The organism is Streptomyces sudanensis (genome assembly GCF_023614315.1).
Lineage (GTDB): Bacteria > Actinomycetota > Actinomycetes > Streptomycetales > Streptomycetaceae > Streptomyces > Streptomyces sudanensis.
Genome location: NZ_CP095474.1, coordinates 28454 through 86124, shown reverse-complemented (window position 1 = coordinate 86124; position 57671 = coordinate 28454). Strand labels below are relative to the sequence as shown.

Genomic DNA, 57671 nt, shown 5'->3' with positions numbered 1-57671 from the left:
CCTCGGCCGTCCGTCGCCTGAGCCGCTCCGCGCGCATGCGTCCGATCGGTGCCATCAGCGCCCCCCGGGTGTCTTCGCCGCCGGACCCATCATGGCGCAGGCGCGTCGCCCCGCACAGGGATTCGACGGACGCCGGGCGCGCTTCCTCCCTCGCGGCGCGCACCTCCGGGCGGCGGGCCCCGTCGGCTTCGAGCGGGCCGCCCCCGGTGCCGGGGGCGGCCCGCTCACGGCCCGCCGTCCGGCCCGCCCGGTTCACGGCCCGCGCCGGGTGCCGCGCAGGACACGTGCGTGGACGTGCCGGGCGACGCTGTTCCGCGAACGGCCCCGGATCTCCGTCACCACGTGTGGCGCGGCCCCGGTCGCCGGTCGGAGCATGGTCGTACCGTGGGGCGGCCGGCCCCTCCGGCGGCCGGCTGCCGCTTCACCGGGAGGCGCCGGCGGGCACCGAGGGCAGGTACCGGGGCGCCCGCCAGGCGTCCAGCCGCCGCTCCACCGCGGCTCCCAGCGACAGCAGTTCCGCGTCCTGGCGGTCGCCGGCCATCAGGAGCAGGCCGACCGGCAACTCGTCCACGAACCCGGCGGGCACGGACAGGGACGGGTACCCGGCGACGGCGGCCGGGGTGGAGGACGGGACGATGTCGTTGTCACCGCGGGCGCAGTCGGTCGTCCACGCGGGCGGATTCGCCGGGGAGGCGATGGCGTCCAGGTCGTGGGCGGCCATGGTCTCGTCGATGGAGCGCCGCGAGAGGTCCCGCAACTCGGCCCGCGCGGCCCGGTAGCGCGGGTCGGTGGTCGGAGGTGCGAGCAGTGCCTGCTCGAACAGTTCCTGCCCGGCGAAGCAGGTCCGCTCGGCCGGGTGCGCGCGGTTGAACTCGATCAGGTCGGCCAGGGTGCGGGGCCCGCCGGCGCGGGTGGAGAGGTAGGCGTCGATGTCCCGGTGGAACTCGCTCAGGAGCGCCGGGAACTCCAGTTCGGCGAGTCTCGCCTGGTACGGCGGGGTCACCTCGACGACCCGGGCCCCCGCGGCGCGCAGTTCGGCGGCCGTACGGGTCATCAGGGCGTCCACCCGCGGGCCGAGCGAAGGGAGCCGCCACAGGCCGATGCGCTTGCCGCGCAGGCCGCCGGGGCGCAGGGCCCCGTCCGCGAGACCGGGAGCGCGGCCGGTGCGCGCGGTGTCGCGATCGCTGATCACCGAAAGGGTGAGCGCGGCGTCGACGACGTTGCGTGCCATGGGGCCGGCGGTGTCCTGTTCGGCGGAGATCGGGACGACACCCGACTGGCTGACCAGCCCGAGGCTGGGCTTGTGGCCGACCACGCCGTTCATCCCCGCCGGGCACACGATGGAGCCGTCCGTCTCCGTGCCGATCGTCACCTGCGCCAGCGACGCGGCGAGCGCGGCGGCCGAACCGGAGGACGATCCGCAGGGGTTCCGGTCCAGGACGTAGGGGTTGTTCGTCTGGCCGCCCACCGCCGACCAGCCCGATGTCGGCTTCGCCGCCCGGAAGTTGGCCCACTCGGACATGTTGGCCTTGCCGAGGATCACCGCGCCCGCCGCCCGTAACCTCGTGACCAGGGCCGCGTCCGTGTCCGGGGGGCTGCCCGCCAGTGCCAGCGACCCGGCCGTCGTCGCCATGCCGCGGGTGTTCACGTTGTCCTTGAGCAGGACGGGGATACCGTCGAGCGGACCGCGGACGGTGCCGCGACGGTGCCTGACGTCGCTGGCGGCCGCCTGGCGCAAGGCCGTTGGGTCGGTACGCAGTACCGCGTTGATCTTCGGGTCGATGGCTTCGATCCGCCGCAGGTACGCCGTCGTCAGCGCCGCCGATGTCAGCGAGCCGCGACGCATGCGGGCCTGCAGTTCGGGAATCGTCACCGTGTTGAGGTCCACGCCCCGGACGAGGGCCGAATCGGCGAGTGGTGCCGAGCCGGCGACAGCGGCGGGTTCGGCCGCCGTCGCGTGCCGGTCGGGCGCGCCCGCCAGGGGAACGGACGCCACGACCAGGATCGTGGCCAGCGCGGCCATGCTTCTCGTAGTCATGGGGGGCAGCCCACTACATGGGCCGGACCGGCGCAAGGGCCGGCCGGCTGCCGGCGTGCGCGTGAACGCGGGTCGCCCCTGAGTCGCATGGAGTTCGGCCCTGGTGGTTCGGATACGCCGGTGGACCTGTTCCCGGTTTCACCAAGAGCCCGGATCCTTCGAGAAGCAACCTCGCGCCCGACCGCCACCGCCGCCGCGCCGCACTCGGCGGCCGCCCGCCGGCCGCGCCGGCAGCGCGCGGGCCGATGCGGTCGGCCCCGTCACCTCGGCACGCTCCCCGCCTGCCGGCGAGGCCCCTTCCCGGCGTCCCGTGCTCCCGCCCACCGGGCCCGGATGCGTACGGTGCGCATCCACGACAGCAGGACCGCGCACGCGGCCGCGCAGGTGGCGGCCGCGGCCGGCAGCGCTGTACGGGCGGCGGCTTCGGCGGCCGGGACGTCGTGACCGGTGACGGAGCCGGCGAGGGCGACGCCGAGACCGGCGGCGACGGTGATGACGGTCTTGGTGACGCCGGACGCCTCACCGGCGCGTTCGGGGCGGACGATGCCCTGAGTGGCGATGAGGGTGAGGGCGTTGGCGAGCCCGAGGGCGGCGCCGCAGAACGCGGCGGCAACCAGATACGCCAGGAGACCGGGGGCGAGGGCCAAAGTGGCGGGCGGCGCGACCCCGCCGAAGCCTGGGGCCGGCCCTCCGGCGCGGCGGCCCCCGGCGGGGGCCTGCCGCACGACATCCCGGTTCACCGGTTCACCGGTATGCCCGGGCCGCACCGGCGAGTTCGCGGCGCCCGGCGCGCACGAGCCCGTCAGGCGTACCGGTGAAGGGTCCGTGCCGCGAGTTCGCGGATCCGGTCACGGGCTTCGGGGGGACCGGTCACGATCAGGTCGTCGGCGAAGGGCAGCAGTTGGCGTACGTCCTCCGTCTCCCGGCACGCCACCGTGATCGCGACCTCCTCGTCCGTGTGGGAGTGCACGGTCATGCGGGAGCCGAGGATGCGTCGGGCGCGGTCGAGTTGGCGGGCGGCGAGCCGTGCGTGCACCTGGACGGCGCCGGCGGTCTGCCAGCGCGAGGTCAGTTCCGCCACCACGTCGGCGAGGGTCGTTTCGGGGCGCAGTCGGCGCGGGGCACGCATCGGCCGCCAGTCGACGAGCCGTTCGAGGGCGTACAGCCGGGGGACCGCGCGGCGGTCGGCGACGAGGTACCAGCGGCCCGCTTTGGCCAGCAGACCGTAGGGATCGACGACCTGCCAGGTCGGCTCGGTGTCTTCGGAGCGCCGGTAGCGGATGCGCAGCCGCACACCGCGGCGTACGTCGCCGACGACGGCGCTCGGGTCGGCGCCTTCGGCGTCCCGGCCGAACCAGGGACTGTTGTCGGTGACGACGACGGCGCTGATCGGCAGCCGGGAAGCCGTGGGCTGGCGCCGTGCCGCGAGCTTCGCACGGGCCCGGCGGCTCTCGGTGCCGGCGCCCAGCTGGTGCCGCTGCTCGTCGTCCAGGCCGTGCAGTACGAGGTGGTCCCGCTCGGCGGGGGTGAGCCGCGAGGTGTCGAGGGCGCCGCCGGGCAGCAGCCTCACACCGCCCCAGCGGCCGCGCTCGACCAGTACCGGGAAACCCGCCTCCTGCAGCCACCGCAGGTCCCTCAGCGCGGTGCGCACCGAGACCCCGGTCTGCTCGGCGAGGTCGGCCGCGGTGACGGCCTCGCGGGTCTGGAGGGCCAGCAGCAGGGAGAAGAAACGATCCGGGGTCATGATGCCGAGGTTCTCACGGGAACACGACAGGATCTGTCAGGTATGACCGACAGGATCTTGTCCGTCCGGAACGACCGGCAGAACCGAAGGAGCCGCTCATGGCAGTCCCGAACATGGTCATCGTCTACGTCTCCGACGCACCGGCGTCCGCCCGCTTCTACTCGCAGCTGTTCGACATCGCCCCGAGCTTCGAAACGCCCCGGTTCATCTCGTTCCCCCTCACCGGCGGCTTCGAGCTGGCTCTGTGGAGCGGGGTGTCGGACCACCTGTCGGCGCCGCGCACCAGCGAACTGTGCGTGACCGTGGACGGCGGTCCCGAACAGATCGACCGGCAGTTCCGGGAGTGGGCGGCCAAGGGCGTCAAGACGGTGGAGGAACCCCACGACGAGGTGTTCGGCCGCACCTTCGTCGTCGCCGACCCCGACGGCAACCTGATCCGGGTGGCACCCGTCGACTGACTGTGAGGATGAAGATGGCACCGCTCGGGGGTCTGACCCTCCGACTGACTGACGCTCCGGCTGTCCTGCGGTTGAATCGTCGGCCGTCCGGGCGGTGCCGCCATGCACGCGGCCGGTCGGGCGTCTGTGACTTCATAGGAGCCCGGCCAAAGGTCCCATCACAGTCTTGTCCTGTCGCCCGACCGGCGCGTGTCATCCCTCGCGCGTCGCACGGAAGGACAGCAGCAGTCAGCATGGCAGACGAGATAGCGGTGGTCGGCGGCGTGGACACCCACACCGACTTCCACCAGGCCGCCGTGATCGACTCCATCGGTCGCCACCTCGCCACCGAGGCGTTCCCCACCAGCCCCGCCGGCTACCGCCGCCTGCTGGACTGGCTGCGTTCGCACGGTGACCTCATGGCCGTCGGCGTCGAGGGCACAGGTGCCTACGGCGCCGAACTGGCGCGGTACCTGCGGGCGAACCAGGTCACCGTCATCGACGTGGACCGGCCCGACCGGCGGGCCAGGCGTGCCAACGGAAAGTCCGACCCCGTCGATGCCTACGCCGCAGCCACCGCCGTGCTCTCCGGCCGGGCCGGTGGTACGCCGAAGACGCGCGACGGCGTCGTAGAGGCGATCCGCTCCCTGCGCGTGGTCCGCCGTTCGGCCATCAAGTCCCGTACCCAGACGATCAATCAGATCCGCACGCTCATCGTCACCGCACCCGGCGAGGTCCGTGAGAAGTTGCGCGCTCTGCCGACCGGCGAGCTGATCCGGCAGCTGGCCCGCTCGCGCCCGGGCAGCGACCACGCGGATCCGGCCTGCGCGATTCGCACCGCACTGCGACGCCTCGCCCGCCGCTACCAGTACCTCACCGAGGAGATCACCGATGCCGATGCCGAGCTGAAACCGCTGGTCGCGCAGACCGTCCCCGACCTGGTTGCGTTGCCTGGCGTCGGCACCGAAACCGCCGCCCAGCTCTTGATCACGGCGGGCGACAACCCGAACCGGCTCAGGTCGGAGGCGTCCTTCGCGCACCTGTGCGCGGCGGCGCCGATCCCGGCCAGTTCAGGTCGCACCCACCGGCACCGCCTCAACCGCGGCGGTGACCGCCAGGCCAACAACGCACTCCACACGATCGCGCTCGTCCGCATGCGCTACGACACCCGTACCAAGGACTACGTGATCCGACGAACCGCCGAAGGCATGTCCAAGAAGGACATCCTCCGGTGCCTCAAACGCTTCATAGCGCGCGAGGTCTACAAGCACCTCATCAGCTCACAGACCACACCGAAACCGCTCCTTCAGACCGCTTGACGATCTATAGGAGCTTCAGCGGTTTCCAGGCGGTCGGCTGCTTTGGCCGCTTCGGCCACCACTCCAGGGCGTCGCCGTCCACGAGCATTCCGGAGCGATTCCGGGAGCGGTCCCGGGAGCGATCCCGGGCAGGACACCAGGGGGTTCGTGGGCGGCGGGACCGGCGTGGCTTTGTGCGTGCTTGCCGACGCCGTTCGCCGAGGAGCCGGGGAGTCGGGGAGGCAGCCGGGGTCAGCGGAGCCGGGAGGCGTTCGTCGGCCTTGAGGGCGGCAGCCGGTTGCCGTGCCTGCGGTGTCCGGCCGTTGTCAGTGCCTGCTGGCAGGATCGCCGGCATGACACCGCTGCTTCTCACCGACATCGAACGAGCCGTCCGCAGCAGTTGGAGTGCCGAGACGTGCACGCCCGAGTTCCGATCGCGCTGGACCGAGGGCAATCCGGCCCGGGACCAGTGTGGAGTGACCGCCATGGTGCTCAACGACCTGCTGGGAGGCGAGTTGGTCCGGGGGGAGGTCCACGTCGGCGGAGAGCGTGTGGACTACCACTGGTGGAACCGCCTGGGCGGGGGGATCGAGATCGACCTCACCCGTGAGCAGTTCGGGCCGGAGGAGACCGTCACCGGGGGCATTGTGATTCCTCGCCCTCCCGTGACCGAATGGCGCAGGCTGCGTGAGGAGTACGAGCTTCTCCGCGACCGCGTCATGGAAAAGCTCGATCAGCGGCGGGGAACGGCCCCCGCGGCCGTGTCCCGCCGGCCGGCTTGACCGTGTTCGGCTCGTGCCCGTGTGCCCGTGTGCCCGTGTGCCCGTGTGCCCGTGTGCCCGTGTGCCGGCGGGAGCCGGTGCCGGTCCCGACGATCGTGCCGTTTCGGGGCACCGGCCCCCGGGGGCCTCCGCGTCCGCAGTGGAGGCGCGGTTCCGGAGGCATCCGGGGATCGGGTCGTGCGCACCTGGCCGGAGTGAGGCGGGTGCGAGGGCCGGGTGGTTCCCCGGCCGGGGTCAGGGGCCGGTGGGGACGGCGAAGGCGTCCAGGGACTCGGGGAGGGTCTGGCCGCCGTCGACGGTGAGGGACTGGCCGGTGACGAAGGACGCCTCGTCGGAGGCGAGGAAGAGCACGGCGTGTGCGACGTCGACGGTCTCACCGAGCCGTCCCAGCGGGATGGAGTCGCTCATCCGGCGCAGGTAGTCCGACCCGAGGCCGGTCAGCCCCTCGGTGCGCACGTTTCCGGGCAGGACGGCGTTGACCGTGATGCCGTACGGCGCCAGCTCCAGAGCCGCGCTGCGCAGGAAACCCAACTGCCCTGCCTTGCTGGCCCCGTAGTGGGACCATCCCGCGTAGCCGGTCGCCGGGCCGGTGATCGAGGAGGTCAGGACGATCCGGCCCCGGCCGGCCCGTTCCATCGCGGGCAGACAGGCCCGCACCGACAGGATGGAGCCCCGGAGGTTGACGCCCAGGACCTCGTCCACGTCCTCGGCGGTCAGCTCGCGCAGCGGACGTTCGGGGAAGATCCCGGCGTTGACGCACAGCACGTCGATCCCGCCGTACTGCCGTTCGGCTTCGGCTGCCATCTTCTCGATCTCCTCGGGCCGCCGCACATCCACGCCCATGCCCGCGACCCGCCCGCCGGTGGCCTGGGCGAGACCGTCCGCCGCCTTCCGGGCCCTCTCCTCGTCCCGGCCCGTGAGCAGCACGGCGGCGCCCTGCCGGGCGAAGAGTTCGGCGATACCGAATCCGATCCCCCGCGTACCTCCGGTCACGACGACGGACCGGTCCTTCCAGCGTGTGAACGTCATGCCGTTCGCGCCCTTCACTGCCGTTCCTCCACCGCCGGGGGAGCCCGGCCGCTGTCCCGGCCACGCTAGTGACGGACCCGGACGGGGCGGCGAGGACCGGCCAACACGTGAACACCCGGCGCAGGCCCGACGACGAGGAGGCGGTCCGGTCGCCGCGCAGGTGACCGGCGCGTCGCCGTGCGGCCCGCCCCGAAATTCGGCCGGAACCGGCTGCCGAACGCATGACTGTGTTGACGGCTGGTCACCACCCGTTCCAGCCTCTGGGCCGCGGTACGTGAAGCCGCGCTTCCCGGAGAGGAATTCATGGCCATGGAGCCGACGAAAGAGCAGCAGGCTGCCCGTGAGGTGTTCGCCTCCGGCCGGGACCTGGCCCTGGTCGCAGGTGCCGGGACGGGCAAGACGTCCACGCTGATCCTGATGGGAGCCGCGACCCGCGGACGCGGGCTGTACGTGGCGTTCAACCGGGCGATCGCCGACGACGCCCGAGGGCGGTTCGGGCCGAACGTGCAGTGCCGTACCGCGCACTCCCTGGCCTTCCGCGCCGTCGGCCACCACTATCGTGAGCGTCTGGACGCCTCGGCGCGGATCCCCGCCAAGCACACCGCCCGCCTGCTCGGCATTACCCGCGACCTCGACGGGGGCTCCCGCCAGATCAAGGTCACTCACGCCGCGCGCCTGGTGATGGGCATGGTCCGCAAGTTCTGCTACACCACCGACCGGCAGGTCATGGCCCGCCACATGGAGCCGGTCAACGGCCTCGACGGCCCCGGCCAGGACTATCTCGCCCGCACCCTGCTGCCCTACGCGCACCGTGCGTGGGAGGACATCTGCTCGCCCGCGGGCCGGCTGCGGTTCGAGCACGACCACTACATGAAGCTGTGGGCGATGACCTCCCCGCGGCTCGGGGCGGACTTCGTCCTGCTGGACGAGGCCCAGGACACCAACCCGGTGCTGGAGGAGGTCTTCCTCGCCCAGGACGCGCAGCGGGTGTGCGTCGGGGACCCGGCCCAGCAGATCTACGGCTGGCGCAACGCGCGCGATGTGATGACCGGTTTCCCCGCCGAGCAACTGCGCCTGACCCAGTCCTTCCGCTTCGGCCCGACCATCGCCGAGGTGGCCAACCGGTGGCTGGGGCACGCCGAGTCGGAGATGCAGCTGACCGGCCACGGCCCCGGCTCCCGCGTGGGTGAGGTGGCGCGGCCCGAGGCGGTGCTGTGCCGGGGCAACGTGGACGCGATGAGCGAAGTCCTGTCCTACCTGGAACTCGGCGTCCCAGTGGCGCTGACCGGCGGGGGCAGCGCGCTGCAGCGCATCGCCAAGGCCGCACTCGAGCTGAAAGCCGGGCAGCGCACCAGCCACCCGGAGCTGTTCTTGTTCTCCTCCTGGGGCGAGGTGCAGGAGTACGCCGAGCAGGACAAGGCCGGCCAGGACCTCAAAGCGATCGTGCAGCTGGTCGACACCTACGGCCCCGACCAGATCATCACCGCGGTGGACCGCCTCTCCCCGGAGGAGAAGGCACAGGTCACCGTCTCCACCGCGCACAAGGCCAAGGGACGGGAGTGGCCGTCGGTACGCATCGGCAAGGGCTTCACGGCCCCGCCGGTGGACGACCTGGGGCTGCAGCGCGCGCTGAACGCGAGCGAGGCCCGCCTGATCTACGTCGCGGTCACCCGTGCCCGCCACCGGTTGGACACCGAGGGCATCGCCTGGATCGACGCGTACGAGAAGACCATGGCCGACACCGGCCGGGACGGCACGGTGGCCGGCCGGCCGATGATCGAGCTGTCCTTGACCGGGCAGCTGAAGTACGACTCCTCACCGGTCTCGCAGTTCATGGCCGCCCACCTCCCGTACAGCCAGAACCTGGTGGGCGACTACCAGGCGCGCATCGCCGGCCTCCCGCACCCGGTGCAGCCGATCGACGTGCGGTACCCGAACTGGTCGGCCCTCGGCCACGCCGTCGACTACCGCCTCCGCCTCAGCCTCGGCGGGCGGCTCGGACCGGCCGTCGCCGCCGGTGTCATGCTCCTCGACGAGACCGGACCGCTGCCCGGAGCACCGGCTCGTGGGACCCGAGGGGCCCTGCACGCGGCGGGCCGGGAGCTGCTGGCCGCCGTCGACGCCTACCTCGCCGACCCCGGCAGCATGGACGAGAACGCGCTCACCCGGCTGTGCTTCGTCGCCGGCTTCTTCGAGGACATCGCCCGCACCGGTGAGATCCGCCGCTTCAGCATGCTCGGCTCCGCCACTCCCGCCACGACCCTGGACGACCTCACCGCGGCGGTCCCCGAGTACGTGGTGACCGACATCGACCAGCAGATGCGGCTCGCCGAGGGGCCGTTCGCCGCCTTCCGGGCCCTGCCGCAAAGGGCCCGCGTGTGCGGTCCGGTCTTCGCCGGCAGCGGCGACATCGGCGGCGCCGACGCCGACTACATCCTCGGCGGCCTGCTGCTGGACTGCAAAGCCACCAAGGACCCCCGCCGCCTGGGCCGCGAGGAGATCCACCAGCTCGCCGGATACCTCCTGCTCGACTACGACGACCGGTTCGGCATCGACCGGGTCGGCCTGTACCTCTCCCGCCAGGGCGGCCTGATCACCTGGGACGCCGCCGGCTTCCTGCGCCGGCTCGGCGCGGGCGCTCCTCTGCCGCGACTGCGCGCACAGCTGCGCCGGCACCTGCACGAGGCGGCCCGCCGCTGAAGGCCACGGCGGGCCGCCCCGGCACCCGGTCGGATGGGCGAGCCCGGTACCGGTGGAAAGGCCGGCCGGGGACCGCTGACGGCGTGGGCCGTCCGCTGGAGGCCGGCGGCCCTGTCGCGGGACCGCGGAAAACACGACGGTGCTGCCGCCGGGACGGGGCGTGGGGGAGGGGGNCGGNCGGNNNNGGCGGGGGCCCGAACCGGACGAGGGTGTCGTCCGGTTCGGGCCCCGTTCGGGTCGGGCTGTCAGCTTCCCTGGAGCGTCACGTCGTCGATGACGAAGCTCGTCTGCAGGCTCGAGTCCTCGGAGGCCGTGAAGGCCAGCGTGACCTGCTGTCCGGCGTAGGAGGTCAGGTCGACCGACTGCTGGAGGTACCCGCTGGCGGCGTTGGCGTTGGACCTGGTCGCGACCGTGGTGCCGTTCACCTGCACGCGGAAGACGTCGTAGGCGGTGGATCCGCTTTCGGCGGTGTCGATGTGCAGGTAGTACGTGAGGGTGGCCTTGGCGCAGCCCTTGGGGACGGTCACCGACTGGCTGATCGTCTCGGTGCGGGTGCTGCCGTAGCCCACGAGCCAGGCGGACCGGGTGCCGGTGCGCGCCGGCTGGCCGCTGTGGGCGCCGATGGCGGCGGTGTCACCCGTCCACGGCGAGGTGCCGCTCTCGAACCCGCCGTTGGCGACCTTCTGCACGGTGTCGCAGGAGCCGGAGCCGTTGACGGTCAGGGTGTACGTCGTCGTGCGCGTGGCCGAGGCCCCCGTGCCGGTGACGGTGAGCGTGTACACGCCGGGTGCCGTCGAGCTCGCCGCGGTGACGGTCATGGTCGAGCTGCCGCCCGAGGTGAGGGACGACGGCGCGAAGCTGACGGAGACGCCCGCGGGGGCGTTCGCCGCGGACAGCTGGACCGTCTGGGCCGAACCGCTGGTGGTGCTGGTGGCGACGGTGGCCGTGGTGGAGGCGCCCGGGTTCACGGTGCCCGAGGAGGGGGTGGCCGACAGGGAGAAGTCGTTCGCGGGCACCCCGGTGCCGACCGCCTGCTTCCACAGGGTGTGGGCGATGCCGTCCGCCGCGCGGTTCAGGCCGGTGTCGTTGACGTTGGTGAGGTTGTCGCAGGACGAGTGGTAGCACGGGTCGTACGCGCGTCCCGCCGTGCCGCCCCACTTGGCGGCCTGCGCCGACGTCTTGGTGGCGCTGGCGCCCATCGCGTATCCGGAGGTCGCGATCCCGTACTGCTCGAACGGGTAGTCGTCGCTGCGGCCCGCGCCCTCGGTGTTCTCCTCGGGCGCCAGGCCCAGCGAGTCCCAGTACTCCTTCATCGGCGCGGCCGCGGCCGAGGTGAGGTGGTTGATGAAGTAGCCGCCGTTGGTGGAGGCGACCATGTCGAAGTTGTAGTACGCCCTGATCTGCGACCGCTGCGTGGCGGTGAGGGACCTGACGTAGAACTCGGAGCCGTTCAGCCCCTGCTCCTCGTCCGTCCACCAGGCGAACCGGACCCGGTTCAGCATGGTCGGGTTCTTCTGCGCCAGCGTCAGCGCGGTCTCCAGCAGCGCCGCGGAACCGGAGCCGTTGTCGTTGATGCCGGGGCCGGTGGAGATGCTGTCCAGGTGGGCGCCGAACATGTAGACCCTGGTCGCGTCGCCCTTGGGCCATTCGGCGATCAGGTTGGCGCCGGCGCCGGCGGTGCAGCCGGAGGTGCAGGCCTGCTCGGTGACCGTGTAGCCGGCCGCCTGGAGCTTGCCCTTGACGTAGGCGAGCGACTGGGTGTAGCCGGTGCCGGTCGCCCTGCGGTTGCCGCCGTTGTTGTTCGCGATCGTCTGGAACTGGCTCAGGTGCGCCTTGACCTGGGCGATGTCGATGTCGGGCGCGCCGGTGCCGGGGGTGGTGCCGCCGACGGTCAGGGTGTACTGCGCGGTGTGGTCGGCCTGGGCGCCGTCACCCCGGACGGTGAGGGTGTACGTCCCGGGGGCCGTGGAGGCGGTGGTGCTTACCGTCATCGTGGCGTTGCCGCCGGAGGTCACCGAGGCGGGGCTGAAGGAGACGGAGACCCCGGTCGGCGCGCCGGTGGCCGACAGGGCGACGGACTGGCCGCTGCCGCTGGTCACGGTGGTGGAGATGGTCGCCGTGGTGGAGCCGCCCGGCTGGACGGTGCCCGAGGAGGGGCTCACGGCCATGGAGTAGTCGGACGCCGGGGTGCCGGTGCACGTGGGGTCGCCGGCCTGCGCGGGCACGCTGATCGCGTCCCAGGCGGCCTTGGTCTTGTTGAACAGACCGCAGGAGGCGTCGAGGTTCTTGGCCGCCGTGAGGGTCGCGGTGCGGTACCGCTTGTGGGTCATCCCGCTCGTCTTCAGCAGCATGCCGCCGTAGAAGATCTTCCCGGCGTTCTGGATGCCGACCCCGGTGAGCGCGGTGTTGTTGCAGGTGGTGCTGGCCGGCTTGCCGCCGCCGGGGTTGGTGCCCTCGGCCAGCAGGTAGAACCAGTGGTTCAGCGGGCCCGCGGCCGCGTGCACCTCGGTCGTCGGGATCGACGACGAGTAGCAGCTGGGGTGGTTCAGCTTGGACGGGTCGTACATGTAGCGGATCGGGCCGTTGCCGACGAGGTTGATCACCTCGCCGACCTCGTAGTCGTCCGGGGTGTCGTAGGGCGCGGGCTGGTTGGCGTACGCCTCGGTCAGCGCACCGAAGATGTCGCCGGTGGCCTCGCCGAGACCGCTCTCGTTGTTGGCGCCGCCCGGCGTGTACTGGTCGATGCCGTGCCCGTACTCGTGGGCGACGACGTCCAGCGAGGCGATCCACTTGTTCGCCTGGTTGTGGCCGATGGTGACCCGCGTGCCGTTCCACGTGGCGTTGACGTCGTTCAGACCGACCCTGACCGGCCAGCTGCGGCCGTTGCCGTCGTGGCCGTTGCGGCCGAGCCAGGCGCCGAGCATGTCCCACTGCTTCTGCGCGCCGTACATGGCGTCGACGCAGCCGGTCTCCTTGCTGCTCGCGCTGCCGGTGCCCCAGTTGTCGTCGGAGCCGCTGAACACGGCGCCGGTGCTGTAGTCGGAGCAGGCCAGTCCGGGGCGGGTGGGGTCGCTGAGCTGGTAGGTGCCGCCCGACTGGCTCGTGGTGATGGGAAGCGGGCTCGGGCCGTTCCACTCGCTGGTGCCGTTGCCCTGGCGCACGTCGTCGTAGGAGTCGAGGACCTTGCCGGTGTGGGCGTCGACGAACACGTGCAGCCGGCTCTCGTGCACGCCGGCGGCGTCCGTGGAGCCGGAGACGACGGTGTCCCAGGCGAGCCGTGCCTTGCCCTGCTGGATCTTGACCACGAGGCGCTGGGACTCGGTCCGCTCGGCCTTCTTCAGCTTCGCCCGGCTGGTCTGCGCCGCGGCGGCCGCGGTGATCCTGGGCGTCGTGTCGACCGAGATCCTGACGTCGGAGGCGGAGCTCGCGGCGCGGACCTTGCCCTCGCCGTCCGCGAGGACGACGGCGTCGCCGCCGACGACGGGCAGACCGCGGTAGGTCCGCTCGTAGGCCACCGAGTACAGGCCCTTGACCCACGGGGTGACCATGCGGCGGTCGTAGTCCTCGTCGGGCCCCTTGGCCAGGGCGTCGAAACCGCTGTCGGCGGCCTTGTCCGCCGCGGCTATCGCCCGGTCGAGCGGTTCGGGTATCGGCTTCGCGGCGGCCTGGGTGGGGGCCGCCACCTCGGCGGCCGAGGCCGCGGGCAGCGTCACCGCTCCCAGGGCCACGGCCATGGAGAGGCCGGCCACGGCAAGTCTTCGGTTCACCAGTGCTCCTAGCGAAAAAGGGATGGGCAGACGCGACGGCTCCGGTGCTGACCGCCGCCGGAACACCCAGCCCTGAAGAGCGACTCGGTGGTACGGGACACGCGTGGGGAGTTCCGGGCCACGATCCGGGGATGGCGGAAAGTGGTCATGTTCACGTCTAGGCGGCAGAACACTCACACCAGACGTCGGCTGGGTCAACGAAGTTGGCCGGCCGAACACCCCTTGTCAAAAAGAGGCAAACCCCGTCCGATAACCGGACACCCCTGCACAGCAGGTCAGCGGGCCCGCGGGCCGGCGGGCTCACAGCAGCCGTGGACCCCGCCACAGGGCCGGCCGTGTGCCTCCGGCGCGGGCGGTGGCGAGATTCCTCAGCCCCGCGACGCCTCCGCCGCGGCCCCGAGCCGCTCCGCGAACTCGCGCGTCTCGCGCAGCCCGCCCCAGGCGCCGAGGAGCCGGGACCTCAGCCCCTTCAGCTCCTGCGAGATCGTCTGCCTCCGGGCCGCCACCGCACGCTCCACCACCGATCCCGCCACCTGGAGCGCGGCGTCCACGTCCCCGGCGCAGACATGGCAGTCCGCGAGCCGCACGGTCAGCAGCAGCCGCGTGGGCACCATCCCGTCGGGCAGCTGCTCCAGGGCCCGTACGGCCGAGCGGGCCGCGCTGCGGGCGGCGAGCCGGTCACCGGTGACCGCGGCGAGATCCCGCAGCGCGCCCGCGACCGTGGCCTCCATCCGCAACTGCCCCTGCCCGCCCGCCAGCCAGGGCGCCTCCTGGAGGTCCCGCCCACGCAGCCGCTCCAGACACCGACGGCTCAGGTCCGCCTGCCGCCTGGTCTCCGCCCCGTCACCGAGCGCCGCATGGCCGCGGGCCTGGTACATGTGGGACAACGCGGTGATCCAGCCGCGCCTCGCGTCGAGCGCGCCGATGGCCGACGCGTACGCCAGCGCGGAGGCGCCGTCGCCGTCGAGCCTGGCCAGCGTGCACAGATCGGTCATCAGCGTCGCCCGCACCCCGGTGTCGCCGCCCGCCTCGGCCCACCGCAGACCGTGGCCGACCCACGCCATCGCCAGGGCGCCCTGGCCCCCGTGCATCCGAAGCCGTCCGGCGAGCTGGGCGAAGTGGGCGGCGAGCCCGAGCTGCGCGGCGGCCGAGCGCCCGGCCGCGTCCGCCGCCCCGGCCCAGGCGACCAGACCGCCCAGGACATGCTCGACGGTGCCGAGCGACGCGGCCGGGGCCGCGCACGCGGCCGCCTGTTCGCACCGGCCCAGCAGAGCCGCCAGGAGGTGGATGAGATCGGCCTCCGCCGCGTCCGGCAGCCCGGCTTCGCACGCCGCTCGCATCCGGCCCGGCAGCACCAGGAGGTCGGCGAAGGCCGGCACCTCGCAGGCGTCCTCCGCATGCAGCGGGCACGCGCCCGCAGGCAGCACGCCGGGCCAGCCCGCTTCGAGGGACGCCGGGACCGGCCCGGACCGAAGACCACCGGGCAGAGGCGGGAAGAACCCGACGCCGAGACCTCCCCGCCGCGTCCGTTCCCCCTCCCGCGGGGGCGGCTCGACCAGCGAGGACAGCGCCCCGCCCGCATTCAGGACCCGCTCCAGGGCGTCCACCGCGCCGCGCGTCGGCTCACGCGTGCCGCTCTCCCACCTGCTGACCAGGCTGTGGCCGTAGCCGACCCGCTGCCCCAGCTGCCGCTGGGTCAGACCGGAACGCCGCCGCAGATGCTTCAGCCGCTCCCCGAACTCCGCCCACGGCGTCGACGCGGTGCTCCCCTGGCCGCCGGGTCTGTCGCTGTCCGGGTCGTTGACGGTCATGGCCGCTCCTGTCGAGGTCCGCGTGCCGGCGGAACCGCGCCGACGATGGGGCGCCGAGGGGCGCGAGGGGGACAAGCTAACCGAAGGGCGCGGCTCCACCAAAGGGAGGACCGCGCCCGGAACACCACCTTCCGGTGTCGGGCAAGGCGCCCCTGCGGCTGTCTCTCGCGAGAGTGCCACAGGAGTTTCTCGCTGAGATGGCACTGCAGACCGCTTAGCGTTCCTGGTCAGTTCCTAGCTGAGTGCTCCTAGCTTGATCTTTAACCTGTGCGGCGGGGTCGTGGAGTTGTTGACTTCTTTGTTCGTCATTGCGTCGGCTGTGTTGTGCGGGGTGTGTGCACGTCGTGGCGGGGTGTGGGCCGGGTGTTCTTGCGGCCTGGTGGTCGTCCGGGGCCGGGCAGGGAGGGTTTCGGTGCCTGGGCCGGGCAGGTGGTTGCTGGGCGGATGCGCCGGAAGTCGCGGCGGACACGGGCGGGGGTGAGTCCGTCCGGCGGGCTGGGTTTGTCCCAGGGGCGGAGCCGGCCGGCCGCCTGCGGCCAGGGGCCCGTCCGATGTCGCGGCGGCGGGCCCGACCGCAGGCACCCGGCACGGAGTGCGCGCACCGGCGGCAACCCCGCGACGCCCCTGGTCAGGCCGGTGCGCCGTTCGGCCGGCTGCGTCCTCACACCGTCCGGCGCCGAACTCCCGCAGCGCGGCCGGTGGGGAAGTCGGATCGCGCCTTTCTCCGGGCGGGCACCGGGATGCCGTTCCGGGCAGACCGTCGCCTGGGACGGTACGGACCGGCAGACCGGACTGTCCGGTGCCGCGGTGCCGCGGCACGAGGCGGTGCGGTGCACCGGGCCCTCGGCCGTGGTCCCCGGACCGGGCCCCGGAACACCGGCGACCGCGCGCCGTCGGGCGGCCGTGGACGGTACTCCGAGCAACCACGATTGTCGATATTGATGGTATTTGACGCCTTGTGGGTGTTGTATCCACCCCTCGCTTTGGTGTCGGAGAACTTGGTGAACGGTTCCGCCGGTGGATTCCGGGGCGGGCGCCCATCAGTCTGGAAGGGCGGGAGGGGAATGGCCGGGCGGCACCGGCCGGGACTTCTCCGGTATTCCTCACTCTGAACTCCGGGAGAAGAAAATGAAGCCTGTTCGTGCGGTCGTGGTCGCTGCTCCCCGCATGACGACGGTCGGCGCCGCCGTCGGAACCGCTGCCGCCGACACCGGTGGCGCCGGTACGCGGGCGGCGTCCTCCGCCGCGCCCGGCGATGACAGCGGCTGGGGATGACCAGCGCGTACGTCCGGGGAAGCCGGCTCGTGACGAGTCCCGGAGCCCGCCACTCACAGGACCCGGAGCGCAGGAACCGTCCAGGGAAAGGGCACCCGAATCCGTGAGTGACAAAATGCGGGAAGCGGTCCGTGAAATGCGCGGCCGGGAAACAGAAGTGCTCGGACATGTCGCGTGCGGGGACGTCCACGGGGAGACCGGCCGGCGTCTGAAGACCGGCCCGCGCACTGTCGGGAAGAAGTCGGCCCCCGGACCTTCGCCGCGCGACCGCGCGGTCCTCGGCCGCCGGGAGCGGCCGGTGCCGGTACCGCCGGAGCGGAACGCCGGGGCGACTTCCTTCGCCGAGCTGCTGAAGGAGCATCGGGACCGGTCCGGACTGACCCAGCAACAACTGGCGGACTTCGCCACGTTGAGCGTCCGGGCCATTCGGGACCTGGAGAGCGGCAGGGTACGACGGCCCCGGCGGGAGAGCGTGGAGCTGCTCGCCGACGCGCTGCGGTTGAGTGGCCCGGAGCGCCTGCGACTGCACGCCGCCGGGGGAAGCCCGGTGGACCACCGGGTTCCGCCGTTCGCGCTGCCCGCTCCGCCCGCTCCGCCCGGCGCGCTGGTGGGCCGGGAAGCGGAGCTTCAGGTGCTGCTCGACCAGATCACCGTGCACGGCCACCGCCTGGTGAGCGTGGTCGGGATCAGCGGCATCGGCAAGACGCATCTGGTGCTCGAGGCGGCCAGAGTGCTGCGGGCCAGGGGCTGGCGGGTCGGGTGGCACTCCTCGGCCGGGGACCCGCCGTGCTGCGGTGCGACCCCGGCGGCCGGCTCCGGTTCCGGCGGGTCGCCGGCGCGCACCACCGACCTGACCGACGACCTCGCCGGGGCGATCGGCGAAGGACACGAGCTGCTGGTGATCGACGGCGACGACGCTCCGGGACCCGGCGGGGTGGACATCGGCGAACTGCTTCGGCGTTGCCCGGGTCTGCGTGTCGTGGTGACCGGTCTGGCGCCGCGCCGCCTGCCGAGCGAGCGGGTACTGCCGCTCACCGGGACGGCCGTGCCCGAGGAGACGCGGGACCACGACCACGCCGGTCTGAGCGAGGTCGCGTCCGTGGCGCTGTTCCTGTCCCATATGCGCCGGTCACGGCCCGGATTCCGGCTTCGGGAGGACAACGCGCGCGCGGTGGCGCGGTTGTGCCGCTGGCTCGACGGGGTACCGAGAGCGCTCGAATACGCGGCGGGCTGGTGCCTGCTGTACCCGCCGGAGCTCCTGCTGGCCCGAGCCGGTCGCGACTCGCACCTCCTCTCCCCGCCGACGGGCTGCTCCTGCCGGAACCTGCTGCGCTCCCTGACGCGCAGTGTCGACGTCGTGGCCAGGCGCTACCGCCAGGTGCTGGCCGAGGTGGCGGACCGCCGGCACTGGACGGTCGCGGACATCGACCACCTCGTCCCGGACCCGGCCGCCGCCCTGCACGCGCTGTTGATTCACGGCCTCGTGCGGCCGGCGGGCGACCACCTGCCGGAGCAGTTCACGGTGCTGCAACTGGTGCGGCTCCTGCACGCGTAGGGCCGCGCCCCGGCCAGGACCCCGGGGCGGGGGAGGTGGGCAGGGGCGCCGAGACTGCCGCTCATTCTGCCTGTCGGGGCCCGGAGCGGTCATTACGTTTACCTGTGCCTCGTGGCCTTCGACGAAAGGAATGGAAAATGGTCCCCTGTCCGGAGTGCGAGAGTTCGGTGGCCCTCGCCGGAACGCCGGTGATCGGTGAAATCGTGGAATGCGGTGAATGCGCCAGCGAACTGGAGATCCTCACGCTGGATCCGATACGGATCGCGCTCGCGCCGGAAATCGAAGAGGACTGGGGCGAGTGAGCCGCGCCGTGCCCTTCGCGGTACTCACTTCCCGTGTGCGGGCCAGTGAGAAGAACATCCTCGAAGCCCTCGGCCGCAGGGGGATCGCCCATCGGCACATCGACAGCCGCGAGTGCTGGTACCGGCTCGGTGACCGAGGCCCCCGCCCGATCGTGCTGAACAGGGAGATCGGGCTCGCCAGGGCGACGTACGCGGCGCACGCGCTGGAGGCGGCGGGGGCGACGGTGGTCAACTCGGCGCGCGCGACCGAGCTGTGCGGGGACAAGTGGCGCACCTCCGCGGCACTGGTCGAAGCCGGACTCCCGACACCGCGAGCGGCCCTCGGGCTGACCGGGGAAGCGGCGCTGACGGCCCTGGAGACCATCGGCTACCCGGCCGTGGTGAAGCCCCTGCAGGGCTCGTGGGGGCGGCTGGTCGCCGCGCTGCCGGACCGGCGGACCGCGGAGACCGTCCTGGAGTACGTCGCCGCGTTGCCCTCACCGCAGGCCCGGATCGTCTACCTGCAGGAATGGATAGCCAAACCGGGGCGGGACATCCGTGTTGCCGTGGTGGGCGGCGAAGCGCTCGCCGCGACCTACCGGCGCAGCGAGGACTGGCGGACCAACGTGGCGCGGGGTGCCGTGAGCGAACTGTGCACCCTGACACCGGACATCGCGAAACTCGCGGTCATGGCCGCGCAGGCGGTGGAGGCCGAGATCGCCGGTGTCGACCTGATCGAGGACGAGACGGGAGAGGTCCTCGTCCTGGAGGTCAACCACGGCATCGAGTTCTCCGGGCTGCAGCAGGCCCTCGGCGACGCGGTCTCCGTCGCCGACCGGATCGTCGACCACCTCCTGACGAAGGTACGCCCATGCTCCGAGTAGCGATCGTCGGGGCGTCCGGCTACATCGGCGGCGAGCTGCTCCGCCTGCTGCACGGCCACCCGCGGGTCACGGTCGTGGCCGCCACGTCCGACCGCCTGGCCGGGCGCCGGGTCGACGGCCCCCATCCCAACCTGCGCGGCCACACGGACTTGTGCTTCGTCGGCCACGACACGCTGGAGAGCGTTGATTTCGAGGTGCTCTTCCTGGCCGCCCCCCATCGGGAGACGATGGGGAGGATGGCCGGTTTCCTGAAACTGGCCAGGACCGTCATCGACCTGTCCGGGGACTTCCGTCTACGAGATCCCGGGGTCTACGCGTCCTACTACGGAGTCCCCCACACCGCACCGCACCTGCTTCCCGATTTCACCACCGGGCTGCCCGAATGGCATCGCGCCCGACTGGCCTCCAGCGACCGGATCTCGGTTCCCGGCTGCATGGCCACCGCCGGCATCCTCGCGGTCCGGCCGATGGCCCGGGCGGGCCTGATCGAGGGAACGGTCCGGGTGGACGCCAGAACCGGTTCCAGCGGATCGGGGGTCTCCGGCGGTCCCGCCAGCGCCCACGCCGAACGCAGCGGCGCCCTCAGGGTGTTCGCTCCCTCCGGACACCGGCACGAGGCCGAGATCGCCCAGGCCACGGGCCACGCCGTGCGGATGACCGCCACAGGGGTCGAGGCGGTCCGCGGCGTGCAGGTGGTGTGCCACGTGAAGCTGGCGCCCGGCGTGTCGGAGAGGGACGTCCGGTCCGCGTTCCGCGCGGCGTACCGGAACGAGCCGTTCGTCCGGGTCGTCGCCCAGCGCCACGGCCTGTACCGGTTGCCGGAGCCGAAGATCCTGACGGGGTCCAACTTCTGCGACGTCGGGTTCGCGGTGTCCGGGGAGGACGGCACCGCGGTCCTGATCGGAGCTCTGGACAACCTGGTCAAGGGCGGCGCGGGAGGGGCCGTGCAGTGTCTGAACGTCCGCTTCGGCTGGCCGGAGCGGACGGGGCTGGAATTCCCCGGACTGCATCCCAACTGATGTGAGGTTGATGAAGCGAATGCGGGACATTCTCGTGGTCAAATGCGGTGGAAACGCCGCCGTGCGGTCGGAGGCGATCTGCGCGGACGTCGCCGCCGTGCACCGGGGCGGCAGGCCGGTGATCCTCGCCCACGGCGGTTCGGCCGACATCGACAGCCTTGCCGAACGCCTCGGAGTCCCTTCCCGCCGACTCGTCGCCCCGGACGGGGTGTCGACCCGGTACACCGACGAACGAACCCTCGAAGTGGTGCAGTTGGCGCTGGCCGGCTCCGTCAAGCCCCGTCTGCTGGCCGCTCTGCGCGCGTGCGGGGTGAACGCGGTCGGGCTGACCGGCCTGGACGCCGGACTCCTGGTGGCCGCCCGCAAGTCGGCGCACCGCGCGCTCGTCGACGGACGCCGGGTCGTGGTCAGGGACGACCACAGCGGACGGATCGTCGAGGTGAACGGCGACCTGCTGGCCACGATGCTCGCGGCGGGGCTGCTGCCCGTGGTGTCGCCGCCGGCCCTGGCCCGGGACGGCCGTGTGGTCAACACGGACGCCGACCGCGCCGCCGCGGCCGTCGCGGGCGCCGTCCGGGCGAGCACCCTCGTGCTGCTCACCGGGGCGAGGGGGGTGCTGGCCGACCGGCACGACGAACGGTCGGTGCTCCCCGTCTGCCGTGTTCCCCGCCGGGGAACGCCTCCGGTGGTCACCGGGGGAATGGGGATCAAGCTGATCGCGGCCCGCGAGGCACTGCTGGCCGGTGCGAACCGCGTCCTGATCGCGGACGGCCGCCGCCCCCGTCCGGTCCGGGAGGCCCTGGCGGGCTCGTGCACCGAAGTGCTCCTGGAGGAAGAGTGACGAGGTTCTCCGACCCGGCCGCGGTCGAACTGCTCCACGGCATGCTGAGGATCCCCTCGCCGTCCTTCGCGGAGTCGGAGCTGGCCGGCCATCTGGCGGACGCCATGAGCGGAGCCGGTCTCGCCGCGCGGATCGACGGCGCGGGCAACGTGATCGGGGAGATCCGGCACGGCCCGGGGCCGACGGTGATGCTGCTCGGCCATATGGACACCGTACCGGGGGACGTCCCGGTGCGGATGGCCGGCGACCGCTTGTACGGCAGGGGCGCGGTCGACGCCAAGGGGCCGCTCGCCACGATGATCTGCGCGGCCGCCGGCAGCACCGGGTTCCGCGGCCGGATCGTCGTCGTGGGCGTGGTGGAGGAGGAGACCCCGATGTCCCGGGGCGCGGTGGGGATCCGCCGTACGCACGAGCCGCCGGACGCCCTGGTCATCGGCGAGCCCAGCGGCTGCGACACGGTCGTCCTGGGGTACAAGGGGAAGATCGACCTCCGCTACCGGGTGCGGTGCGAGGCGACCCACCCCAGCAACGTCGTGCCCAAGGCGTCCGAGCTGGCGACCCGGGCGTGGACGGAACTCCTGGAGCTGCTCGGCCCGGAGGCGAGCCACGCCCGGTTCGACCGTCCCGGCCCGACCCTGATGTCGATCGACGGCGGACTGACGTCCGCCACCGCGGAGTTCAGCATCCGCGTCCCCCCGGACTTCGACGGCGAGGGCCTGGTGGCCGCACTGTCCGAACGGTCGGCCCCTGGCATCCTCCAGGTCGTCAACACGGTGCGTGCCTGCCGTGTCGGCCGCAACGATCCCGTGGTGCGGGCCCTCACGGTCGCGATCCGCGCGCAGGGCGGAAGCCCGAGGGCGAAGGTGAAGACCGGCACCTCCGACATGAACACGCTGGCGGAGGAGTGGGCGGTGCCGATGGCCACCTACGGGCCGGGCGACAGCAGCCTGGACCATTCCGATCAGGAACACATCAAACTGTCCGAGTACCTGTTCGGCATCCGGGTGCTGACCCGGGCGCTGGCCGAACTCGACGGGCATCTCACCGGAGAGGGCCGATGAGCGACGACCACGCGCGCAGGGCACGAGAACTCATCGTGCGCATGTGCGCCAACCCGGAGGGCGGCCACCTCGGCGGATCGATGTCCATGGTCGAGATCCTGGTCACGCTCTACCACCACGTGCTGCGGATCGACCCGCGGCTGCCGCAGGCGCCGGACCGGGACATCCTGCTGCTGAGCAAGGGCCACGGCGCGATCGGACTGTACGCCGTCCTGGCGGAGCGGGGCTTCTTCCCCGAGGAGCGACTGGCGGGCTACGGCGCTCCGGACAGCGTGTTCACCGCACACCCGAACCCGGCCGTCCCCGGGGTCGAGATGCCCACCGGGTCGCTCGGGCACGGACTGCCCCTCGGCGTCGGCTTCGCGCTCGCCGCACGGCTGGACGGGAGCGACCGGCGCTGCTTCGTCGTGCTCGGCGACGGCGAACTGCAGGAGGGCTCGGTCTGGGAGGCCGCGATGGCCGCCGGCGCCCAGCGACTGGACCGGCTGGTGGCGATCGTCGACCGCAACGGGCTGCAGATCAGCGGCGACACGGAGGAGACCGTGGGCCTCGAACCGCTGGGGGACCGCTGGCGCGGCTTCGGGTGGGCGGTGCGCGAGGTCGACGGGCACGACACGGACCAGTTGCGTGCGGCCCTGTCGCACGTCCCGTACGCCCCGGGCAGACCGACCGTCGTGCTGGCCCGCACGGTCAAGGGCAAAGGACTGCCCTACATCGAGGGCCAGGCCCGCAGCCACTACGTCCGGCTCACCGAACGCGGGCACCGGCGTGCCCGTGCGGCGGTGACGCGCGGCGAACCGACCCGAACGGAGACGACATGTCCGTCGTGACGACCGAACCCGCCGTGCCGGGCCAGGACCGCGCGGCCCGGGAGATCTACCGGGACGTCCTGGTCGAGCTGGTCGGCGAGGACGAGCGCTACGTGTGCCTGGACAGCGACACCGGCCTGTTCTCCGCCACCTCCTGGGGCGAGGGCGCACGGCGGTACCTCAACCTCGGCATCGCGGAACAGAACCTGATGGGCGTGGCGGCGGGGCTGGCCAGGTCCGGCCGGATCCCCTTCGTCAACACCATGGCGACCTTCGCCGCCACCCGTGCGCTGGAAGCGGTGAAACTCGACATCGCCTGGAACGACCTGCCGGTGAGGATCGCCGCCACCCACGGCGGGCTCTCCGCCGGCCACCTCGGGACCACCCACCACTCGCTGGAAGACCTCGCCGTCATGCGGATGCTGCCGAACATGACGGTGCTGGTACCCGCGGACGGCCCCGCCACCGAGACCCTGGTCCGGGCCTGCGCGGAGCTGCCGGGGCCGGTGTACCTGCGCCTGGGGCGCGGCGCGACGCCGGCCCTGGCAGCGCGGGAGCCGGTACGGATCGGGGTCGCGCAGTCCCTGCGCCGGGGAACCGACGTGACGCTGATCGCCACCGGCCCGTACCCCGTGCTCACCGCGCTCCGGACCGCCGACGAGCTGGCCGGTGCCGGGATCGACGTGGCCGTGCTCAACATGCACACGGTCAAACCGCTCGACCAGGAGGCGATCGTCACGGCCGCCACCCGCACGCGCGGCATCGTCACCGTCGAGGAGCACTGGGCGGCCGGGGGCCTCGGTTCCGCGGTGGCCGAGGTCGTGGCAGACCTGGGCGCCGCCTGTCCGGTACGGCGGGTGGCGGTGGCCGACCGGTTCGCCGCCGGCACCGGCGGACACCGCCACCTGCTGGCGCGCAACGGGATCTCCGGCGCTGCGGTGACGGAGCAGGTGCGGCGGCTGCTGGCCTGAACCGCCGGCGTCGGGGTCACCGACCGCCGAACGCCGCCGACCACTCGGCGTCGGCGATCCGCGAGGCGCGTTCCCAGTGCGGCGTGTGGGCCGCCGTCCCGGCGACGGCGGCCAGCGCGTCGCGGTGCTGCCAGACCTTCTCGAACCCGTCGGCGTACCTGGCGAGCAGCGGTCCCGACTCCGGGTGCAGGTGCGCCTTCTGGAGGGTGAAGGAGTCGTCGAGGACCCGCAGGGTCGCGGGGAAGTCCTCGGGACGGTAGGGGCGGGCCGCGATGCCGGGCAGCGCCCACGGGTAGGCGCCGAACCCGCGCCGTTCGGTGAACACCCGCTGCGCGGGCAGCGGCTGGAGTTGGTAGGGCGCGGCGGGCACCCCTTCGGCACGCAGGGCCCGCTGCACGACGGCGCGCAGCGGACCCGCGAACTCGTCGGCCAGCCCGAAGGCGGCGGGGTCCACCCGGAAACGCAGGATGTGCCAGGCGTGAGTGCGGTCCCGGGGGACCGTCGGCACCAGGAAGCCGGGGTACGCGGCCAGCCGTTCCAGCAGCCGGCGGACGTTCTCCTCGCGGACGGCCGCCTCGGCGGGGAACCGCGTGAGACGGCTGCGGGTGAAGGCCGCCTGCATCGCGTTCGGTTTGCAGTTCCAGCCCAGCAGGTGCGCGACGTAGCTGCGTTCGCCGTCGGCCGCGATGAGTTCGCCGAACTGCCGCAGCATGGTCGCCTTCGTCGCAACGTCCGCGTCGTCGGTCGTGATCAGACCGCCCTCGCCGCAGGTGGCGAGGTTCTTGCTGACGTTGAGGCTGAACGTGTTCACGGCACCGATCGAGCCCACCGCCCGGCCCCGGTACCGGGCGCCGTGCGCCTGCGCGGCGTCCTCGACCACGGCGATCCCGTGCCGGGCGGCGATCGCGGTGATCCGGTCCAGGTCGGCGGGCAGACCGTGCAGGTGGACCACGACGACCGCCTTGGTACGGGGGGTGATCGCGGCTTCGAGCGCCGCGGGGTCCAGATTGAACGTGACGGGGTCGACGTCCGCGAAAACCGGCACGGCCATGAGGTGAAGCGGAGCGGTGGCGCTGCCGATGAAGCTCAGGGCGGGCACGACGACCTCGTCGCCGGCTCCCACGCCCACGGCGCTCAGCGCGACCGACAGCGCCGCGGTCCCGTTGCTCACCGCCACGCAGTGCTCCGTACCGACATGCCGCGCCCACTCCCGCTCCAGCCCCGTGATCTCCTGCTCCCCCGACGAGGCGGAGGTGAACCGGCCGGACCGCAGCACCCGGCGGACCGCCTGCTCGTCCTCCTCGGTCACCATCGGCCAGGGCCGGATCCGCAGTCCCCTGGGCACGGCCCGTTCGCCGCCGAACATCGCAAGGTCGCCCGCCGACCGGACCGGCTGCTGCATCGTCATCGTCGCTCCTCTTCCCGAGGTGATTCCACCTGGACGTCGCACCCGCCAGTGTCGGCGTGCGCCGTTGCGTCCGGCGGCAATCCCACCGGCAATCCACGCGCCCCGCCCCGCGATCCCCCCGGATTGCCGCCGCGACTGCCGCCGGCGGCGACCACCGCTCGATAACTTCGTCGTCGATTCCAGATCGGACTCGAAATGAGGGAATACGTGACCAGCCCTTTCGCTGAACCGAATTCGAGCGTGACCGGGCGGAATCCGGTCACCCGGCGCCAGCGCCTCCTGTGTGAACTGGTCGCCGACCTGCTTCGGGTGAGCGACGTGGGGCTCGACGACGGCTTCGTGGCGCTCGGCGGGGACAGCATCATCGCCATGCAGCTCGTCAGCCGGGCACGGAAAGCCGGTCTGCGGATCACCGTCGGTGACGTGCTGAGTCACCGCGACATGGAAGCACTGGCGGAGGCGGCCACCACGGTCGACCGGGAGTCGGCACCCGTCGCGGACGACGGGGTGGGGCCGGTCGCCGCCACGCCCGTCATGCGCTGGTTCCGGGAACGCGGCGGCGGGGTGGACACCTACAACCAGTTCGCGGTCCTGCGTACGCCTCCGGGGCTGACGGAGACCCGCCTGGTCTCGATGGTGCAGGCCCTGCTCGACCACCACGACGTCCTGCGCCTGCGGTTGTCCGTGCCCGGCGGCGAGAAGGACTGGGTGCTCGAGACCCTGCCGGCGGGCACGGTCGACGCAGCCCCGGCCGTCCGGCGGATCGACGCGGCGGGGCGCCTCGAGTGCGACCGGGCCGCGCTGGTCCGACAGGAGTCGGACGCGGCGCGCGACAGGCTCCGCCCGCGGGAGGGCAACGTCCTCCAGGCCGTGTGGTTCGACGCCGGACCGGATCGCCGGGGCGAGCTCGCGCTGGTCGTCCACCACCTGGCCGTCGACTCCGTCTCCTGGCGTGTCCTGATCGCCGACCTCGCGGCGGCCTGGCGAGCGGTCGAGGAAGACGCCGCCGTCGCCCTCGAACCGGTACCGACCTCGTTCCGCCGCTGGTCCCGGCTGCTCGGCGAGCAGGCGCACGCACAGGAGTGCGTCGCCGAACTCCCCTACTGGCTGGAACGGCTGCGCCCCGGCGCCGCCGGGTTCGGCGACCGGGCGAGGGTGCCCGGCGACGACCGGGAGAGCCGGGACCGCTGCTTCACCGAGTCCCTGCCGGCCGAGTTCACCGAGGAGTTGCTGACCACGGTGCCGGCGTTGTTCAACGCCGACGTCAACGACATCCTCCTCGCCGGTCTCGCACTGGCGATGGGGGACTGGCACCGCGGACGCGGCACGGCGGGCGACGGCACCGCGCTGCTGCACCTGGAGGGCCACGGCAGGGAGGCCGCGCTCGCGGACGTGGACCTCTCCCGGACCGTGGGCTGGTTCACCAGCATGTTCCCCATCAGGCTCGAACTGGGCGAGGTGGACTGGGCGGACGTGGACGCCGCCGGGCCCGCGGTGGGAACCGCGGTGAAGCGGATCAAGGAGCAGGTGCGCGGCATCCCCGACAAGGGGGTCCGGTACGGCCTCCTCCGCTACCTGAACCCGCGGACCGGCGCGCTGCTGGAACAGGCGGCCCGGCCGGAGTTCGTCTTCAACTACCTGGGCCGCTTCGCGGTCTCGGACGACGCCGACTGGTCGGTCGTACCGGAGTACGGGACCGGCCTGGACGACGCGGGGCCGGGCATGCCCATGGCCCACAGCATCGAGGTGAACGCGGCCACGGTGGACCGGGCGGACGGCCCGGTGCTGCAGGCCACCTGGACCTGGGCCGGCGGCGTCGTGTCCGAGGCGGACACGCGCGAGCTGGCGGAGACGTGGTTCCGGATGCTGCGGACCCTGGTCGCGCACGCCCGCCGACCCGGAGCGGGCGGACTCACCCCGTCCGACCTGACCCTGAGCTCGCTCAGCCAGCGCGAACTCGAAGAAATCGAATCCGACCTGCGGGCCGTCTGAGGAAGTTGGCACTGAAGATGAGTCAGTCGGTAGTCGAGGACGTCCTTCCCCTGTCGCCCCTCCAGGAAGGACTCCTCTTCCACGCGCTGTTCGACCGGAAGAAGCACAGCCCCTACCTCGCGCAGTTCGCGGTGGACCTCGACGGGCCGGTGGACACCGCGCTCCTGAGGACGGCCGCGGAGACCGTGATGCGGCGCCACGCCACACTGCGGTCCGGGTTCCGGTACCGGAAGTCGGGTGAACCGATACGGGTGGTCCGCCGCGACGTCCCGCTGGAGTGGCGGGAGATCGGACTGGGGCGGGAAGAGGACGCGCGGCGGCGGTTCGCCGAACTGACCGAGCAGGACTGGGCACAGGGCATCGACGTCGGCGGGCCGTCGTTGATCCGGTTCACTCTCGTCGGGCACACCGCCCGCCGCCACCGGCTCCTCGTCACCGCCCACCACCTCCTGCTGGACGGGTGGTCCTTCGCCCTGCTGTTCCAGGAGCTGTTCGCGCTGTACTCCCGGGGAGGCGGCACCGCCGGCCTGGCACCGGTGCGTCCCTACCGGGACTACCTGGCGTGGCTGGCGGGGCAGGACCGGGCCGGCGCGGAGCGGCACTGGGCGACGGCCCTGGAGGGGATCACCGAACCCACCTTCGTCGCGCCCGCCGACTCCCGGACCGGGCCGCCGCCCAAGGAGGTGGAGGTGCTGCTGCCGGCGGAGACGACGGCGCTGCTGACCGCGCGCGCCCGGCAGAACCACGTCCTGCTCAACACGGTGTGCCAGGGGGTGTGGGCCGTCCTGGTCGGCTCGCTCACCGGGCGCGACGACGTCGTGTTCGGCTCGACGGTCAGCGGCCGCCCGGCGGAGCTGACCGGCGCGGACTCGATGATCGGGATGCTCATCAACACGGTCCCGGTGCGGGTGCGGCTGGACCGTGCGGCCTCGGTGAGCGCACTGTTCGAACAGATCCAGTCGGGACGCTCCGCGGCGCTCGACCACGACCACCTCGGCCTGGTGGAGATCCAGCGCCTCACCGGCTGCCCCACCGCGCTGTTCGACACCAACGTGGTCTTCGACAACTTCCCGATGCACGACTACAGGGTCGACTCGCCCGACGGCGAGCTCCAGGTGGACGTCACGTTCCGCGACAGCGCGCACTACCCGCTGACCCTCGCCGTCGAGCCGGGCGAGCGGCTCGCCCTGCGCCTGCACTACCGCCCGGACCTGTTCACCGACGCCGAGGCGGCCGACCTCGCCGAACGGCTGAGGCTGCTGCTGGAGCAGGTGGCCGCCGACCCGGACCGGCCGCTCTCCGCGCTGACCGTGCTGTCACCCGACCAGCGCGACCGGGTCGTACGGAAGTGGAACGACACCGCCGTCGAACTGCCCGAGGTGACGCTTGCCGAGCTGTGGTCGCAGCAGGTCCGGCGCACGCCGCACGCGACGGCCCTGGTAGCCCCCGACGAACGGCTGAGCTACGCCGAGCTGGACGCGCGAGTGGACCGGCTGGCGTCGCGGCTCGTTCACGGGGGCGCGGGCCCGGACCGGGTCGTGGCCGTGGCACTGCCCCGTTCGGTGGATCTCGTGGTCGCGATCCTCGCCGTGGTCAGGGCGGGCGCCGCCTACCTGCCGGTGGACCTGGAGCACCCCGCCGGGCGGATCGCCGCGATGATCGAGGATGCCGGCCCGGTCCTCGTACTGACCGACTCGAAGAGCGCCGACGCCCTTCCCGCCTCCCCGCCGAGGCTGCTGCTCGACGAGCCGGTCGCGTCCGCCCCCGCCCGGCCGGTACGCCGGCATCCGGCGCACTGCGCCTACGTCATCTTCACCTCCGGATCCACCGGACGGCCCAAGGGCGTCATGGTCCCGCACGCGGCCATCGTCAACCGCCTGCTGTGGATGCAGCGGCAGTACCGGCTCACCGGCGCCGACAGGGTGCTGCAGAAGACCCCGGCCGGCTTCGACGTGTCGGTCTGGGAGTTCTTCTGGCCGCTGATCTCCGGCGCGACCCTGGTACTGGCGAAGCCCGGCGGACACCGCGACCCCGGCTACCTCGCCGAGCTGATCCGGCGGGAGTCGGTGACCGTCACGCACTTCGTGCCCTCGATGCTGCAGGCGTTCCTCCGGGAGCCCGGTGCGGCCGACTGCACGGGCCTGCGCCGGATCATCTGCAGCGGCGAGGCCCTGCCCGCGGAGACGCAACGCGAACTGTTCGCCACGCTCGGCTCCACCGAGCTGCACAACCTCTACGGGCCGACCGAAGCCGCCGTCGACGTGACCCACTGGCGGTGCCGCCGGGACGACGGGGGAAACTCGGTGCCGATCGGCCGACCGCTGGCCAACGTGTCGGCGTTCGTACTGGACGGTGCGCTGCGACCGGTGCCGCCGGGAGTGGTGGGCGAGCTGTACCTGAGCGGGATCCAGCTCGCCAGGGGGTACGCCGGGCGCCCCGCGCTGACCGCCGAGAGGTTCGTGGCCTGCCCCTTCTCGGCGGGGGAGCGGATGTACCGGTCCGGTGACCTGGTCCGGTGGACCGCCGGCGGCGAGCTGGAGTTCGTCGGCCGCGCGGACGCGCAGGTGAAGATCCGGGGCTTCCGCGTGGAGCCCGGCGAGATCGAGGCCGCGCTGGCCGGCCATCCCGAGGTGGCGCAGGCCGCGGTCGTCGTCCGGGAGGACCGGCCGGGCGACCGGCGCCCGGTCGCGTATGCCGTGCCCCGGTCCTCCGGCCTCACCGGCAGGGAGCTTCGCCGGTTCGTGTCGGGCATCCTGCCCGACTACATGGTCCCCGCCGCCGTGGTCCTGGTCGAGACCATGCCGACGACACTGAACGGGAAACTCGACCGTGCCGCGCTGCCGGAGCCGGACCGGACCGCGAGCGCCGTGCGGGAGCCGCGCAGTCCGCGCGAGGAGATCCTGTGCGAACTCTTCGCGGAAGTACTGGGAGTGCCCCGCGTGGGGACCGACGACGACTTCTTCGACCTGGGAGGGCACTCCCTCCTGGCCCTCCGGCTGCTCTCCCGGATCCGGTCGGTCCTGGGGGAGGGGTTCGAGATCCGGGACCTGTTCGCCGAACCCACGGTGGCCGGACTGGCCCGGCTGACCGGGACCGCGCGTCCGGCGCCGACCGCCCGCGCGGGGTCGGAGCCCGTGCCCCTGTCGCCCGCCCAGCGACGGCTGTGGTTCCTGAACCGGATGGAGCACGGCGAAGGGACGTACAACGTGCCCGTCGCGGTCCGCCTCACCGGGACGGTGGACGGGGACGCCCTGGCACGGGCGCTCGCGGACGTGACGGAACGGCACGAGAGCCTGCGCACGGTCTTCCCCGAGGACGGCGGCGAACCGCGCCCGGTGCTCCTGGACCCGGCCCCCGGGATCGAGGTCGTCGAGGTGGCGCCGCCCGACCTCGCCGGCGCCATGGCGGAACGGGCCCGCCACCGGTTCGACCTCACCGAGGACGCCCCCCTCCGGGCCACGCTGTTCCTGCTCGGCCCCGAGCAGCAGGTACTGCTACTGGTCGTCCAGCACATCGCGGCCGACGGGTGGTCCCTGCGTCCCCTGCTCAGGGACCTCGCCCTGGCCTACACCGCCCGGTGCGGGGGGACCGCACCGGACTGGCCGCCGCAGCCGGTGCGCTACGCCGACTACACGCTGTGGCAGCGGGAACTGCTCGGCGACGCCGAGGACCCGACGAGCCTGATGAGCCGCCAGCTGGAGTACTGGCGCACCCGGCTGGCCGGCCTGCCCGCGGAGCTGACGCTGCCGGCGGACCGGCCGCGCCCCGCGGTGGCGGCACACTCCGGAGGGATCGTCCCCGTCCACTGGGGGCCGGATCTGCACGGCAGGCTGCTCGAACTCGCCAGGTCCACCGGCTGCACGCTGTTCATGGCGGTGCAGGCGGGCTTCGCGGCGCTCCTGACCCGTATGGGCGCGGGCACCGACATCCCCTTCGGCACCCCGGTGGCGGGCCGGTCGGACAGCGCGTTCGACGACCTGGTCGGGTTCTTCGTCAACACCCTGGTGCTGCGTACCGACACCGCGGGCGACCCCGGGTTCACCGAACTGCTGCGGCGGGTCCGGGACACCGACCTGGAGGCGTTCGCCCACCAGGACGTCCCGTTCGAGCGCGTCGTCGAGGACCTGCGGCCCGAGCGGTCGCTGTCCCGGAGCCCCCTGTTCCAGGTCATGGTCCAGGTGCAGCACGCCGAGGACACCACCCTGGGCTTCGCCGGACTGCACGGCGAGCGGATCCCGGTGGACTGGGACGTCGCGAAGTTCGACCTCAGTCTTGAGCTGGTGGACGAACGCGACGCCCGAGGCGCGCCGGCCGGACTGACCGGCTACCTCGAGTACGCCGAGGAGCTGTTCGACCGGACCACCGCCGAACAGCTCGTGACGCGCCTGCGGCGCCTGCTGGAACAGGTGCTCGCCGCCCCGGAACGACCGATCGGCGCCGTCGACGTGCTCTCGGACGAGGAACGGCGGCTCCTCCTCCCCGGGCGCCCCGCGCCCGCACCGCGGGCCGTGTTCCTGCCCGACGCGTTCCGGGAGCAGGCCGCCCGCACCCCGGACGCGACGGCGCTGGTCTTCGAGGACACCGCGATGACCTACGCCGAACTCGACGCGTCCGCCACCCGGCTCGCCCACCGCCTCGTGGGCCGGGGCGCGGGCCCGGAACACGTGGTGGCGGTGGCTCTGCCCCGGTCCGCGGCCCTGGTGGTCGCCCTCCTGGCCGTACTGAAGTCGGGCGCCGCGTTCCTGTTCGTCGACCCGGCCTACCCGGCCCGGCGGATCGCCTACCTGCTCGAGGACTCCGCCCCCGCCCTGGTCGTCACCGACAGGGCGACCGCCGCGTCGCTGCCCGTGTGCGAACCGGTGTTCGTCGACGGCCCCGTCCTCGACGACGAGGCGCCGGGCGAACTCCGGACCGCCGTCGCCGCGGACCATCCGGCATACGTCGTGTACACCTCCGGATCGACCGGCCGGCCCAAGGGCGTGACGGTGACCCACGGCGGGCTGGCCAACCTGCTGGCCTTCTACCGCGCGGAGGTCATCGCCACCGCCGAGCGGACACGCGGCCCGCGCCGCTGCCGGATGGCACTGACGGCGTCCCTCTCCTTCGACACCTCGGTCGTCGGCCTGCTGTGGCAGGCCGCCGGCCACGAACTCCACCTGATCGGCGACGACACCCGCCGCGACCCGGCCGCCATGGCCCGGTACATGGACCGGCGCGGCATCGACGCCCTCGACGTGATGCCCAGCTACGCCGAGGAACTGATCCGGCAGGGGATGCTCGATCCGGCCGGAACGCCGCCCGCGGTGGTGATGACCGGCGCGGAGACCGTGGGCGAGAAGCTGTGGGCACGGATCCGGGAGACCGAGGGCACCACCGTCTACAACATCTACGGACAGACCGAGACCACGGTGGACAGCCTCTTTTGGACATCGGACGAGAGCGACCGGCCCCTGATCGGCCGTCCGATCGCCGGGGTGGACGTGTTCGTGCTCGACCCGGGACTGCGGCCCGTCCCGCCGCGGGTGGTCGGCGAACTGTACGTCGCGGGCGCCCAGCTGGCCCGGGGCTACGTGAACCGCCCCGGCCTGACCGCGGAACGGTTCGTGGCGAACCCGTTCGGCCCGGGCCGGCGCATGTACCGCACGGGCGACCTGGTCCGGTGGACCGGCGACGGCGCGCTGGAGTTCCTCGGCCGGGCCGACGACCAGGTGAAGATCCGCGGCTTCCGGGTCGAACTCGGCGAGGTCGAGGCGGTACTGGCCCGCCACGAGGACGTCGCGTACGCGGTGGCGGTCCTGCGCGACGACCACCCCGGCGACAAACGCCTCGTCGCATACGTGCTCGTGCGGGACACGGAGACCGACGTGCGGCGGCTGCGCGAGTTCGCACGGCAGAATCTGCCGGACTACATGGTGCCCGCCGCGATCGTGGTGATCGACGAACTGCCGCTGACACCGAACGGGAAGGTGGACAGTGCCGCGCTGCCGAAACCGGCGTATCCCGCCGGCACCCGGCGCGCGCCGCGCGATCCGCGCGAGGAGCTCCTGTGCGGACTGTTCGCGGAAGTGCTCGGCCGCGACGCGGTGGGCATCGACGACGGCTTCTTCGACCTCGGCGGCCACTCCCTGCTGGCCGTGCGGCTGAGCAGCAGGGCGCGCTCCGTCCTCGGCGTGGAACTGCCGACCCGCCTGCTGTTCGGCACCCCCACCGTGGCCGGGCTGGCGGAGCGCCTCGACGACATGCTCCCCGCCAGGCCGGCCCTCCGGCCGGGGGGACGCCCGGACGTGCTGCCGCTGTCCCACGCCCAGCAGCGGCTGTGGTTCCTGAACCAGTGGGAGGAGACGGGCACCGCCTACAACCTCCCCGTCGCCCTCGGCCTGTCCGGGCCGCTGGACGTGGAGGCCCTCGAACAGGCGCTGTCCGACGTCACGGACAGGCACGAGAGCCTGCGGACGGTCTTCGTCGAACGGGGCGACCGGCCGGTGCAGTCGGTGCTCGCACCGGAGGAGGCCCGGCCGGCACTGGTGCGCCGGGAGGTGTCCGAGGCCGAGGTCAAAGCGGCGGTGCGCGCGGCCGCGGACCACCGGTTCGACCTGGCCGCACGGCCCCCCGTGATCGCCCACCTGCTCACCACGGGCCGGGACGACCATCTGCTGCTGCTGGTGTTCCACCACATCGTCTGCGACGGCTGGTCGCTCGGACCGCTCCTGCGCGACCTCTCCACCGCCTATGCCGCCCGCACGCGGCGCGAGGCCCCCCGGTGGGACGACCTGCCGGCACAGTACGCCGACTACGTGCTGTGGCAGCGGGAACTGCTCGGCGGCGAGGACGACCGGGACAGTGTGCTCTCCCGCCAGCTGGACCACTGGCGCACCCGACTGGCCGGCCTGCCGGTGGAGCTGGCCCTGCCGACGGACCGGCCCCGGCCCGAGACCGGCGACCGGGCCGGCGGGTCGGCGGACATCGCGTGGGGACCGGAACTCCACCGGAGCCTGCTCGCCGTCGCCAGGGAGCACGACTGCACGTTGTTCATGGTCCTCCAAGCCGGATGCGCCGCCCTGCTCAGCAGGCTGGGCGCGGGGACGGACATCCCGATCGGTACCCCGGTGGCCGGCCGGTCGGACAGCGCGCTCGACGACCTGGTCGGGTTCTTCGTCAACACGCTGGTCCTGCGGACCGATGTCTCGGGGAACCCGAGCTTCGCGGAGCTGCTCCGCCGCGTCCGGGCCACCGACCTCGCGGCCTACGAGCACCAGGACGTCCCGTTCGAGCGGCTGGTCGAAGCGGTGAACCCGCCGCGCTCACCCGGCCGTCACCCGCTCTTCCAGGTCATGGTCCAGCTCCAGCACGCGACCGCCACCCCCGAGTTCCCCGGCCTGCGGGCGGCCGAGCGGCCGGTCCCGTCGACCACCGCGAAGTTCGACCTGGTCGTCGACGTGGAGGAGCGGCTCGACCAGGACGGAGCACCGGCGGGGCTGGCCGGCACCCTGACGTACCCGACCGCGCTGTTCGACGCCTCGACGGGGGAGCGGCTCGCGGACGGCCTGCGCCGGCTGCTCACGCAGGTCGCCGAGGACCCGGAGCGGCCGGTCGCCGACCTCGACGTGCCACCCGTCCAGGACCGGCGGCCCCGTCACGCCACCGCAGGGCCGACCCCGCAGGACGCGGCACCGGCCGCCACCGGCCCGCGCACGGCGCACGAGGAGGTGCTCGCCGAGCTGTTCGCCGCGGTGCTCGGCCGGGACTCGGTCGGCGTCGACGACAGCTTCTTCGTCCTGGGCGGGCATTCGCTGCTGGCGATGCGGCTGATCTCCCGGGTGCGTTCGGCCCTGGGGCTGGAACTGCCGGTCCGCGAGTTCTTCCGGGCCCCGACCGTCGCCGGGGTCGCCGCCTACCTGGCCAACGCCCGGCCCGCCCGCCCGGCGCTGCGGCCGGCCACCCCCCGCTGACGGCGGGGCGTTCACCGACACACCTGGGAGACGCACCCATGCTCACCCTGTGGGGACTGGAACCGATGGAGGAAGCGGTGTACCGGGAGACGTGCGCGTCACCCGCGCCGGGCACCGAGACGATCGCCGACCGGCTGGCCGTCGCACCGGACCTGGTGCGCGCCCGCCTCGACCGGCTGCTCGAACTCGGCCTGGTACGACCCTCCTACGAGGTGCCGGGCGGGTTCGCCGCGGTGGACCCGGTCCTGAGCCTGCAGCAGTCGCTGGCGGGCCAGCACGAGGAGTTGCTGCGACGGCAGCGGCGGCTCGCCGAGACCCACGCCGAGGTCGTCCGCCTGCTCGTGTCCGGTCCGTCGGGCAGGGCCGAACAGGTGGAGCGGCTCCGGGGGAGGGACGAGGTGCAGTGCCGGATGGACCGCCTGGTGGGGGAGGCGACCCGCGAGGTGCTGACGTTCCGGCCAGGCGGCGCGCAGTCGGCACCGGAACTCGCGGCGTCGCGCCGGAACGACGCGGCGCTGCTGAGCCGCTCGGTGTCGATCCGGACCGTCGGCACGGACACCCGCTCCTACGACGCCGCGACGACGGCGTACGTGCGCTGGCTGACCGGCAACGGCGGCCAGTTCCGCGGCTCCGAAACCCCGCTGCCGAGAATGGTCCTGGTCGACGGCTCGGTCGCGCTGGTACCCGCCGACCCGCAGGACACGGCGGCGGGCGCGCTCTGCGTGACCGATCCCGGTCTCGTCGCCCCCATGGTCACCCTGTTCGAACAAACCTGGTCGTCGGCCGCACCACTGGACGCCGAGCGGCCCACTGCGGGCGACACCCCGAGCGGCAGGGAACTGGCGCTGCTCAGGCTGGTCGCCGAGGGGTGCACCGATGCCGCCGCCGCCGGCCGGCTGCACGTCTCGCACCGGACCGCCCGCCGCATGATGGCGGCGCTGATGGAGCGCCTCGGCGCTCGCAGCCGCTTCGAGGCCGGGGTCAAAGCCGCCCGGCTCGGCTGGCTCTGACCGGCGGACGGGCCGGCCGCACCCGACTCCGGCCCCACGACACATCCCCGGCCGATCTCCACGATCCGGCCCGATCACCCGGAAGGACAGTTCCGTGAACAATCCGTTCGACGACGAAAACGGCTCCTACCTCGTGCTGGTCAACGCGGAGCGACAGCACTCCCTGTGGCCCGCGGACATCGACGTGCCCGCCGGATGGTCCACCGTGTTCGGCCCGGCAACGCGGACCGCGTGTCTGGACCACGTCGAGGAGAACTGGACGGACATGCGGCCCGCCAGCCTGGCGGCCATGATGGACGGGGCCTGACCGATGGCGGCGAGCCCCGTCGGCCCCACCGGCCCCGCGGCCGGGCCGACGCCCACCGGGGCGTCGCGGTGAGCGGCGCACGGGACACCGCTGCGGCGCCCCCGCACCGGGGTCCGGGCGCCGCACGGCCCCCGGCCTGCCCGGGCCTCTCCGGCGGTGGCACGGCCGGGTACCGGCCGTGGACCGCGAGCACGCACGCCGGGACGGCCCCGGCCGTGCTCCGCCGCCCCGGCGGAGAGGGGCGGTTCACCGGGCCCCTCGCCCGGGACCGGGCCGAACCGGCCACCGGGGGCGCGGAACCGCCGCCCTGTGCCGGCCCCGGTCCCCACCGGCACGACGTGCCCGGTGACGGCCGCCTCCCCACNCCTCCGACCCATCTCCTATACCGCGCCGGACCGCCCCCACCCCTTCCGCCGCATCCGGCTCCGCCCCTGAGGAGTGACCCGTGTACCCCGTGTCCTACGCCCAGCGGAGGCTGTGGTTCCTGAATCGTGTGAACGGCCTGTCCGCGGTCTACAACTGCCCGCTCGTGATCCGGATGGAAGGCGAACTGGACCGCACCGCCCTGGCGGCGGCGCTCGCCGACCTGGCGGACCGGCACCAGGTGCTGCGCACGGTGTACCCGGCGATCGACGGCGAACCCGTACAGCGGGTCCTCGACCGGCGGCCCGAACTCGACCTGGTGACGTGCGAGGGGAAGAGCGGGCTCGCCGGCGCACTCGCCTCCACCGTCGACCGCGGCTTCGAGCTGACGACGGATCTCCCGATCCGCGCGACGCTGTTCGCGCCGGCGCCGCGGGAGCACGTGCTGGCGCTGGTGATCCACCACATCGCCTGCGACGAGTGGTCCTGGCGGCCGCTGCTCGGCGACCTGGCCGCGGCCTACCGCGCCAGGGCCGCGGGGCGGGCCCCGCGGTGGGAACCGCTGCCGGTGAGCTACCCGGACTACGCGGCGTGGCAGCGGGAACTGCTGGGCGACCCGGACGATCCGGCGAGCCTGCTCGCGACACAGCTGTCCTTCTGGCGGGAGACGCTGGCCGGACTGCCGGCCGAGCTGGACCTGCCGTTCGACCACCCGCGCCCCGCGGTGGCCGACCACCGCGGCGACTGGGTGCCGCTGAAGCTCGACGGCGACCTGCACCGCCACCTGCTCGCGGTCGCCACCGACCACGGGTGCACCACGTTCATGGTCCTGCAAGCCGGCCTCGCGGTCCTGCTGTCCCGGCTGGGGGCGGGCACGGACATCCCGATCGGCACCGCGGTGGCGGGGCGTCCGGACGAGGCGCTGGAGGGCCTGGTGGGCTTCTTCGTGAACACCGTGGTGCTGCGCACCGACGTGTCCGGCGATCCGACCTTCAGCGAGCTGCTGCACCGCCTGCGGGACGCGGACCTCGCCGCCTACGACCACCAGGACGTCCCCTTCGAGCGGCTGGTCGAGGACCTCAACCCGGAGCGGTCACTGGCACGGCACCCGCTCTTCCAGGTCATGCTGACCCTGTCCCGGTCGGAGGAGGCGACGCTCTCGCTGCCGGGCCTGGCGTGCACCGAGGAGCACCCGGACTGGAAGGTCGCGAAATTCGACCTGTCCGCGGACTTCCGGGAGAACTACACGCCGGACGGGAACGCCGCGGGCATCGACGGCGCCCTCGAGTACGCCACCAGCCTGTTCGACCGGGCCACCGCCGACCGCATCGCCGACGCCCTGCCCCGGTTGCTCCGGCAACTCCTGTCGGCACCCCAGCGCCCCGTCGGTGAAGCCGACCCGCTGTCCGCCGAACACCGCCACCAGGTCCTCGTCGCGTGGAACGACACCGCCCGGCCCGTGCCGCAGGCCACCGTGCCGGAGCTGTTCGAGGCGCAGGCCGCGCGGACACCCCGGGCGACCGCGGTGGTGTGCGGGAGCACCAGACTCACCTTCGCCGAACTCGACGACCGCGCCAACCTCCTCGCGCACCGTCTGCGTGCGGAAGGGGCCGCGACGGAGCGGCTGGTCGGGCTGGCCCTGCCCCGGTCGGCGGACTCCGTGGTGGCGATGCTGGCGGTGCTCAAGACCGGCGCGGCCTACCTGCACGTCGACCTCGAGTACCCGCCGGACCGGATCGGGCACATGCTGCGGGACGCCGCACCGGTCGCCGTCGTCACGGACACCGCGACCGCGGCCGCGCACGCGTTCGGCGAGCTGCCCGCGGTGCTCGTCGACCGGATCGAGGAGCCCACCGGCCCCGTGGCCGCCCTGAACCACCGCATACCGCCGGCGAGCGCGGCGTACGTCATCTACACGTCCGGATCCACCGGCCGCCCCAAGGGAGTGCTGACTCCGCACTCCGCGCTGAGCAACCTGTACGCCTTCCACCGCGAGGGCCTGATCGCGCGCGCCGAGGCCACCGCAGGCCGGCGGCTGAGGTCCGCCGTCACCGCCTCCCTCTCGTTCGACACGTCGTGGGAGGCACTGTTCTGGATGCTGGCCGGACACGAACTCCACGTGATCCGCGACGACGTCCGGCGCGACGCCGCCGCGTTGACCGCGTACGTCGCGGCCGCCGGGATCGACGTCCTGGACGTCACCCCCACCTACGCGGAGCACCTGCTCGACGCGGGCCTGCTGTCCGGACCGCACGCGCCGCTGGTGCTGCTGCTCGGCGGGGAAGCCGCCGGGCGGACCCTGTGGACCCGCGTCCGGGAGGCGTCCGGCACGATCTGCCACAACCTCTACGGCCCCACGGAGTGCACTCTGGACGCGCTGTGGTGGGACGCCGCGGACAGCCCGCACCCGCTGATCGGCACACCGATCGGGAACACCAGGGTCTTCGTGCTGGACGAGCGGCTGCGCCCCGTCGCGCCCGGCGTCCCGGGCGAGCTGTACGTGACCGGCCCCGGCGTGGCCCGCGGCTACGTGAACCGTCCGGCCGCGACCGCCGAACGGTTCGTCGCCTGCCCCTTCGTCCCGCACGGCGAGACGGGGAGCCGCATGTACCGCACCGGCGACCTGGTCCGGTGGGATCACCGGGGCAGACTGGACTACCTGGGCCGCACCGACGACCAGGTCAAGGTGCGGGGCTTCCGGGTCGAACCCGGCGAGGTGGAGGCCGCGCTGGCCCGGTGCCCGGGGGTGGCGCAGGCCGCCGTGGCCGTGCACGGGGCCGCCGGGGGCGACAGACGGCTGGTGGGGTACGTGCAACCCGCGGCGGGCCGGACGCCCGACGCGCGGGACCTGCGCAGACGGCTGGCCGCGACCCTGCCCGACCACATGGTCCCGTCGTTCTTCCAGGTGGTGGAACGGCTGCCGATGACGCCCAACGGGAAACTCGACCGGGACGCGCTGCCGCCCCCGGACCTCGCGCACCGTCCGGCGTCGCGCGGCCCGCGCGGGCCCCACGAGGAGGTCCTCTGCGGGCTGTTCGCGGAGGTGCTGGGGCTGAGCCGGGTCGGCGCCGAGGAGAACTTCTTCGAACTGGGCGGCCACTCCCTGCTCGCCACCCGGCTGCTCGCCCGGGTACGGGCGGTGCTGGGCGGGGAACTCACCATCCTGGACCTGTTCCAGGCACCCACCGCGGCCGACCTGGCGGACCGGCTGGCCGCCGGCGCGCGGCACGATCCGCTCTCGCCTCTGCTCCCGCTGCGGACGGGAACGGATCGGCCCGCCGTCTTCTGCGTGTATCCGGCCGCCGGGATCAGCTGGGTCTACTCGGGCCTCCTCGGCCACATCGACGCCGAGTACCCCGTGTACGGCCTGCAGGCGAGGGGCCTCACCGACGCGGCGGCGGCCGGCCGGTCCTGGCGGGAGACGGTCGAGTACCACGTGGAGCAGATCAGGTCCGTCCAGCCCGAAGGGCCCTACCGGCTGGTCGGATGGTCCTTCGGCGCCGTGCTCGCCCACCTGATGGCCACCGACCTGCAGGCCGGGGGAGCCCGGGTCGACCTGCTCGCCCTGCTCGACGGCTACCCGCCCGACTCGGTACCCGGCCACCGGCCCCTCGCCGACGGCAGCCCGGAGGCATTCACCGAGCTCCTGGACTCCCTGGGGTACGACCTCTCCGCACGCGGCGAGGGGCCGCTGCGCTACGACGACTACGAGCGGACGGTCCGCCGGCCGGGCAGCGCGCTCGAACGGCTGACGCGGCCGGAGGCCGCCGCCCTGGCCCGGGTGTTCGTGGACAACGACCGGATCTACGGGGAGCTGAGGCCCCGGACGTACCGGGGGGACGTGGTGTTCTTCTCCGCCACGGCGGGGAAGTCGCAGGACTCGCCCGCGCCGGAAGCCTGGCGCGACCACGTGACCGGACGGATCGAGGTGCACGAGATCGCCTGCGCCCACGGTGAGATCACCCGGACGGAGCCGATCGCGCGGATCGGCGCCGTCCTCGCCGGAGAACTCGCCCGGCTGGACGGCCCGCGGCCCACGGCGGGAGAGCGATGACCGACGGGCCGCACCGGGGCTCGGTGGTCGGGCGCGGATTCCGGTTGTTCTGGTTCGGGGAGACGGTGAACCTCCTCGGCAACGGGATCGCGGTGGTGGTGCTGCCCCTGGTCGCCGTCCTCACCCTGCACGCGGGCACCCTCGTCGTCGGACTGCTGACATCGGTCGCCTACCTGCCCTGGCTGATCCTCGGCCTGCCCGCGGGCGCGTGGGTGGACCGCCTGCCGCGCCGCCCGGTGATGCTGGTCTGCAACGCCGTCTCCTTCGTCGCCTTCGCCAGCGTCCCGGCCGCGGCCTGGGCGGGCGCACTCACCATTCCCCACCTGCTCCTGACCGCCTTCGTCGGCGGTTGCGCCGACGTCTTCTTCACCACCGCGCAACGTGCGTACGTGCCGACGCTGCTCTCCGACGCGGAGTTGCTGGCCGGCAACGCGCGGCTGCAGGGCAGCGAGTCGACGGCCGAGGTCGTCGGCCCCGGTCTGGCCGGACTGCTGGTGCAGGCCTTCGGCGCCGCCACCGGACTGCTGGCCAACGCGCTGAGCTTCCTGGTGTCCTGGCTCTGCCTGCGGACGATCCGGACCACGGAGCCGCCGCCCCCGGCGGTCCGGCGGCGCCGGTTGCGCACCGAGGTCGGTGACGGCCTGAGATTCCTGTTCCGGGACCCCGTCCTGCGCACACTCGCGGTTTTCAGCGCGGTCTCCAACATCGCGCTGACCGGACTGAGCTCGATCGAAGTGGCGTTCCTGGTCCGGACGGTCGGCGTCGGCGAGGCCGTGGCCGGCGCGGTGCTGACGCTGTGCGGTCTCGGCGGGATCCTCGGAGTACTGCTGTCCAACCGGGTGTCCCACCGGTTCGGCACCGCCCGGGCCGTGCTGATCTGCCAGGTGGGCGCCGCGCCCTTCACGTTGCTCTTCCCGCTGACCGGTCCGGGTGCCGGCCTCGCGTTCTTCGTCGTCGGCGGTGTCGGAGCCGGCGCGGGCGTGGTCGCGGCGAACGTCATCACCGACACCTTCCGCCAGCGGTACTGCCCGCCGGACCTGATCGGGCGGATCAGTGCGAGCGCGGCCGTGACCAGCTTCGGTGCCATCGCCGTCGGCGGACTGCTCGGCGGCGTGCTCGGCGAGATGTCCGGCGTCCGGGAAACCCTGTGGACGATGAGCGGGCTGCAGGTACTGGCGACAGGAATTCTGCTGTTCAGCCCGATCCGGAAAATGCGCGATTTCCCGGAAGGTGAACGCGCGACTTCCCGGATCGGGGAGGGAAAAGTCATGGCCTAAAGAGTCCTGGCCGTTTCCGCTCACTGCGAGAACCTTTTCCCGATGTAATGCGGAAGTAGGATGAAGATGGCAAGGCCAAAGCGAACAAGGATTATCGAAGCGAGGCTTTCATGCAGGAGAGCGGGCCCTTGAGGGATCTTCCGGCCGCGGTGATGTTGCGGGACGACCTGGATGTCGACCGGCTGACCGCGGACGTCGCGGAACTCAGCGGTTCCGAATTCTGGGCGCTGCAGCGGTCCTTCGAGGACGGCGCCGTCGGGGAGGAGACCGATGTGGACTGGAAGGTCCTTCCGCTGCGCGCGCCGGGCGGGGACGTCCGGCGAACCGACCCCGGAGGTCCAGGACTCGACCGGTTCGAGGACACCCCCCTGATGGCGAAGGCGCCCTACCTCGCCCGGGTCCTTGCCGAGCTGGGTGCCGAACTGCGCAGCGTCCGCCTGATGGCCCTGGCGCCCGGGGTGTCCGTCGCGGAGCACGCGGACACCCCGATCGGACTCCCCTACGGCTACGTGCGGCTGCACATCCCGCTGGTCACCAACCCCGGCGCGGTGCTGGTGACGGACGGGGCCGAGCAGCGCTGGCAGCCGGGAACGCTCTGGTACGCCGACTTCAACCGCCCGCACTCCGTACGCAACACCGGCGACCGGACCAGGATCCACCTGGTCGCGGACTGCACGGTCGACGACAGGCTGCTGGCCCTGTTCCCGGAGGGTTTCCGGGCGCGGCTGCCGGTCAGCGACATCGCCTACCACCGGCCCGTCCTGCCGCTGACCCCGCCCGAACTCGCCGAGTTCGGCTGCCGCTTCGCCGTCCCGTTCTCCTTCATGGAGTGGGGAGAGCAGGTGGTCGACGACCGGGAGACCGACCTCGACGCCGAAGTGGCCGCCGAGGACGGCGAGCTCGTCCTGCGCGCCGAGGGACGTGCGCCGGTGGGACTGCTGCACCTGGGCGCCGGCGAGTTCCGGTTGCTCGGCTGGAGCGAGGAGCGACTGCTCCGCCTCGACCTCTTCGGCGACGACCCGCGGGTGGAGTTCTCCACCCGGTGCGGACGCCGGCGCCAGGTGGTCGTCCGCCCGGCCCGCCGGCCCGCCGCGGCCTGACGGCCCGGGCCGTCGCCCACCCCAGTCCACCCGTTTCGACCACTGCTTGGGACAGTCATGCAGACGCTTTCCGAACCGTCCATCCTCGTCCAGCACGGATTCGCCCGCTACGACCTCGCCGAGGAATTCGGGATCACCGAGTCCGACGAAGCCTTCCGGAGCCTGCGCGCCGAATTCCTCGACCTGCCGCCGGACCCCTACGCGCCGGAGGTGGGACGCAACCGCCGCTACGCCCGCGGTGTTTTCCTCCCGTGGTCGCGGGAGTTCGACTGGATACCGGACACGCACCTCGGCGAACGGGGCCGGATGAACGGCTACTACCAGGCCGACCACAACCCCGAGTACGTCGGTGTGGTTCGCGAACTGCCCGCCATGAGCGAAACCGCCCGGAACAATCCGATCATCCGCGAGATCCTCTCCTTCGACTTCGCGCAGACGCGATGGTCGCGGGATGACGCGGCGTTCCCGCTGCACGTCGGGGTGCACCTGATCAAGCTGGCGGTGGACGACCCCCGGCACGAGGCGATCTCCTCACCCAACGAACTCCACCAGGACGGCGAACCGTTCGTCTTCGCGCACCTGGTGTACCGCCGCAACGTCGTCGGCGGCGTGAACGTGATCGCGCCGCCGAAGTACCGGGGCAAGCTGCCCTCGGACGTGCCCGACGGCGAGGCCCTGGCCGAGTTCGAACTGACCAGGCCGCTGGAGTCCTACGGCGTCACCGACGAGAAGGTCAGCCACTACGTGTCCCCCATCAGGCGGGGGACCGCGGCGGAGACGGGCGAGCGTGCGGTGGTCCTGGTCGACTTCACCCCGATGCGGCAGCACATCTGAGACCGGGCCCCACCGCCCGTCCGCCCGCGTGCACGCCCGTGCCGAACCGGAGAGGGAGGGCACACGGCGGACGGCCGATCCCGGGCGACGCCCCGGGGGAACCGCTCGACCGCGCCGCCCGAGGCGGCGGCGCGGTCCGGCGGCCGCGGACGGGAGGCGGTACGACGGGCCGGCGGTGAACGGGCCCCCGGGTGACCGCGGAGGGGATCCGGCACGGGGCCCGGCAGGCGGTACTTGGGTTCTATCGGTCCTCGCAACACCCGTGATCTGTGGGAGTTGCGAGGACCGTGGGTGTTGAACGTGATCTTGCGGGGTTGCGGAAGCGTTTCCTCGTACGGCTGGATGCTGTGGGGAACGTGACGGTGGTGGCGCGTGAGCTGGGGGTGAACCGGAACACCGCTTTCGGCTGGGCCCGGAGGGCGGGACACCGTTCGCAGCGCCTGCCGCGTCGGCATCCTCGGCGGGACGAGTACGAGCGACTGCGCGCCACGGGCACCTCGCAGTCCGAGGCCGCCCGGCGCGTCGGGGTGAACGAGCGCACGGCCAGGGACTGGGACTGGGGCGTCAAGAAGACCGCAACGACCAGGACGTATGCCGACGGCCGCCGTGTCGACTACGCGACGGGGACCGCCACGATGTGCGGTATGACCACAGCATCAGTGGGTCTGACGGCCCTGGACAAGCAGTTGCATCCCCGGTTCTTGACTCTGGCCGAGCGCGAGCAGATCCGTGATCTACGTGCGGCAGGCCACTCGCTGCGGGCGATCGGACGCGNCNNCCGGCCGGNCCAGCACCATCAAGCGGGAGATCGACGCGAACGCCGGCCGCGAGGGCTACCAGCCCTACGCCGCCCACCGGGCCGCCGCAGCGCGCAGGCCCCGGCCCAAGGACCGCAAACTGCTGCGCGAGGGACGGCTGCGCCGCTTCGTCCAGGACGCACTGCGCAAGAGGTGGTCGCCGGAGCAGATCTGCCACGCTCTGAGGATGGAGCATCCCGACGACGAGAGCATGCGGGTGAGCGTGGAGACGGTCTACCAGGCGCTGTATTTCCAGGCCCGCGGCGGCCTGAAGCGGGAAGTGCAGGCCGCGATCCGTTCCGGCCGCACCCGCCGCAAACCACGCCGGGACCCCCAGCGGCGCACCCCGCGGTTCATCGACCCGATGGTGATGATCAGTGACCGTCCCGCCNATNNTNNNGNANNNGGCNNTGNNATCTCAACGTNANNNTGTNCTGATCATCGGTGNNNCGGGCGNNCNNTCCGCGATCGCCACCCTGGTCGAGCGCAGCACCCGGTACACCATGCTGGTCCACCTGCCGGGCGGCGCTCACGATGCCCAGACCGTCCGCGACGGCCTCGTCGCCACGATCCAGACCCTGCCCGACCACCTGCGCGGCTCCCTCACCTGGGACCAGGGCAGCGAGATGGCACGCCACAAGCAGTTCACCATGGCCACCGGCATGCCCGTCTACTTCTGCGACCCGGCCTCACCCTGGCAACGCGGCTCCAACGAGAACACCAACGGGCTGCTGCGGCAGTACTTCCCCAAGGGCACCGACCTGAGCCCGCACACCCCCGAAGACCTCGAACACGTCGCCCAGGAACTCAACGGCCGCCCACGCAAGACGCTCGACTGGGATACCCCAGCCGAGCGTCTACGTGATCTACTCACCACCTGAAACCAAGCGGTGTTGCGACGACCCCTTGAACCCAAGGTACGCGACCGCCCGCGCGGGCCCGGGGGCGTGTCCCCGGGCGAGGGGCCGACGAACCGGCCCGCGCACATCCCGTGGCCGGCCCGGCACCGCGCGCCGGCGGCGGGAAGGCCGCGGGCTTCGGGGAAGAGGCCCGCCGCCTCACATCGGCGTACGCCGGCGCCGCCCGGCGATCGGCGGACCGGGAATTCCGGATGTGGCGACGCGGCGGTTCCCACGCCCGCGCAACGCTTTTCATTGCCCTGCAGAACAAGGCAGAGAGGCCATCGAACCATGCTCACCGAAAGTCAGATATCGGAATACCGCTCCGAGGGGTTCCTGCTCGTCGAAGACGTCTTCGGTGCCGACGACATCGCCGCTCTGCGGCGCGAGGTGGTCGATCTCTACGCGATCGACCACCCCGGGCGGATCTTCGAGGAGGACGGCACCACGGTGCGGGGCATCCACGGCTGCCACACCACGGGGACGCTGTTCTCCCGGCTGGTGCGGCTGCCCGAGCTGCTTTCCGCGGCGCAGGAACTGCTGGAGAGCAAGGTGCACGTGTTCCAGTGCAAGGTCAACGCGAAGCAGGCGCTTCGGGGGGAGGTGTGGCAATGGCACCAGGACTACAGCGTCTGGCACACCAAGGACGGCATGCCCGAGCCGCGGGCGGTCAATGTCGCGTTGTTTCTGGACGACGCCACCGAGCACAACGGCCCGCTGCTGGTCGTACCCGGCTCGCACCGGAACGACGCGATGACCCCGTGGCGCCCCGAGCCCCAGGGCCCGTCGCGGTGGGAAGCCGACCTGTCGGCGAAACTGGAGTTCGCCCTGGACGCCGAGCAGATGGCCAGGGCGACCGCGGAGTCGGAGATCCGGTCCGTCGTCGGACGTGCCGGGAGCCTGCTGTTCTTCCACCCCTGCATCGCGCACGGCTCCGGTGCGAACATGTCACCCGCCGACCGGACCATGGCGTTCGTCAGCTACAACAGCGTCGACAACGAACTGCGCGAAGTGCCCGACCCGCGCCCGGAGTTCGTGGCGTCGCGCGACTACCGGCCGCTGGAACTCCTCGACGGGGGGCTGATCGCATGAGCGACCTCGACGGTTCACTGATCCGGATGCTGGTCGACGCCGTCGCTCGGCACCGGGACGCGGTGGCGGTCGTCGACGACGGCGTCGCCCACACCTACGCGGAACTCGACGAGGTGTCGGCCGAGATCGCCGGCGGTCTCGCCGAACACGGCATCGGCCCCGGTGACGTGGTCGACGTGCACGCGACCCGTTCGTGGTCCCGTTGCGCGGCGGTGCTGGGCGTGTGGCGCGTCGGGGCCGGCGTGCTGTCCATCGACCCGGCCATGCCGCCGGCCTGGACGGGCAGACTGGTCGACAGCGCCGGCTGCGCCATGATCCTGCGGGCCGACGAGTGCGCACCGGTCGAAGCGGGGATCGCGGAACACACCTTCCGGTCGATCCGTGGAACGAGACGGGACGAGGTCGCGACCGGTCCGGTCTGCTACGTCATTCCCACCTCCGGGTCCACGGGCGAACCCAAGGCCGTCGCGGTGCCGCCGGTGGTCCTGGCGGACCTGGGCGAATGGCACGTCCGGCGGTGGAGCCACGACCGGCCCCCGAACACCCTGCACATGTCGTCCATCGGCTTCGACATGGTGTACGAGGACACGGTGGCGACCTGGCTGGCCGGTGCGACCCTGATCGTGGTGGACGACCAGGACCGGCTGGACCCCTTCACGCTGATCGACATCGTTCGCGAGCACGACGTCGCCCGGCTCTTCCAGCCGGTGGTCGGGCTGCACGGACTGGCCGCCGCCGCGTGCGCCGGGGGCAGAAGGATGCCGAGCCTGCGGGAGATCTCGGTGGCGGGTGAACAACTGGTGATCAACGACGAGGTGCGGCGGTTCTGCGCCGACGGCGACCTGACGCTGGTGAACCAGTACGGGCCGAGCGAAACCCATGTGGTCACCCAGTACCGGCTGACGGGCGACGTCGCCACCTGGCCCGACCGGCCGCCCATCGGCACCGCGGTCGTCGACGCGGAGCTGCTGTGCCACGTGGACGGACGGCTGCGTCCGTTCGCGCCCGGCGAGACCCGGGAGCTGGTGATCGCCGGGAACTGCGTCGGGATCGGGTACGCCGGTGACGACGCGCTCACCGCGAAGAAGTTCCGGGAGGTCGAACACCGGGACGGCGGCACGCGGCGCTGCTACTTCAGCGGAGACCTGGTCACGTTCGACGGCGAGGAGTTCCACTTCGTCTCCCGGCTCGACGACCAGCTGAAGGTGAACGGCTACCGGGTCGAGCCGGGTGAGGTGGAGGCCGTGCTCACCGGGGTCGCGGGTGTCCGCCGGGCCGCGGTCGTCGGGGTCAGGGTGGCCGGCTCCACGCAACTGGCGGCGTTCTACACCCCGGTGACCGGTGCGGAGGTCGACCAGGACGACCTGCGCGGCGCGTGCACCTCCCACCTGCCCCGGTTCATGGTTCCCAGACACTTCACCGAATTGGACGCACTCCCGTCGACGCGGAACGGGAAGATCGACCGGGCGAAGCTCCGGGAGTCGTTCCAGGAGCTCGCCGCGGGCCGTGACGGTTGAGGACGCCGGACGGTCCCACCCGCCCGCATCGTCGGCCGTTGAGGGGCTTCGGGTGTTTCGTCCACCCCCCGCCTTGGTGCCGGAGAACTTGGTGAACCGTCCCGTCGGTGGATTCCGGGACGGACGTCCAGCATCGTGGAAAGGCGGGAAGGGCAGGAGGGGAGCGGCCGGGAGGCATCGGCCGGGACTCTTCCGGAACTCCTCACTCCGAACTCCGGGAGAAACCATGAAGTCCACCCGCGCGGTGGGGGAGCGGAGGGGTGCCGGCGGCGGCCTCGCCGAGCGGGGGGAACGGACGTGCCCGGCCCGTGGGGCCGGGCATCCCCGTACCCGGCCCGGGGGCGGGCCGGACACGCGGCTGCCGGAGCCGGCGGATCCCCGCCGCGGCCGCTCGGGCGACCCCTCCGCCTCCCCGGGGCGTCCGGCAGCCTTGACCCGCCTCATCCACCCCGCACCGCCCCGACCCGCGGCGAGATCGGAGAACCGTGCCCGGACAGCGAGGTCTCAGCCGACCGATGCAGTCCTTCGTCGAGGAACTGGCCCTGTGCGTGGCGGTCAACGGCGCCAAGGGGCCCGCCCTGCTGTGGTCCGAGGATCCGACGGTCCCGCCGGCGCTGCTCGGGCTGTCCCGGCCGGCCCGCCCGGAGTCGTGTGCCGGTTCCTCCGTGCCCGGCGGGCCGGACACGGAGGAACTGGCGGCGGAACTGGGCCGCACGCTGCAGTTGCGGGTGCGTTCCTCCTACCGCTTCCTGACGGCGGGTTCGCCCGCCACGGAAGAGGCACCGGGGGATGCCGAGTCCACGGTCACGGTCCTGGAAGGAGCCTGCCGCTGCGTCCTGTCGCGCACCGGTGAGGACCCGGCACCCCGCCCCTCCCACCCGCTGGGCATGCGGTTGCGCTCCGGTGACACCCTCTTCGTGCCCCGGGGCCACACCTACCGGCTGTCGGAGGTCCACGCCCCGACCACCCTGCTCGAACTCCGCCTGCGGGGTCCGGACTGACGGCGTGTGCCGCCGGAGGACGGCTGCCGGATCAGGCCGAGGCCACCGTGGGCCGCGCGTCCGGCTCCCCGTCGCCGTTCAGCAACCCCCTCGCGGCCACCGCGACGCCGGCCTGGAAACGGCTCTGGGCGCCGAGCACCTGCATGATGTCCGCGATGTGCTTGCGGGTCGTACGCAGGGACATGCCCAGCCGCCGGGCGATGGCCTCGTCCTTCAACCCCGCCGCCAGCAGCCACAGGATGGTGCGGTCCAGATCCTTGGCGACCGCCTCCAGGCCGTCGGCGGCCGCGTCGGAGAACGGCTGGGCCTGCGACCACATCTGCTCGAACAGCTCGTACAGGAAGTGCACCACCGACGGCTCCCGCACCACCACCGCGCCCGGCCCGTCGTCACGGCTGGTCATGAACGCCAGTTCCCGATCGAAGACGATCACCCGGCCGACGAGCTGGTGAGCGGTCCGGTACTCGCCGCCCAGCGCGCTCATCGTGGCCACGTACGCCTGGCTGGGGCTGTTGAACCGGGCGGTGTGGTGGTAGAGGGTGCGCAGCCGCACTCCCCGGGCGAGCATCCGGCTGTCCCGAAGCGAGGCATCCTGGAGCACTTCGGGCGAACGGGTGCCGCCGGGCTGCACGGTGACCATGTCCTCCCGGCACTGCTCGGCCGCCCGGTTCAGCGCGGCCCGCACCTGGGTGAGTCCAGGGATGGTCTCCAGGTCCGCCAGGGAACCGTGCCTCCCCTTCTTGTAGTCGAACGCGAGCTGGGCGAACTGGTCGGAGAAGACGCGCAGCCGCGCCTGCTGCTCCGCGATGGCCCGCTCCACCGGCGCGGTGGCCACGGAGGCGACCAGGTGCGGGTCGACGGCCCGCAACCGGTCGTCCCCCTCCCCGTCCCTCCGCACCAGGCCGATCCGGATGAGGTGGTCCACCGCATTGCTCACCGCACCCTCGCAGGACCCCGTCTCCTCGGCTATCCGGACCGGGTCGAGGCGGCCGTGCAGGGCCAGCCAGCGGTAGACGGCCACTTCCTCGGCACCCAGCGTGTCCTCCACGGTGAGTACGTCGCCGCCATCGGTCTGCTGCTTCCCCATCGGTCCTCCTGGTTTCTGCTCGTGGTGCCGGCCGAGCCGGTGGTCGTCGTCCGGCTTCTACGCCTCCGAAGAGCCGGAGGCGGGGGAATCGGTTGCCCCGCGGGGGAGAGGTGCTGGTGCCGTCGGCGCGGCCTTCGCGCGACACCGGCCCGGACAGCGCGTCCCGCACACGCCGCCACTCCCTTCCGGATCGGTGTCTCCCCTGGTCGGAAGGGGGTCCGGGCGCCCCATGCCCTTCGTGGAATCCGGGGCGGCCGTGCGGCGGCGGTTTCGGGTACGCGTGCCGCGCGAAAGGCGCCGGCGTGGAGCACGGCGCACAGGACGCCGGCGCGGCGGCGGGTGACGCGGAGGAGGGCCTGCGCCGGTTCTGCCTCCACCCAGCGGCTGCGGCGACTGCGGCGGCTACGGGGGACGGGGCCGCGCGGAGCGGCGGATGCGGAAGGGGGCGCCGCGTGTCCGGGCCGCCGGTTCCCACGCCCGGGGCGTGCTCGCCGTGGACGGAGACCCCGGACGAGCGGGACCCGGCGTGAGACCCGGGCGGGTGGTCGGGTGGCGGGGGTCTGGACCGTCCGTCATCGGCACCGCGGCGGAGGATTCGGGGATGCCGGCGCAGAAGCCGGCCGCGGTGGCGGGAGCCGTCTTCAGGGCGCGGAACACGATGCCGCCGATATGCCCGGACCAGGCGGACCAGGCGGACCAGGCGGACCAGGCGGACCAGGCGGACCAGGCGGACCAGGCGGACCAGGCGGACCAGGCGGGCCGGGTGACCAGGCAGACCAGACGGACCGGGTGGACCGCGTGGACCGGGCGGGATCTCCGCGGAACGGGGTGAAGCGGTGGCGGCCGCCCGGGGCACGGACGTTCCGGACGCGGTCCCGGGGTCTCGGTGCCGCCCGATCGGCAGCCCGGGGCGCGGCGGGAGCCTGCCGGGCCGGTGACCGGGCCGCCGACGCCGACCGGGCCGGTCACCTGCGGTGGTGACACGGCACCGGAGGGCCGGCGCGCGCGTCGAAGCGCTCCGCCGTCCGTCGAGGGGACGCCACGCCCCGTGCCGGCGGGTTCCGTACGGCCCGCCGGCACGGGGGCGGTGTCATCTTGGCGTACCGGGCTCCAGGCAGGCGGCCAGGGCCGACGGAGTGGGATGGGCGTACAGGTCGGGCAGGGCGACCGGACCGAAGCCCGCCTTGCGGAGGGCGCCCAGGAGCTTCACTGCGAGCAGGGAGTTGCCGCCGTTCTCGAAGAAGTGCGCGTCCGGCTCCGCGTCCGGCTGGACGACGGCACGCCAGAGGGAGAGGACCCGCGCCAGGGCCGGGTCCGTGGGGTCGGGGGCGGCGGCCNNGGCNNCCCGGGGCGACTTCCGGAGGAGGGCCGCCTTGTCCAGTTTGCCGTTGATCGTGAGCGGGAGCGCGGGGAGGGCGATCAGCTCGGAGGGGACCATGTAGTCCGGCAGGAGGCCCGCTGCGCGGCGGCGGACGTCGGCGACGTCGATTGGCCGCGTGTTGTCGGAGGGGACGACGTAGGCGACGATCCCGGTGTGGGCCGGGCCGTCCTCCCGGCCGCGGACGAGGACCGCGGCGTCCGTCACGCCGGGGTCGTCGAGGAGTACCGAGCGGATCTCGCCGAGTTCGATGCGGAAGCCGCGGATCTTGACCTGGTCGTCGAGGCGTCCAGCGTGGTCGAGGGAGCCGTCGGGCCGCAGCCGTCCGAGGTCGCCGCTGCGGTAGAGGCGCCGGCCGGTGAGGCCGTCGGTGACGAAGCGCTCGGCGGTGAGGTCGGGCCGGCCGAGGTAGTGGCGGGCCAGTCCGGCCCCGCCCACCCAGATCTCGCCGACCGCGCCGGGCGGCAGCGGACGCCCCCGGGCGTCGCGCACGGAGACGGACCAGCCGGCGAGCGGGCGTCCCACGCAGCGGGCCCGCGCGGGACTGTCCCAGGGCACGACGTCCCGAAGGGTGACGTGCACGGTCGTCTCCGTGATGCCGTACATGTTGACCAGGCGGCACTCGGCGGGCGGATGGCGCCGGAACCAACCGCCCAGCATCCCCGGGTCGAACGCCTCGCCGCCGAAGACGACCACGCGTGGCGCGGGGCCCCCCGCCGCCGCGTCGGCTTCCAGCAGCCCGGCGAACGCGGACGGGGTCTGGCTCAGTACGGTGACCCCCTCGCGTGCCAGCAGGGCGTGGAAGTCCTCGGGCGAACGCGTGACCAGGTACGGGACGACGACGAGGCGACCGCCGGTGAGCAGGCAGCCCCAGATCTCCCAGACCGAGAAGTCGAACGCCGCCGAGTGGAAGAAGCTCCACACGTCGTCCGGGCCGAGCGCCAGCTCCTCGCGGGTCGCTTCGAGGAGGGCCAGGACGTTGGCGTGCGGTACGACGACGCCCTTGGGGCGGCCGGTGGTGCCGGACGTGTAGATGACGTACGCGTCGTCCTGCGGCCGGACCACGGGCAGTTCGGCGTCCCGTGCCCGCTCGGCGGCGGCCGTGAGGGCGGCGGGGGCGAGCACCGGCGTACCGGGCGGGGCGGGGAAGGCCGAGACGGTGCTGACGACCGCGCTGAGACCGGCGTCCTCCGCGATGTGGCGCAGACGCTCGTCGGGCGCGTGCGGGTCGAGGGGCACGTAGGCGGCGCCGGCCTTGAGCACGGCGAGGAGGGCGACCACCAGGTCGGTGGTGCGTTTCAGGCAGACACCGACGAAGTCGCCGGGTGCGACACCGTGGCCGGCCAGGGCACGGGCCCAGGCCGTGGCGCGTTCGTCGAGCTCGCGGTAGGTCAGCCGGCGCCGGTCGTCGGTGACGGCGAGGGCGTCGGGCCGGGTGCGGGCGAGGAACGCGACGGTGCCGGGAACGGTCCCCGCGCCCGGTGCGGCCGGTGCCGTGGCGTCCCCCAGGGCGACGACCGCACGGGCCTCCTCGTCGGAGAGCGACGGCAGGTCCCCNNAGGGGCTGCCCGGCCCCCGCCCGCCCGAGCCGGGTGGCCAGCCGCGCGACCTGGCGGGCGAACGCCCCGGCGACGGTGGCGTGCACGGCCCGCGGGTCCCGGGCGGTCGCGGCCGGGACGACACCGTCACCCTCCCGGGCGTAGGCGAGGGTCAGTGGGAAGGCGTCCGGCGCGAACGGCACGTACGTCTCGTCGGGGTGTCCCCCGGTCAGGACGAGGCAGAGGGGAGGGCTCTCCGTGCCGCCGGGTTCGCCCGGCCCGCGGAGCCGGGAGGCGACCTGGTCGAGGTACTGCCCGACCGGAAGGTCCTCGTCGACGTCGATGCGGACCACCCCGGCCCCGGGTACGTGCTCGACGGCACCGTCGGAGACGACGGCCAGCCGTACCGCGGGGGTCCGTGCGTACCGGCTGAGGGCGAGGGCCGCCGCGGCGACGGCGCTGACCGGGGATACGGGGGCCCGGCCGGCCGTCTCCCCCTCCGGGCCGAGCGGGGCCAGTGGGGCGCCGGGCCCGTCGGCCAGACCCCAGGCGGGCACGGAAGCGGGCCGCCAGCCGACCGGCGCCGCGGNGGAGGGCGCGGCCGGCACGTCCGNCGGGCNGNCGCCGGCCGCGGCCAGCGCCCCGGCGAGGGCGCGCAGGCCGCCGGGGTCCAGCGTGTCCCGGCGGGCGGTGACGCCGAGGTCGGCCGCGCCGTCCCGGTAGCGGGTCAGGACCACGCGGAGGGTAAAGCCGCCCGGCCCCAGCGGCCGGCGCGCCTCGCGCAGGCCGCGATGGGAGCCCGTCGAGGGGGCGGCGGCGTCCTGGATCCAGTGGCCGGCCGTCCCGTCGGGGCGCGGAAAGGCGGCGGACCGGGCGATACCGGCCGCGGCCCGTGCGACACGGGCGGGGCCCGACAGCCGCAGTACGAAACCGTGTTCGGCCGCGGGCCCGAGCAGGAGACGGGAATCCGTCCGGGTGTGCGTCTCTTCGGTCATCTCTCGTTCCCCTCGGCCGGGTTGTCGTCCGTTGAGCCGGCCCAGCGGCCCCACGGCAGGTGCATGGCGCTCATCGGGCGGTGAACCCGCCGTCGACCGTGAGCGTCGTACCGGTCACCTGGCGGGAGTCGTCGCAGGCCAGCCAGAGCGCCGCACCCGCGATCCCCTCGGGCTCGATCAGCGCGTTCATCGGCTGGGTGGTGACGAAGGTCCGCTCGTGGTCGTCGACGTCCACGCCGAGACTGCGCGCGATCTCGGCGAGCATGCGGCCCTCGACGTCCGGGGCGTCCCGCACCGAGCCCGGGCACAGGGCGTTGACACGCACCTGGAGCGGCGCGAAGTCGAGGGCGGCCGCCTTGGTCAGTCCGATCAGGGCGTGCTTGGCGGCGACGTACGCGGCGAAGTGCCGGTAGCCGACGAGGCCCGCGGTGGAGGAGACGTTGACGATGCTGCCGCTGCGCCGGGCGAGCATCCCCGGGGCCACCGCGCGGATCATGCGCCAGGCGCCGGAGAGGTCGACGTCGAGCATCAGCTCCCACTCGGCGTCGCCGATCTCGTGGACGGGCGTCCCCGAGGGCGCCGCGATGCCGGCGTTGTTGACGAGCACGTCGATGCGGCCGAACCGGCGCAGCGCGGTGTCCACCGCGTCCCGTACGGCAGGGGTGTCCCGGATGTCCGCGAGGACGGGCAGCGTGCAGGCGCCGGCCTCGCGGCACAGCGCGTCGGTCCGGTCCAGCTGGTCGCGGCCGGCGAGCGGGTACGGCACGCCCGGGATGTCGCCGCCGGTGTCGAGGAGCACCAGGTCGGCGCCCTCCCGGGCGAAGCGGACGGCGATCGCGCGGCCGAGGCCCCGACCGGCCCCGGTGACGACGGCGGTCCTGCCCTCCAGCCTCACGGGACCTCCCGCCCGGCCGGGCCGTCGCCCGCCGGGAGGACGCCGGCCGCGGCCGGCGCACCGGGGTGGAGGTCCGCGGCGACGAGGCGCAGCAGCTCCCCGGGCGAGTCGAGCAGGTACATGTGGCCGCCGGACGGCTCCCGGTAGGTGAAGGGGCCGGTCGTGGCCCTGCTCCACTGGGCGGCGTCCTCGGCGGTGACCAGGCTGTCCAGGTCGCCGCGCAGACAGGTCAGGGGCGCCTCGACGGGGGCGTCGGCCAGCGGACGGTAGGTCTCGTGCAGCGCCACGTCGGCGCGGAGCAGGGGCAGCAGCAGCTCCCGGAGCTCCGGGACGTCGAAAGCGGCGTGCCGGTACCCGGCGAGCCGCTCGACGGCGGCGAGGAACGCCTCGTCGTCGAGGTCGGCGGTACTCTCGGCGCGACCGTGGCAGGGGCCGGGCGATCCGCTCACGTACAGGTGGGCCACCGGGATCTCGGTGCGCTCCTCCAGGGCGCGGACCAGCTCGAAGGCGAGGACGGCGCCCATGCTGTGACCCAGGACGGCGACGCGGCGGTGGCCGGCGGCCGCGGCGACGGCCTCGGGAAGCAGGGCGCGGACCGCCGAGGCCGCATCGCGGAACGGTTCCTCGTCGGTGCGCTCCTCACGTCCGGGCAGCTGCAGGGGCGCGAGGCGGATGCCGGGCGGCACCTGCGGCTGCCACGCGTGGAAGAGGCTCGCGCCGGCGCCCGCGTAGGGCAGGCAGAGGAGTGGTACGGGGTCGGGAGTCATCGTGCTGGATCTCGTTTCGTGTGGTGGGCGTGTTGGTGGGCGCCGCCCCCGTGCGGGGAGGTGACGAAGCGGCACACGCGACCGGTGGAGGCGCCGGACCCCGGGGGAGGGCGCGGCGACGAGCCGGTACGAGGAGGAGCGGAAGACGCGGAGGGAGGCCTTCGGCCCGTCGCCGGCGCACGCCGCCGAAGGCGGGACCGCAGGCGCGCGGGGAGTGCGCGGTGGCACGGCGGCGACGGGACCGCGTGCGGGAGCATCCGGAGCTCGGACGGCCCGCCGGCTGCCCGGGCGGAAGGCGGCGCCGTCGGCGTGCTCGCGCGCCGGGACGAGCGCGACCGCACGGGCCGGTTCCCCGACGCGGTCCCCGGTACGGGCGGCCGCGCCGTACCGGCACGGCTCCGCCGTACGGTGCTCCCCGCCGAACGGGGACCCGGCGGGGGCGCCGGTCCGCCCCGGAGGCTCGTCTCGCACGAGTACTGTCACCCACTTCGATCGGTGTGCACGGACGCCTTCCCATGAGGCGACACTGCGACGGCGGGGCACGGCGGCGCCCCCGCGGGCTTTCCGCTCCTTTCCTCGGTGTTCTCGCGCCGCCGGCATCCACCGCGCGGATCGATGCTAGGCAGTGCCCGACAGCGGCGGGCGGCACAACTCCCGGCACCACTGCGGCAGTTTGCGCCCCCCCGGCGGCACGGAACGCGGCGGGCCGTCACCGTGTCCCTCGCCCGCTCCGACGCGAGCCGACCTCTCCCGCACCGCGTCACGCCGACAGGAAGCGAGCGGGACACCCGCGGGTCACGCGCTCCCCCGGAGAGCGCCACGCCGGGTGACACACCACCGCCCACGCGTGCCCGTCCGTCCGCTTCGTGACGTCCGGTTCCCTGCTGTCACCGAGCACGGCATCAGCCCAACGAGTACCGGACCTGTCCGGGAGCGCGCACCGCGTGGCCGGACAGGGGCGGTGAACCTCTCTTTTATCTGTGAGACTTCGGCTCCCCTGTCTGGGACCCCTTGCAGACTGTCATCCGTGACGAACGCACACGATGTCGACTGGTCGACGCGCCACCTGCCCGGTCAGGNTCTGCGGGGTCCCNNNNCACNCNNCGAAA

Annotated in this window: 39 protein-coding genes and 3 pseudogenes (1 of these 42 cut by a window edge); 26 read left to right on the top strand and 16 right to left on the bottom strand. The window is 73.1% G+C overall.

Annotation, left to right across the window (positions count from 1 at the left end):
* The 4 genes from MW084_RS00330 to MW084_RS00315 all read right to left on the bottom strand — a co-directional run.
* A protein-coding gene (locus tag MW084_RS00330) for a hypothetical protein (protein WP_158684379.1) crosses the window boundary here: on the bottom strand, window positions 1–55 show its start. The gene continues 1334 nt to the left of window position 1, outside the view; only the first 55 of its 1389 coding nucleotides appear in the window; the start codon lies at window positions 53–55; the stop codon falls past the left edge of the window.
* A 366-nt stretch (window positions 56–421) separates the two neighbouring features.
* Window positions 422–2038 carry an amidase gene (locus MW084_RS00325; protein WP_029553901.1) on the bottom strand — a complete coding sequence of 539 codons (1617 nt, stop codon included), beginning with the start codon at window positions 2036–2038 and terminating at the stop codon, window positions 422–424.
* 260 nt (window positions 2039–2298) lie between these two features.
* On the bottom strand, window positions 2299–2778 hold the full coding sequence (locus MW084_RS00320) for a hypothetical protein (RefSeq protein WP_029553900.1): 480 nt from the start codon (window positions 2776–2778) through the stop codon (window positions 2299–2301).
* Window positions 2779–2840: 62 nt separating this feature from the next.
* Window positions 2841–3782, bottom strand: coding sequence for a helix-turn-helix transcriptional regulator (locus MW084_RS00315; RefSeq protein WP_010475667.1), 942 nt, complete (start codon window positions 3780–3782; stop codon window positions 2841–2843).
* A gap of 98 nt (window positions 3783–3880) precedes the next feature.
* On the opposite strand from MW084_RS00315, the gene MW084_RS00310 reads away from it, so the two are divergent.
* The 3 genes from MW084_RS00310 (at window position 3881) to MW084_RS00300 (ending at window position 6299) form a co-directional block, all read left to right on the top strand.
* Window positions 3881–4240: a VOC family protein gene (locus tag MW084_RS00310; protein WP_029553899.1), complete on the top strand. Its 360-nt coding sequence runs from the start codon at window positions 3881–3883 to the stop codon at window positions 4238–4240.
* 233 nt (window positions 4241–4473) lie between these two features.
* Window positions 4474–5538: an IS110 family RNA-guided transposase gene (locus MW084_RS00305; protein ID WP_275563388.1), complete on the top strand. Its 1065-nt coding sequence runs from the start codon at window positions 4474–4476 to the stop codon at window positions 5536–5538.
* Between the two features lie 332 nt (window positions 5539–5870).
* Window positions 5871–6299 carry a YunG family protein gene (locus tag MW084_RS00300; RefSeq protein ID WP_010471007.1) on the top strand — a complete coding sequence of 143 codons (429 nt, stop codon included), beginning with the start codon at window positions 5871–5873 and terminating at the stop codon, window positions 6297–6299.
* A gap of 234 nt (window positions 6300–6533) precedes the next feature.
* On the opposite strand, the gene fabG is transcribed toward MW084_RS00300, so the two are convergent.
* The gene (fabG, locus tag MW084_RS00295) at window positions 6534–7328 is read right to left on the bottom strand and encodes a 3-oxoacyl-ACP reductase FabG (RefSeq protein WP_029553530.1); all 795 of its coding nucleotides are present in this window, start codon (window positions 7326–7328) and stop codon (window positions 6534–6536) included.
* A gap of 309 nt (window positions 7329–7637) precedes the next feature.
* Here fabG and MW084_RS00290 point away from each other — a divergent pair, with 309 nt between their 5' ends.
* Window positions 7638–10028, top strand: a complete 2391-nt coding sequence (locus MW084_RS00290) for a UvrD-helicase domain-containing protein (RefSeq protein WP_202947921.1) — start codon at window positions 7638–7640, stop codon at window positions 10026–10028.
* A gap of 245 nt (window positions 10029–10273) precedes the next feature.
* On the opposite strand, the gene MW084_RS00285 is transcribed toward MW084_RS00290, so the two are convergent.
* The 3 genes and pseudogenes from MW084_RS00285 to MW084_RS00275 form a co-directional block, all read right to left on the bottom strand.
* Window positions 10274–13762, bottom strand: a complete 3489-nt coding sequence (locus tag MW084_RS00285; RefSeq protein ID WP_039829357.1) for a M28 family peptidase — start codon at window positions 13760–13762, stop codon at window positions 10274–10276.
* 401 nt (window positions 13763–14163) lie between these two features.
* A complete protein-coding gene (locus tag MW084_RS00280; RefSeq protein WP_010470999.1) occupies window positions 14164–15606 on the bottom strand; it encodes a helix-turn-helix domain-containing protein in 1443 nt (480 codons plus the stop codon).
* A gap of 305 nt (window positions 15607–15911) precedes the next feature.
* Window positions 15912–16142, bottom strand: a pseudogene (locus MW084_RS00275) (NF041680 family putative transposase); the annotation flags it as partial.
* Between the two features lie 1037 nt (window positions 16143–17179).
* On the opposite strand from MW084_RS00275, the gene MW084_RS00270 reads away from it, so the two are divergent.
* The 8 genes from MW084_RS00270 (at window position 17180) to MW084_RS00235 (ending at window position 24302) form a co-directional block, all read left to right on the top strand.
* Window positions 17180–18436 carry a helix-turn-helix domain-containing protein gene (locus tag MW084_RS00270; RefSeq protein WP_275563387.1) on the top strand — a complete coding sequence of 419 codons (1257 nt, stop codon included), beginning with the start codon at window positions 17180–17182 and terminating at the stop codon, window positions 18434–18436.
* Between the two features lie 137 nt (window positions 18437–18573).
* Entirely contained in the window at window positions 18574–18738 is a 165-nt protein-coding gene (locus MW084_RS00265; protein WP_010470995.1) for a lysine biosynthesis protein LysW, read from the top strand.
* The gene (locus MW084_RS00260) at window positions 18735–19601 is read left to right on the top strand and encodes a RimK family alpha-L-glutamate ligase (protein WP_010470994.1); all 867 of its coding nucleotides are present in this window, start codon (window positions 18735–18737) and stop codon (window positions 19599–19601) included. Before MW084_RS00265 ends, MW084_RS00260 begins: the two co-directional genes overlap by 4 nt.
* The gene (argC, locus tag MW084_RS00255) at window positions 19589–20620 is read left to right on the top strand and encodes an N-acetyl-gamma-glutamyl-phosphate reductase (protein WP_010470993.1); all 1032 of its coding nucleotides are present in this window, start codon (window positions 19589–19591) and stop codon (window positions 20618–20620) included. Before MW084_RS00260 ends, argC begins: the two co-directional genes overlap by 13 nt.
* A gap of 19 nt (window positions 20621–20639) precedes the next feature.
* On the top strand, window positions 20640–21461 hold the full coding sequence (locus MW084_RS00250; RefSeq protein ID WP_029553527.1) for a [LysW]-aminoadipate kinase: 822 nt from the start codon (window positions 20640–20642) through the stop codon (window positions 21459–21461).
* Window positions 21458–22522, top strand: coding sequence for a M20/M25/M40 family metallo-hydrolase (locus tag MW084_RS00245; RefSeq protein WP_010470989.1), 1065 nt, complete (start codon window positions 21458–21460; stop codon window positions 22520–22522). Before MW084_RS00250 ends, MW084_RS00245 begins: the two co-directional genes overlap by 4 nt.
* Window positions 22519–23352: a transketolase gene (locus MW084_RS00240; RefSeq protein WP_010470987.1), complete on the top strand. Its 834-nt coding sequence runs from the start codon at window positions 22519–22521 to the stop codon at window positions 23350–23352. Before MW084_RS00245 ends, MW084_RS00240 begins: the two co-directional genes overlap by 4 nt.
* Window positions 23340–24302, top strand: coding sequence for a transketolase family protein (locus tag MW084_RS00235; protein ID WP_010470984.1), 963 nt, complete (start codon window positions 23340–23342; stop codon window positions 24300–24302). Before MW084_RS00240 ends, MW084_RS00235 begins: the two co-directional genes overlap by 13 nt.
* Before the next feature lie 16 nt (window positions 24303–24318).
* Here the strand turns inward: MW084_RS00235 and MW084_RS00230 are convergent, their stop codons facing one another.
* Window positions 24319–25710 carry a DegT/DnrJ/EryC1/StrS family aminotransferase gene (locus tag MW084_RS00230; RefSeq protein WP_010470982.1) on the bottom strand — a complete coding sequence of 464 codons (1392 nt, stop codon included), beginning with the start codon at window positions 25708–25710 and terminating at the stop codon, window positions 24319–24321.
* Window positions 25711–25950: 240 nt separating this feature from the next.
* Between MW084_RS00230 and MW084_RS00225 the strand changes: the two genes are divergently transcribed.
* The 14 genes and pseudogenes from MW084_RS00225 to MW084_RS00160 all read left to right on the top strand — a co-directional run bounded on the left by MW084_RS00225 (window position 25951) and on the right by MW084_RS00160 (window position 49902).
* The gene (locus tag MW084_RS00225) at window positions 25951–27702 is read left to right on the top strand and encodes a condensation domain-containing protein (RefSeq protein WP_010470980.1); all 1752 of its coding nucleotides are present in this window, start codon (window positions 25951–25953) and stop codon (window positions 27700–27702) included.
* Between the two features lie 17 nt (window positions 27703–27719).
* Window positions 27720–35651 (top strand): non-ribosomal peptide synthetase, encoded by a 7932-nt coding sequence (locus MW084_RS00220; protein WP_010470978.1) that lies wholly within the window; start codon window positions 27720–27722, stop codon window positions 35649–35651.
* A gap of 38 nt (window positions 35652–35689) precedes the next feature.
* Window positions 35690–36661 (top strand): helix-turn-helix transcriptional regulator, encoded by a 972-nt coding sequence (locus MW084_RS00215; protein ID WP_010470976.1) that lies wholly within the window; start codon window positions 35690–35692, stop codon window positions 36659–36661.
* A 94-nt stretch (window positions 36662–36755) separates the two neighbouring features.
* The gene (locus MW084_RS00210; RefSeq protein WP_010470973.1) at window positions 36756–36968 is read left to right on the top strand and encodes an MbtH family protein; all 213 of its coding nucleotides are present in this window, start codon (window positions 36756–36758) and stop codon (window positions 36966–36968) included.
* Window positions 36969–37413: 445 nt separating this feature from the next.
* A complete protein-coding gene (locus MW084_RS00205) occupies window positions 37414–41385 on the top strand; it encodes a non-ribosomal peptide synthetase (protein WP_010470971.1) in 3972 nt (1323 codons plus the stop codon).
* A complete protein-coding gene (locus tag MW084_RS00200) occupies window positions 41382–42662 on the top strand; it encodes an MFS transporter (protein ID WP_010470970.1) in 1281 nt (426 codons plus the stop codon). Before MW084_RS00205 ends, MW084_RS00200 begins: the two co-directional genes overlap by 4 nt.
* 128 nt (window positions 42663–42790) lie before the next feature.
* Window positions 42791–43762: an aspartyl/asparaginyl beta-hydroxylase domain-containing protein gene (locus MW084_RS00195; RefSeq protein ID WP_029553526.1), complete on the top strand. Its 972-nt coding sequence runs from the start codon at window positions 42791–42793 to the stop codon at window positions 43760–43762.
* Window positions 43763–43819: 57 nt separating this feature from the next.
* Complete coding sequence (locus MW084_RS00190; RefSeq protein ID WP_010470966.1) at window positions 43820–44596, top strand: 2OG-Fe dioxygenase family protein; 777 nt, start codon at window positions 43820–43822, stop codon at window positions 44594–44596.
* A gap of 440 nt (window positions 44597–45036) precedes the next feature.
* Window positions 45037–45370 (top strand): annotated as a pseudogene (locus MW084_RS00185) (helix-turn-helix domain-containing protein); the annotation flags it as partial.
* Between the two features lie 13 nt (window positions 45371–45383).
* Window positions 45384–45787, top strand: a 404-nt coding sequence (locus tag MW084_RS00180) for an IS30 family transposase (RefSeq protein ID WP_275563385.1), incomplete at both ends; no start/stop codon positions are given.
* Between the two features lie 64 nt (window positions 45788–45851).
* The coding region (locus MW084_RS00175) for an IS30 family transposase (RefSeq protein WP_275563384.1) at window positions 45852–46274 on the top strand (423 nt) is incomplete at its 5' end.
* A 309-nt stretch (window positions 46275–46583) separates the two neighbouring features.
* On the top strand, window positions 46584–47384 hold the full coding sequence (locus MW084_RS00170; RefSeq protein ID WP_010471596.1) for a phytanoyl-CoA dioxygenase family protein: 801 nt from the start codon (window positions 46584–46586) through the stop codon (window positions 47382–47384).
* Window positions 47381–48901 (top strand): AMP-binding protein, encoded by a 1521-nt coding sequence (locus tag MW084_RS00165; RefSeq protein ID WP_010471594.1) that lies wholly within the window; start codon window positions 47381–47383, stop codon window positions 48899–48901. Before MW084_RS00170 ends, MW084_RS00165 begins: the two co-directional genes overlap by 4 nt.
* A gap of 515 nt (window positions 48902–49416) precedes the next feature.
* Entirely contained in the window at window positions 49417–49902 is a 486-nt protein-coding gene (locus MW084_RS00160) for a hypothetical protein (RefSeq protein WP_010471593.1), read from the top strand.
* A gap of 31 nt (window positions 49903–49933) precedes the next feature.
* On the opposite strand, the gene MW084_RS00155 is transcribed toward MW084_RS00160, so the two are convergent.
* The 7 genes and pseudogenes from MW084_RS00155 to MW084_RS00135 form a co-directional block, all read right to left on the bottom strand.
* The gene (locus MW084_RS00155; protein WP_010471591.1) at window positions 49934–50989 is read right to left on the bottom strand and encodes a helix-turn-helix transcriptional regulator; all 1056 of its coding nucleotides are present in this window, start codon (window positions 50987–50989) and stop codon (window positions 49934–49936) included.
* A gap of 1090 nt (window positions 50990–52079) precedes the next feature.
* A complete protein-coding gene (locus tag MW084_RS24405; RefSeq protein ID WP_420833754.1) occupies window positions 52080–52295 on the bottom strand; it encodes an acyl carrier protein in 216 nt (71 codons plus the stop codon).
* A gap of 38 nt (window positions 52296–52333) precedes the next feature.
* The coding region (locus MW084_RS24400) for an amino acid adenylation domain-containing protein (protein ID WP_420833753.1) at window positions 52334–53762 on the bottom strand (1429 nt) is incomplete at its 3' end.
* Window positions 53763–53926: 164 nt separating this feature from the next.
* Window positions 53927–54462: hypothetical protein (locus MW084_RS00150; RefSeq protein WP_275563382.1), on the bottom strand; the 536-nt coding region annotated here is incomplete at its 3' end.
* A gap of 63 nt (window positions 54463–54525) precedes the next feature.
* Window positions 54526–54900, bottom strand: a pseudogene (locus tag MW084_RS00145) (hypothetical protein); the annotation flags it as partial.
* Between the two features lie 70 nt (window positions 54901–54970).
* Window positions 54971–55795: an SDR family oxidoreductase gene (locus tag MW084_RS00140; RefSeq protein ID WP_010471585.1), complete on the bottom strand. Its 825-nt coding sequence runs from the start codon at window positions 55793–55795 to the stop codon at window positions 54971–54973.
* The gene (locus MW084_RS00135) at window positions 55792–56562 is read right to left on the bottom strand and encodes a thioesterase II family protein (RefSeq protein WP_010471583.1); all 771 of its coding nucleotides are present in this window, start codon (window positions 56560–56562) and stop codon (window positions 55792–55794) included. Before MW084_RS00135 ends, MW084_RS00140 begins: the two co-directional genes overlap by 4 nt.
* Window positions 56563–57671: the final 1109 nt, after the last annotated feature.

Coding starts and splice junctions, on each gene's coding strand:
- MW084_RS00325 (WP_029553901.1), bottom strand. CDS start 2,038: ATGACTACGAGAAGCATGGCCGCGCTGGCCACGATCCTGGTCGTGGCG.
- MW084_RS00315 (WP_010475667.1), bottom strand. CDS start 3,782: ATGACCCCGGATCGTTTCTTCTCCCTGCTGCTGGCCCTCCAGACCCGC.
- MW084_RS00310 (WP_029553899.1), top strand. CDS start 3,881: ATGGCAGTCCCGAACATGGTCATCGTCTACGTCTCCGACGCACCGGCG.
- MW084_RS00305 (WP_275563388.1), top strand. CDS start 4,474: ATGGCAGACGAGATAGCGGTGGTCGGCGGCGTGGACACCCACACCGAC.
- MW084_RS00300 (WP_010471007.1), top strand. CDS start 5,871: ATGACACCGCTGCTTCTCACCGACATCGAACGAGCCGTCCGCAGCAGT.
- fabG (WP_029553530.1), bottom strand. CDS start 7,328: ATGACGTTCACACGCTGGAAGGACCGGTCCGTCGTCGTGACCGGAGGT.
- MW084_RS00290 (WP_202947921.1), top strand. CDS start 7,638: ATGGAGCCGACGAAAGAGCAGCAGGCTGCCCGTGAGGTGTTCGCCTCC.
- MW084_RS00285 (WP_039829357.1), bottom strand. CDS start 13,762: ATGGCCGTGGCCCTGGGAGCGGTGACGCTGCCCGCGGCCTCGGCCGCC.
- MW084_RS00280 (WP_010470999.1), bottom strand. CDS start 15,606: ATGACCGTCAACGACCCGGACAGCGACAGACCCGGCGGCCAGGGGAGC.
- MW084_RS00265 (WP_010470995.1), top strand. CDS start 18,574: ATGGTCCCCTGTCCGGAGTGCGAGAGTTCGGTGGCCCTCGCCGGAACG.
- argC (WP_010470993.1), top strand. CDS start 19,589: ATGCTCCGAGTAGCGATCGTCGGGGCGTCCGGCTACATCGGCGGCGAG.
- MW084_RS00250 (WP_029553527.1), top strand. CDS start 20,640: ATGCGGGACATTCTCGTGGTCAAATGCGGTGGAAACGCCGCCGTGCGG.
- MW084_RS00240 (WP_010470987.1), top strand. CDS start 22,519: ATGAGCGACGACCACGCGCGCAGGGCACGAGAACTCATCGTGCGCATG.
- MW084_RS00235 (WP_010470984.1), top strand. CDS start 23,340: ATGTCCGTCGTGACGACCGAACCCGCCGTGCCGGGCCAGGACCGCGCG.
- MW084_RS00230 (WP_010470982.1), bottom strand. CDS start 25,710: ATGACGATGCAGCAGCCGGTCCGGTCGGCGGGCGACCTTGCGATGTTC.
- MW084_RS00220 (WP_010470978.1), top strand. CDS start 27,720: ATGAGTCAGTCGGTAGTCGAGGACGTCCTTCCCCTGTCGCCCCTCCAG.
- MW084_RS00215 (WP_010470976.1), top strand. CDS start 35,690: ATGCTCACCCTGTGGGGACTGGAACCGATGGAGGAAGCGGTGTACCGG.
- MW084_RS00200 (WP_010470970.1), top strand. CDS start 41,382: ATGACCGACGGGCCGCACCGGGGCTCGGTGGTCGGGCGCGGATTCCGG.
- MW084_RS00190 (WP_010470966.1), top strand. CDS start 43,820: ATGCAGACGCTTTCCGAACCGTCCATCCTCGTCCAGCACGGATTCGCC.
- MW084_RS00170 (WP_010471596.1), top strand. CDS start 46,584: ATGCTCACCGAAAGTCAGATATCGGAATACCGCTCCGAGGGGTTCCTG.
- MW084_RS00165 (WP_010471594.1), top strand. CDS start 47,381: ATGAGCGACCTCGACGGTTCACTGATCCGGATGCTGGTCGACGCCGTC.
- MW084_RS00160 (WP_010471593.1), top strand. CDS start 49,417: ATGCAGTCCTTCGTCGAGGAACTGGCCCTGTGCGTGGCGGTCAACGGC.
- MW084_RS00155 (WP_010471591.1), bottom strand. CDS start 50,989: ATGGGGAAGCAGCAGACCGATGGCGGCGACGTACTCACCGTGGAGGAC.
- MW084_RS00135 (WP_010471583.1), bottom strand. CDS start 56,562: ATGACTCCCGACCCCGTACCACTCCTCTGCCTGCCCTACGCGGGCGCC.